The sequence below is a fragment of the Pseudarthrobacter cremeus genome, assembly GCF_051857465.1.
In the GTDB taxonomy this organism is placed as follows: domain Bacteria; phylum Actinomycetota; class Actinomycetes; order Actinomycetales; family Micrococcaceae; genus Arthrobacter.
In genome coordinates this window covers 1-57,671 of record NZ_JBPZHC010000012.1, presented here as the reverse complement: position 1 = coordinate 57,671, position 57,671 = coordinate 1, and the positions used below count along the sequence as shown (strand labels likewise).

The 57,671-nt window shown below is 65.3% G+C and carries 51 protein-coding genes (1 of these 51 running past the window's edge); 31 read left to right on the top strand and 20 right to left on the bottom strand.

Annotated features, from left to right (window positions below; genetic code table 11):
* The 3 genes in view from ACS5PJ_RS19260 to ACS5PJ_RS19250 are tightly spaced (at most 39 nt apart) and all read right to left on the bottom strand, a layout consistent with a single transcriptional unit that may run on beyond the window.
* Positions 1-468 carry the 5' portion of an amino acid ABC transporter ATP-binding protein gene (locus ACS5PJ_RS19260; RefSeq protein ID WP_439436471.1) on the bottom strand. Its footprint begins 357 nt before the window's first position, so only the first 468 of its 825 coding nucleotides appear in the window; its start codon is at positions 466-468; its stop codon lies beyond the left edge, outside the window.
* The gene (locus ACS5PJ_RS19255) at positions 465-1,478 is read right to left on the bottom strand and encodes an amino acid ABC transporter permease (protein ID WP_439436470.1); all 1,014 of its coding nucleotides are present in this window, start codon (positions 1,476-1,478) and stop codon (positions 465-467) included. The genes ACS5PJ_RS19260 and ACS5PJ_RS19255 overlap by 4 nt, the downstream gene beginning before the upstream one ends.
* A gap of 39 nt (positions 1,479-1,517) precedes the next feature.
* Complete coding sequence (locus tag ACS5PJ_RS19250) at positions 1,518-2,444, bottom strand: transporter substrate-binding domain-containing protein (RefSeq protein WP_439436469.1); 927 nt, start codon at positions 2,442-2,444, stop codon at positions 1,518-1,520.
* A 513-nt stretch (positions 2,445-2,957) separates the two neighbouring features.
* Between ACS5PJ_RS19250 and ACS5PJ_RS19245 the strand changes: the two genes are divergently transcribed.
* The 3 genes from ACS5PJ_RS19245 (at position 2,958) to ACS5PJ_RS19235 (ending at position 4,899) form a co-directional block, all read left to right on the top strand.
* Positions 2,958-3,731 (top strand): FadR/GntR family transcriptional regulator, encoded by a 774-nt coding sequence (locus ACS5PJ_RS19245; RefSeq protein WP_439436468.1) that lies wholly within the window; start codon positions 2,958-2,960, stop codon positions 3,729-3,731.
* Between the two features lies 1 nt (position 3,732).
* Entirely contained in the window at positions 3,733-4,452 is a 720-nt protein-coding gene (locus ACS5PJ_RS19240; protein ID WP_439436467.1) for a cache domain-containing protein, read from the top strand.
* A 75-nt stretch (positions 4,453-4,527) separates the two neighbouring features.
* Positions 4,528-4,899, top strand: a complete 372-nt coding sequence (locus ACS5PJ_RS19235) for a LapA family protein (protein WP_439436466.1) — start codon at positions 4,528-4,530, stop codon at positions 4,897-4,899.
* A gap of 8 nt (positions 4,900-4,907) precedes the next feature.
* Here the strand turns inward: ACS5PJ_RS19235 and ACS5PJ_RS19230 are convergent, their stop codons facing one another.
* Positions 4,908-5,864: a carbohydrate kinase family protein gene (locus ACS5PJ_RS19230; protein WP_439436465.1), complete on the bottom strand. Its 957-nt coding sequence runs from the start codon at positions 5,862-5,864 to the stop codon at positions 4,908-4,910.
* A 67-nt stretch (positions 5,865-5,931) separates the two neighbouring features.
* Here ACS5PJ_RS19230 and ACS5PJ_RS19225 point away from each other — a divergent pair, with 67 nt between their 5' ends.
* The 9 genes from ACS5PJ_RS19225 to nagA all read left to right on the top strand — a co-directional run bounded on the left by ACS5PJ_RS19225 (position 5,932) and on the right by nagA (position 17,509).
* Complete coding sequence (locus tag ACS5PJ_RS19225) at positions 5,932-7,683, top strand: sialidase family protein (RefSeq protein ID WP_439436464.1); 1,752 nt, start codon at positions 5,932-5,934, stop codon at positions 7,681-7,683.
* Between the two features lie 176 nt (positions 7,684-7,859).
* On the top strand, positions 7,860-9,485 hold the full coding sequence (locus tag ACS5PJ_RS19220; protein ID WP_439436463.1) for an ABC transporter substrate-binding protein: 1,626 nt from the start codon (positions 7,860-7,862) through the stop codon (positions 9,483-9,485).
* Positions 9,486-9,597: 112 nt separating this feature from the next.
* A complete protein-coding gene (locus ACS5PJ_RS19215) occupies positions 9,598-10,554 on the top strand; it encodes an ABC transporter permease (RefSeq protein ID WP_439436462.1) in 957 nt (318 codons plus the stop codon).
* Positions 10,555-10,557: 3 nt separating this feature from the next.
* Positions 10,558-12,702 carry a dipeptide/oligopeptide/nickel ABC transporter permease/ATP-binding protein gene (locus ACS5PJ_RS19210; protein ID WP_439436461.1) on the top strand — a complete coding sequence of 715 codons (2,145 nt, stop codon included), beginning with the start codon at positions 10,558-10,560 and terminating at the stop codon, positions 12,700-12,702.
* Positions 12,699-13,505, top strand: coding sequence for an ATP-binding cassette domain-containing protein (locus tag ACS5PJ_RS19205; RefSeq protein WP_439436460.1), 807 nt, complete (start codon positions 12,699-12,701; stop codon positions 13,503-13,505). Before ACS5PJ_RS19210 ends, ACS5PJ_RS19205 begins: the two co-directional genes overlap by 4 nt.
* A gap of 37 nt (positions 13,506-13,542) precedes the next feature.
* On the top strand, positions 13,543-14,472 hold the full coding sequence (locus tag ACS5PJ_RS19200) for a dihydrodipicolinate synthase family protein (RefSeq protein ID WP_439436459.1): 930 nt from the start codon (positions 13,543-13,545) through the stop codon (positions 14,470-14,472).
* Positions 14,473-14,622: 150 nt separating this feature from the next.
* Positions 14,623-15,591, top strand: coding sequence for an ROK family protein (locus tag ACS5PJ_RS19195; protein ID WP_439436458.1), 969 nt, complete (start codon positions 14,623-14,625; stop codon positions 15,589-15,591).
* Positions 15,588-16,271, top strand: a complete 684-nt coding sequence (locus ACS5PJ_RS19190; protein WP_439436457.1) for an N-acetylmannosamine-6-phosphate 2-epimerase — start codon at positions 15,588-15,590, stop codon at positions 16,269-16,271. The genes ACS5PJ_RS19195 and ACS5PJ_RS19190 overlap by 4 nt, the downstream gene beginning before the upstream one ends.
* The gene (gene nagA, locus ACS5PJ_RS19185; protein WP_439436456.1) at positions 16,268-17,509 is read left to right on the top strand and encodes an N-acetylglucosamine-6-phosphate deacetylase; all 1,242 of its coding nucleotides are present in this window, start codon (positions 16,268-16,270) and stop codon (positions 17,507-17,509) included. The genes ACS5PJ_RS19190 and nagA overlap by 4 nt, the downstream gene beginning before the upstream one ends.
* A 77-nt stretch (positions 17,510-17,586) precedes the next feature.
* On the opposite strand, the gene ACS5PJ_RS19180 is transcribed toward nagA, so the two are convergent.
* The 3 genes from ACS5PJ_RS19180 to ACS5PJ_RS19170 all read right to left on the bottom strand — a co-directional run bounded on the left by ACS5PJ_RS19180 (position 17,587) and on the right by ACS5PJ_RS19170 (position 20,268).
* Positions 17,587-18,354, bottom strand: a complete 768-nt coding sequence (locus ACS5PJ_RS19180) for a glucosamine-6-phosphate deaminase (protein WP_439436455.1) — start codon at positions 18,352-18,354, stop codon at positions 17,587-17,589.
* Between the two features lie 107 nt (positions 18,355-18,461).
* On the bottom strand, positions 18,462-19,187 hold the full coding sequence (locus ACS5PJ_RS19175; RefSeq protein WP_439436518.1) for a FadR/GntR family transcriptional regulator: 726 nt from the start codon (positions 19,185-19,187) through the stop codon (positions 18,462-18,464).
* A 133-nt stretch (positions 19,188-19,320) separates the two neighbouring features.
* A complete protein-coding gene (locus ACS5PJ_RS19170) occupies positions 19,321-20,268 on the bottom strand; it encodes an alpha/beta hydrolase (protein ID WP_439436454.1) in 948 nt (315 codons plus the stop codon).
* 273 nt (positions 20,269-20,541) lie between these two features.
* Between ACS5PJ_RS19170 and ACS5PJ_RS19165 the strand changes: the two genes are divergently transcribed.
* From ACS5PJ_RS19165 to ACS5PJ_RS19145, 5 genes are all read left to right on the top strand, one after another.
* Positions 20,542-21,273 carry a GAF and ANTAR domain-containing protein gene (locus ACS5PJ_RS19165; RefSeq protein ID WP_439436453.1) on the top strand — a complete coding sequence of 244 codons (732 nt, stop codon included), beginning with the start codon at positions 20,542-20,544 and terminating at the stop codon, positions 21,271-21,273.
* 15 nt (positions 21,274-21,288) lie between these two features.
* A complete protein-coding gene (locus tag ACS5PJ_RS19160; RefSeq protein WP_439436452.1) occupies positions 21,289-21,537 on the top strand; it encodes a hypothetical protein in 249 nt (82 codons plus the stop codon).
* Between the two features lie 10 nt (positions 21,538-21,547).
* Positions 21,548-22,330: a GAF and ANTAR domain-containing protein gene (locus tag ACS5PJ_RS19155; RefSeq protein ID WP_439436451.1), complete on the top strand. Its 783-nt coding sequence runs from the start codon at positions 21,548-21,550 to the stop codon at positions 22,328-22,330.
* Positions 22,331-22,469: 139 nt separating this feature from the next.
* A complete protein-coding gene (locus ACS5PJ_RS19150; RefSeq protein WP_439436450.1) occupies positions 22,470-23,213 on the top strand; it encodes a GAF and ANTAR domain-containing protein in 744 nt (247 codons plus the stop codon).
* The gene (locus ACS5PJ_RS19145; RefSeq protein WP_439436449.1) at positions 23,200-23,502 is read left to right on the top strand and encodes a hypothetical protein; all 303 of its coding nucleotides are present in this window, start codon (positions 23,200-23,202) and stop codon (positions 23,500-23,502) included. Before ACS5PJ_RS19150 ends, ACS5PJ_RS19145 begins: the two co-directional genes overlap by 14 nt.
* A 21-nt stretch (positions 23,503-23,523) precedes the next feature.
* Here the strand turns inward: ACS5PJ_RS19145 and ACS5PJ_RS19140 are convergent, their stop codons facing one another.
* The 3 genes from ACS5PJ_RS19140 to ACS5PJ_RS19130 all read right to left on the bottom strand — a co-directional run bounded on the left by ACS5PJ_RS19140 (position 23,524) and on the right by ACS5PJ_RS19130 (position 27,160).
* Complete coding sequence (locus tag ACS5PJ_RS19140; protein ID WP_439436448.1) at positions 23,524-24,360, bottom strand: IclR family transcriptional regulator; 837 nt, start codon at positions 24,358-24,360, stop codon at positions 23,524-23,526.
* 172 nt (positions 24,361-24,532) lie between these two features.
* On the bottom strand, positions 24,533-25,789 hold the full coding sequence (locus ACS5PJ_RS19135; protein ID WP_439436447.1) for an aminopeptidase P family protein: 1,257 nt from the start codon (positions 25,787-25,789) through the stop codon (positions 24,533-24,535).
* A gap of 60 nt (positions 25,790-25,849) precedes the next feature.
* Positions 25,850-27,160, bottom strand: coding sequence for an MFS transporter (locus ACS5PJ_RS19130; RefSeq protein WP_439436517.1), 1,311 nt, complete (start codon positions 27,158-27,160; stop codon positions 25,850-25,852).
* A 496-nt stretch (positions 27,161-27,656) separates the two neighbouring features.
* On the opposite strand from ACS5PJ_RS19130, the gene ACS5PJ_RS19125 reads away from it, so the two are divergent.
* A complete protein-coding gene (locus ACS5PJ_RS19125; RefSeq protein WP_439436446.1) occupies positions 27,657-28,760 on the top strand; it encodes an S-(hydroxymethyl)mycothiol dehydrogenase in 1,104 nt (367 codons plus the stop codon).
* A complete protein-coding gene (locus ACS5PJ_RS19120) occupies positions 28,760-29,398 on the top strand; it encodes an MBL fold metallo-hydrolase (RefSeq protein WP_439436445.1) in 639 nt (212 codons plus the stop codon). Before ACS5PJ_RS19125 ends, ACS5PJ_RS19120 begins: the two co-directional genes overlap by 1 nt.
* Here the strand turns inward: ACS5PJ_RS19120 and ACS5PJ_RS19115 are convergent.
* From ACS5PJ_RS19115 to ACS5PJ_RS19075, 9 genes are all read right to left on the bottom strand, one after another.
* Positions 29,387-31,078, bottom strand: a complete 1,692-nt coding sequence (locus ACS5PJ_RS19115) for an alkaline phosphatase D family protein (protein ID WP_439436444.1) — start codon at positions 31,076-31,078, stop codon at positions 29,387-29,389. The genes ACS5PJ_RS19120 and ACS5PJ_RS19115 overlap by 12 nt on opposite strands.
* Before the next feature lie 337 nt (positions 31,079-31,415).
* Positions 31,416-32,324, bottom strand: a complete 909-nt coding sequence (gene pdxS / locus ACS5PJ_RS19110) for a pyridoxal 5'-phosphate synthase lyase subunit PdxS (protein WP_439436516.1) — start codon at positions 32,322-32,324, stop codon at positions 31,416-31,418.
* Between the two features lie 109 nt (positions 32,325-32,433).
* On the bottom strand, positions 32,434-33,807 hold the full coding sequence (locus ACS5PJ_RS19105; protein WP_439436443.1) for an L-serine ammonia-lyase: 1,374 nt from the start codon (positions 33,805-33,807) through the stop codon (positions 32,434-32,436).
* Positions 33,807-34,445, bottom strand: a complete 639-nt coding sequence (locus tag ACS5PJ_RS19100; RefSeq protein ID WP_439436442.1) for a sarcosine oxidase subunit gamma — start codon at positions 34,443-34,445, stop codon at positions 33,807-33,809. Before ACS5PJ_RS19100 ends, ACS5PJ_RS19105 begins: the two co-directional genes overlap by 1 nt.
* Entirely contained in the window at positions 34,438-37,380 is a 2,943-nt protein-coding gene (locus ACS5PJ_RS19095) for a sarcosine oxidase subunit alpha family protein (protein ID WP_439436441.1), read from the bottom strand. Before ACS5PJ_RS19095 ends, ACS5PJ_RS19100 begins: the two co-directional genes overlap by 8 nt.
* Positions 37,377-37,811, bottom strand: coding sequence for a sarcosine oxidase subunit delta (locus tag ACS5PJ_RS19090; RefSeq protein WP_439436440.1), 435 nt, complete (start codon positions 37,809-37,811; stop codon positions 37,377-37,379). The genes ACS5PJ_RS19095 and ACS5PJ_RS19090 overlap by 4 nt, the downstream gene beginning before the upstream one ends.
* A gap of 14 nt (positions 37,812-37,825) precedes the next feature.
* Positions 37,826-39,046 carry a sarcosine oxidase subunit beta family protein gene (locus tag ACS5PJ_RS19085; RefSeq protein ID WP_439436439.1) on the bottom strand — a complete coding sequence of 407 codons (1,221 nt, stop codon included), beginning with the start codon at positions 39,044-39,046 and terminating at the stop codon, positions 37,826-37,828.
* Positions 39,043-40,347, bottom strand: a complete 1,305-nt coding sequence (gene glyA / locus ACS5PJ_RS19080) for a serine hydroxymethyltransferase (protein WP_439436438.1) — start codon at positions 40,345-40,347, stop codon at positions 39,043-39,045. The genes ACS5PJ_RS19085 and glyA overlap by 4 nt, the downstream gene beginning before the upstream one ends.
* 167 nt (positions 40,348-40,514) lie before the next feature.
* A complete protein-coding gene (locus tag ACS5PJ_RS19075; protein ID WP_439436437.1) occupies positions 40,515-41,192 on the bottom strand; it encodes a GntR family transcriptional regulator in 678 nt (225 codons plus the stop codon).
* 136 nt (positions 41,193-41,328) lie between these two features.
* Between ACS5PJ_RS19075 and purU the strand changes: the two genes are divergently transcribed.
* The 4 genes from purU to ACS5PJ_RS19055 all read left to right on the top strand — a co-directional run bounded on the left by purU (position 41,329) and on the right by ACS5PJ_RS19055 (position 46,419).
* Positions 41,329-42,243, top strand: a complete 915-nt coding sequence (gene purU, locus ACS5PJ_RS19070) for a formyltetrahydrofolate deformylase (protein ID WP_439436436.1) — start codon at positions 41,329-41,331, stop codon at positions 42,241-42,243.
* A 54-nt stretch (positions 42,244-42,297) separates the two neighbouring features.
* Positions 42,298-44,790: a GcvT family protein gene (locus ACS5PJ_RS19065; protein WP_439436435.1), complete on the top strand. Its 2,493-nt coding sequence runs from the start codon at positions 42,298-42,300 to the stop codon at positions 44,788-44,790.
* 130 nt (positions 44,791-44,920) lie between these two features.
* Positions 44,921-45,547 carry a cyclodeaminase/cyclohydrolase family protein gene (locus ACS5PJ_RS19060; protein ID WP_439436434.1) on the top strand — a complete coding sequence of 209 codons (627 nt, stop codon included), beginning with the start codon at positions 44,921-44,923 and terminating at the stop codon, positions 45,545-45,547.
* Positions 45,544-46,419, top strand: a complete 876-nt coding sequence (locus ACS5PJ_RS19055; RefSeq protein ID WP_439436433.1) for a bifunctional 5,10-methylenetetrahydrofolate dehydrogenase/5,10-methenyltetrahydrofolate cyclohydrolase — start codon at positions 45,544-45,546, stop codon at positions 46,417-46,419. The genes ACS5PJ_RS19060 and ACS5PJ_RS19055 overlap by 4 nt, the downstream gene beginning before the upstream one ends.
* 126 nt (positions 46,420-46,545) lie before the next feature.
* Here ACS5PJ_RS19055 and ACS5PJ_RS19050 read toward each other — a convergent pair whose 3' ends face one another.
* Positions 46,546-47,241, bottom strand: a complete 696-nt coding sequence (locus ACS5PJ_RS19050) for a GntR family transcriptional regulator (RefSeq protein WP_439436432.1) — start codon at positions 47,239-47,241, stop codon at positions 46,546-46,548.
* 134 nt (positions 47,242-47,375) lie between these two features.
* Here ACS5PJ_RS19050 and ACS5PJ_RS19045 point away from each other — a divergent pair, with 134 nt between their 5' ends.
* The 8 genes from ACS5PJ_RS19045 to ACS5PJ_RS19010 all read left to right on the top strand — a co-directional run.
* Entirely contained in the window at positions 47,376-49,703 is a 2,328-nt protein-coding gene (locus ACS5PJ_RS19045; RefSeq protein ID WP_439436431.1) for an FdhF/YdeP family oxidoreductase, read from the top strand.
* The gene (gene folE / locus ACS5PJ_RS19040; protein ID WP_439436430.1) at positions 49,700-50,302 is read left to right on the top strand and encodes a GTP cyclohydrolase I FolE; all 603 of its coding nucleotides are present in this window, start codon (positions 49,700-49,702) and stop codon (positions 50,300-50,302) included. Before ACS5PJ_RS19045 ends, folE begins: the two co-directional genes overlap by 4 nt.
* A gap of 202 nt (positions 50,303-50,504) precedes the next feature.
* The gene (locus tag ACS5PJ_RS19035; RefSeq protein ID WP_439436429.1) at positions 50,505-51,824 is read left to right on the top strand and encodes a molybdopterin molybdotransferase MoeA; all 1,320 of its coding nucleotides are present in this window, start codon (positions 50,505-50,507) and stop codon (positions 51,822-51,824) included.
* Positions 51,812-52,693: a formate dehydrogenase accessory sulfurtransferase FdhD gene (gene fdhD, locus ACS5PJ_RS19030; protein WP_439436428.1), complete on the top strand. Its 882-nt coding sequence runs from the start codon at positions 51,812-51,814 to the stop codon at positions 52,691-52,693. Before ACS5PJ_RS19035 ends, fdhD begins: the two co-directional genes overlap by 13 nt.
* Entirely contained in the window at positions 52,680-53,150 is a 471-nt protein-coding gene (locus tag ACS5PJ_RS19025) for a molybdenum cofactor biosynthesis protein MoaE (RefSeq protein ID WP_439436427.1), read from the top strand. The genes fdhD and ACS5PJ_RS19025 overlap by 14 nt, the downstream gene beginning before the upstream one ends.
* 36 nt (positions 53,151-53,186) lie before the next feature.
* Positions 53,187-54,674: a catalase gene (locus ACS5PJ_RS19020; protein WP_439436426.1), complete on the top strand. Its 1,488-nt coding sequence runs from the start codon at positions 53,187-53,189 to the stop codon at positions 54,672-54,674.
* A gap of 201 nt (positions 54,675-54,875) precedes the next feature.
* Complete coding sequence (locus tag ACS5PJ_RS19015; protein ID WP_439436515.1) at positions 54,876-55,682, top strand: IclR family transcriptional regulator; 807 nt, start codon at positions 54,876-54,878, stop codon at positions 55,680-55,682.
* 417 nt (positions 55,683-56,099) lie between these two features.
* A partial coding sequence (locus ACS5PJ_RS19010) for a BCCT family transporter (protein ID WP_439436425.1) occupies positions 56,100-57,671 on the top strand: 1,572 nt, incomplete at its 3' end.

Sequence of the window (57,671 nt, the reverse complement as noted above, 5' to 3'; positions counted from 1 at the left end):
CGCTTTCTCGGCGAGCCCCACGCTGCTGAGCAGCTTCATGGCTTCCTCCCGGACCTGCTTCGGCGGCCTCCCCAGGACCCGGCACGGCGCCTCCAGCAGGTTCTCCAGCACCGTCAGGTGCGGAAACAGGTTGAACGCCTGGAAGACCATGCCTGTTGCCGCCCTCTGGCGCGCAATCTCGTTGGGCCGCAGCTCGTGGAGCTTCTCGCCCTTGACCCGGTACCCCACCACTTCACCGTTGACCATCACGGCGCCACTGGAAGGCTTTTCCAGGTGGTTGATGCACCGCAGCATCGTCGATTTGCCGGAGCCTGACCTGCCGAGGATGACCACGACCTGCCCGGGATAGATGTCCAGGTTGACGGATTTGAGCACCTCCAGATCACCGAAGCTCTTGCGCAGTTCGACAATCTTCACGATGGGCTCGGACTGATCCCTGGTTGGCTTGGTTTGCGGGGTGGTGGTCATGGCTGGCCCTCCTCGGCAGTGGTCGATGACAACGTAGTGCGGACGCGCTTGCGGGGGCCGCCCAGGCCCATCCGGCCACGCTTGGCGGTGCTTTGATGACCGGCAACACCGCGCCCGTAATAGCGCTCGATGCGCTGTTGGAATATGGTCAGGACGCTCGTGCAGAGCAGGTACCAGAACGAAACCACGATCAGAAGCGGGATGGTCTCAAAGGTCTGGGTGTAGATCATCTGAGCGGAGTAGAGCAAATCGGGCAGCGCGATGACGCTGACCAGCGAGCTGTACTTCAGCATGCCGATGACCTGGTTGCCTGTGGGCGGCACAATCACCCGCAGCGCCTGGGGCAGAATAATGCGGCGGAATGCCAGCAGGTTGTTCATGCCCAATGCCGCCGCCGCTTCGGTCTGGTGCTTGGGCACCGAGAGCAACCCGCCACGCACGATCTCTGCCATGTACGCCGATTCGTGCAGTGCGAGACCCGCCAGGGCCACCGTCCACAGCGTCAGCACCGAGTTGGTGGGGCCGCCCACCAGCTCCGGCCCCCCGAACGGGACACCAAGGCCGAGCCGCGGGTAGAGCGCGGAAAGGTTGTACAGGAAGATGAGCTGGATCAGCAGTGGCGTTCCCCGGAAGAACCAGAGGTACGCGCCTGCCACACCCTGAAGAACCTTGTTCTCCGACAGCCGGCAGGCTGCCAGGAGGATGCCCAGCAGGATTGCCAGGCTCATGCTCACCACCGTCAGGATCAGGGTGCGTCCCAGGCCCGCCATGATCTCCGGGTAGAACAGGTAGTGCCACACGGTGGACCACTGGAAGTTCTGGTTGGTCACCATCGAGTGGACCAGATTCGCGACGATCAGCAACAGGAGGACAGCGGCGACCGTCCGGCCGTGGTGCCGCAGCGGGACCGTTTCCTTCGCCAGGGTCTGCTGATCGGCGGTCAGTGCGGGTGCGGCACCCCCTGGGGCCTCAGTAGGGTGCAAATGCGAGGTTGCTTTAGCGCTTTCCATGGCAGCTGTTACCTTTCGATTCGTAGGGTGCCATCGGGGTCAGCTGCCCGGATTCGGGATGATCTCGGACTTGTCCACCGCACCAAGGCCGCCGTTGAGCTTGTCCAGGACCTTGGAAAGTTCCCCGTCCTTGATGAGCTTGTCGGTGGCGGCCTGGAAGGCCTTGGCCAGCTTCGCCGTGTCGGCGTTGGTAGCCAGGGCGAGGCCCGTCTTGATTTCCGGGCCGAACCCGAGCTTGGCCAGCTTGAACTGACCCTTGGTGTTGTCCACTGTGTACGCTGCCTGGCTGCCGCTGGCCAGGCAGGCATCGAGGCGGTCCTGGCTCAGGGCAAGGTTGACCTGGGCCTGGGTCTGGAAAGTCTCCACTGTGGTGGCGGCACCGCCGGAGGCTGCGCACGCATCGGCCATGGCCTGGGCGGTTGCTGCCTCGGAGGATCCCAGGGAAGCCCCGATCTTCAGCCCGCAGACATCGCCGGGCTTGTCGAAGCTTTGCTTCGCCGAACCAGCCTTGACGATGAACTCGTCCTTGGAGACGTGATTGGTGACAAAGGTGACCACCTTCGTCCGCTCCTCCGTCACATTGATCTCTCCAGTGGCCGCGTCGAAGCGGCCTGCCTGCAGGCCGGGGATGACGCCGTCGAAGGGAATGATCTTGAAATCGACCTTCAGGCCGAGCAGGGCAGCTGCCTTACGGGTGAGTTCGATGTCCCAGCCCGTCACCTCGCCGCCCCCGACAGGTTCCATAACCGCCGGCGCGTAAACCGCTGCGGCCACAGTCAGGGTCCCCTTCTCCTTGATCGAGGCGGGCACCATTTCGGCGAGGGCAGCGTCGGCGCTTGTCGTAGACGCACCGGACTTCGTTTGATCCAGGGACGGTCCACATGCAGACGCTCCGAACAGGACGGTGGCAAGAATGCTCGCTGTGAGGGTACCCCGGGTCACGCGGGAAGACGGGCGGAAGTTCATGGTTCTCCTGAGGTGAGGTTATTGATGTTCAGCGGCCGAAGAAGGCGGCGTGGCGGCTGCACGGGGCGAATCCGTCACAGGCTGTGCCTGCCCAGGCTCATCTCCGGTCCCTGTTACCAACACTGGGGGAGGGCGATCAGGGGCGGGGTTTGAACGGGAACTGGTACACAACAGACGCCGCGGTATCGGCATCACGCCGCAGCGGAAAAGGCAAGGAAGCCAGGTAAATCACAACTCCGGACGGAAGCCCCAGGATCGGCTGGCGACTGATTCGTCCACCCCTTTTGGCGGGGTATATGAAGTACATCACAACAAAGACTTTGAAACAATAGTTTAGGGATATATGTTTTAGCGATCCGCGCTTCTGGATGATGCCCTGCGATGATCCGCCACCCCCGCCTACGGATCGGGTCGCAACAGTGACTATCCGCCGCGGAATGTGTAAAGATTCAAGGTAATAGGGAAATTGGGCCGGCCGCCCGCTCCCGTGTACCGGCGTCAGGAGGGCTCAGAATGAGCGTGGCCCTCTCCACCCGCGCCCTGGACCTCCTGCTGCTGCTGCGCGGAAGTGAGCCGGAAGGGCTGGGCCGCGCCGAGCAGGTGTCCTATCAGATCGAGACCGCCATTCTGATGGGCATCCTCACCGAGGGCGATCGCCTGCCGACGGAATCCGTGCTGGCCTCCGAGCTTGGCATTTCGCCGATCACCCTCCGCCAGTCCCTGGCCGCCCTCCGGACCAAGGGCCTGATCGAAACGAGCCGGGGCCGCAGTGGCGGGAGCGTCATACGCCGGCAGATCGAACTCACAGACACGCAGCTGCAGCACAAACTCAGGGAAACCAGTACCGAAGCCCTCCGGGACCTCGGGGACCTCGGGGCCGCCATCGCGTCAATGTCCGCGCGGCTGGCCGCCAGCCGCGCCGATCCCCAGAACGTTGAGCATCTGCAGGACCTGGTGAAGCACCACCGGGACACCGTCGATGACCGGGCCCGGCGCCGGATGGACAGCAGGTTTCACGTGGCCATCAGCATTGCTGCACAGTCAAGCAGGCTGACCTCGGCAGCTCTGCAGCTTGAGGCCGAGCTGATGACCCTGTGGTGGGGTGTGCCCGTCCTGCCGGGCAGCGAGGACTCGTTGGTGGAACAGCACATGGCGATCGTCGAGGCGATCAGGGCGCGGGACGGCGACGCCGCAGCCCGTGCCGCAGAGCACCACAGCCGGAGTGAGATGGAATTCCTGATTGAGCAGCATCTGAGGTTGTCGATGCGGCCCGACGAAAGTGCGTGACGTGGATCCTTTGACGGAAGCCCTTGAGCGGACCGCCGGCGCCATTTCTTCGAGCATCAACGGCGTGTTCGCCGACCTCGAAGAGATCGCCGCCGCAGTCACGGCCGCCGCCAACGCAGCGCCCGGCATCCCCCGCCGCGGCGAGTTCCTGTTTCTGAAGCAGGAGCTGGCCAATTTCATCAAGCTGCACTCCACGCTTATCGTGGGGGCGGGTATTGCCTACGCTCCAGGGAGCCTCCCCGAGGCGCCGCACTGGCTGGAATGGTGGCGGGCCCAACCCAAAGGCGAGCCGAAGTTCGTCACCCATGACCTCAACCCCGAGTCACTGAACTACTACGACTACACCACGCGTGAATGGTTCACGCTCCCCTCTACCGCAGGCCGGCCTCTGGCCGTTGGCCCCTACGTGGACTTCGGTGGCATCAACAGCAGCATCATCACCCTTTGCGTGCCGGCACCCACCGCCCAGGGAATCCACGTGCTGGGATGCGACCTGACCCTGGCAAACCTTGAAGGCGTCTTCCTCCGGGCCCTCCAGCTCCGTGATCCGGCGGTTGTGCTGCTGGGCCCCAACGGCAGGGTCATTGCGTCCAACAATGCCAGGATCGCAACAGGCACGTTGCTTCTGGACAAAGACCTGCAACGGGCAACCTCTTCCATGGACGTTTCGTCCGAGGTCCCCGCCCGTTTGCCGTGGAAGCTCATCACGCTCAAGGACTAACAGGCAAGGGCCCCGCCAGAACCGCCAACTCACCCAGGTCCCGCCAAATGAACCGCAGGGAGAGACAATGACGGTATGAGCACAGAAGAACCCCTGCCGCCTGCTGCCGTACCCCCGACGCCGGATAGCAAGCCCACTGTCCAGCGCCCGCAACCTGTGCCTACTGTGGCGAGCGCGCCCGCCCCTAACCGCGTGACCCGGGCTGCCGTCATCTGGAGTGCGGTGGCTGTCAGCCTCGTGGTGCTGGTGCTGCTGATCATCTTCTTCATCCAGAACCAGGACATGGTGGCGGTCAAGTTCCTTGGATTTGAGGGCCGGCTTGCCCAGGGCGTGGCCTTCTTCATTGCAGCGGTCGGAGGCGGCATCCTGGTGGCAATCGCCGGCGGTGCCCGCATCCTGCAGCTGCGCCACAACGAAAAACGCCGCCGCAACCTCACGGGCGCGTAACGCCCGGGCTACTCCCCCGCCTCCGCGGCCTCCGCCGCGACCCCGTTCAGTTCCGCGCGGGTTGGCGGGTTGGCGCCGGGCCGCGAGACGGTGATGGCAGCCGCACGGGAGGCGTGGGCCAGGAGTTCAGCGAGACCCTCGGCCGGAAGCTCCCGCAATTCCTCCCGGTTCTGGGCACCGTCCAGGCCGCGGTCCACGATCCCGGAGAGCAGGGCGGCCATGAACGAATCGCCGGCGCCCACGGTGTCAGCCACCTCCACTTTGGGGGCCGGATACTCCGCCTCACCAGCGGCCGTGACACCCCACGGGCCGGCCGCACCGCGCGTGACAACAACCATGGCGGGCCCTTCCGAACCGCCCAGGGCCAGCCAGCGGCGGGCAGAATCCAGCACGTCCGAACGCGGGTAGAGCCACGCAAGGTCCTCGTCCGAGGCCTTGACCACGTCTGACAGGGTGACAAACTTCTCCGCCTGCCGCCGCGCGTACTCCACGTCCGTGATGATGCTGGGGCGGCAGTTCGGGTCGAAACTGATGGTGGCGGCAGGGTGGGCGTGCTCGACGGCGGCCAGCACGTCTGCGGCGCCCGGCGCCAGCATCGTGGCTATGGAACCCGTGTGCAGCAGGGTGGTTCCCTGCAGCATGAATGCCAGGCGGTCCACCAGGCCGGGAAGCTCCCAGGCGAGGTCGAACGTATAGGTGGCGGCGCCGTCGTCGTCAATCAGGGCGGTGGCCACGCTGGTGGGCAGCTCATCCGGGCCCAGCGGCAGCATGACGGAACTGGACCGCAGGTGCGCCGCCACCGCATCTCCGTAGGCGTCGCGGCCGTAGCGGCCGATGAACTGCACGGGATGGTCGAGCCGGGCCAGGCCCACCGCGACGTTGAGGGGGCTGCCGCCCACGTGGGCTTCGATTCCGGAGGCGCGCTGGACTACGTCAACAAGGCCCTCGCCGATAACAGTGAGCATGGTCATACTCTGCCAGAGAAGCCGCCGCCCGGCATTGTGCGAAGCGCACTTCGCCTACCATGGAGATATGACATCCCATGTCCTCAGGCCGATGGCGGCTGCCGTACCCGACGTCGAACACGTGCTCGCAACGCGGGGCGACGGTGGCTACCGCCAGTACAGGATCCCGGCCCTGGCCGTCTCGAGGGAGGGCACACTGCTGGCGGCCTACGACGGCCGCCCCAACCTCGACGACCTGCCGAACCCGATCGACCTCCTGCTCCGCCGCAGTCCGGACAGCGGCCGGACCTGGGGCGCCCAGCAGGTGGTGCGGACCGGCGAAGGCCTCAACGGCTACGGCGATCCGAGCCTCCTGGTGGACATGGAGACCGGCCGCATCTTCCTATTTCACGCCGCGGGCACGCGGGCGGGCTTCTTCGAGGCGGTAGCTGGGCTGGAGCCTGATGACGCCGTCCAGCACTGCGACCTCAGCTTCTCGGACGACGACGGCCTCACCTGGCACCACCGCAGAATCACTGCCCAGCTGAAGCTGCGTCCGTCCCCGCGCCCGGACGAACCGGAAATTACCGGGATTTTTGCCGCTGCGGGGCAGTGCATCCAGATCCACACCGGGCCCTTCCGCGGCCGGCTGGTGCAGCAGTTTGTTGTCCTGGCGGCCGGTGACATCATGGCCGCGTCCGCGTACAGCGACGACCACGGAGACACGTGGACCCTCGGGGAGCTCATCGGCGCAGCAACGCACGGCTTCAGCCCGAACGAGAACAAAGTAGCCGCACTTTCAGACGGCCGGCTTCTTCTCCACAGCCGCGGCACACCGCGCCGGCTTGCCGCAACGTCCGACGACGGCGGGACCACCTGGAGTGCGCTGCGTCCCGTCGAGGACCTCCCGGACCCGGGGGACAACGGCTCGCTGGTCCGCTTCGACGGACTGCCCACTGTTGGCTCGTTCGAAAACGAAGCGACAGACACCTGGCTGCTGGCCACGAACAACCACGATCCGTCGCTGCGGCGGAACACCGTCCTGAGCCTCTCCCCCGACGACGGCGGCAGCTGGCCCGCGAAACTGGTCCTGTGCCCCGGAAGCTCCGCTTATTCGACGGCGGCCCGCCTTCCCGACGGGAACATCGGCGTCCTCTACGAGAGGCAGGGGTACCGCGAAATCGTCTTTGCCTCGATCCCGGCGGGTCAACTCACCGGGCAACTGGCCGGTCAACCCACCAGGGGCAGGTCCTCTTCCCAGCTCGACGGCCTGGAAAGCGCCGGCTCTCTGCAGGTGTCCCACGCAGGCGCCGCGCAGCGGGCGTCCCCCAACCTGGTCTTCGACATGGAGCTCCGCTCCATCACCCCGGGCCGCCCCGCGGCCTGGAAGAACGCCGGCGAGTTCCACGTGATGCCGTCCGGCAGCGACGGCTGGGGCGTCCACACCTGGAAGGAAATCGGGCAGGGCTACTCGGATGAGGCGGCGCAGGTCATCGGCACCCGGGAGGCCCAGGACCTGAACTACGGCCCCGTCATTCCCGGCTACAACGCCAGGGACATCCTCGCTTTCACCGGCAGGGCCCGCAACGAAGGCACCCTGGCCCTGACCGGTGTCGAGCTTTCCGGCCCCGGCTCGGAGGCCTTTCCGCCGGCAGATCTGGGGGCAGGCGAGGAAGTCCTCTACTTCACGCCCGCCTACACCGTCACCGAGGCGGATGTGGCACGCGGGTTCGCCGAAGTGACCTACGGGGTAAACGGCGAGTGTGAAAGCGGTGCCGTGCGCCGCCGTCGGGCGTTCAGGTTTGACACCCGCACGGGTGACATCAGCGAGTCGAACTGACAGAGGGTTCCGTGAAAACCCGCGGGAAGTGGGAGAGCGTCCGGGGAAAACGTGCGGGAAGTGAGAGAGCGTGGGAGCCGGCTGCCGCTTGACGCGGGCCTGTGATGGCGCTTACAGTCATCCTACGAGCTCGGACGTCCTACATCCGATAAACCTTCTGGAATGGCGAGGCCCTCATGAATGTAACCACCAAGAACCTGCCGCTGGTCAACGACGCCAGCCGCCGGAATTTCCTCAAGCTGACCGGCGCCATGGGCGCCGCCGCAGCATTCACCGCCTCAGTGGCCGCCTGCGGCAGTCCGGCAGCCACCACCACCACGGGCGGATCGGCGAGCGCAGCGGCAGTGAACAAGGACCTCACCATCGAAGCGGGCATCTCCTACGCCCTCTCCACCGGCTTCGACCCGCTGAGCTCCTCCGGCGCCACCCCGATGGCCGCCAACCTGCACATCTTCGAAGGCCTGATCGAGCTCCACCCGGCCACCCGCGAGCCGTACAACGCGCTGGCGGCGGCGGACCCCAAGAAGGTCAGCGACACCAGCTACCAGGTGACACTGCGCGACGGCGCCACCTTCCACAATGGCTCCCCCGTCACCACCGAGGATGTTGTCTTCTCCTTCACCCGCGTGATGGACCCCGCGAACAAATCGCTCTTCTCCCAGTTCATCCCCTTCATCCAGGACGTCAAGGCTGTTGACGCCAAGACTGTCGAGTTCACCCTCAAGTACGCGTTCCCCGGCTTCGGCCCGCGCATCTCCGTGGTGAAGATCGTCCCCAAGGCCCTCGCCACCGACCTGAAGGCGTTCGACGCCGCGCCCGTGGGCACCGGCCCCTACAAGCTCATCTCCGCCGTCAAGGACGACAAGATCGTCTTCGAAGCCTTCGCCGGCTACAACGGCCCCAAGCCTGCACTGGCCAAGGGCATGACCTGGCTCCTGCTCTCCGACGCCGCAGCCCGCGTTACCGCCGTCCAGTCCGGCCGTGTCCAGGCCATCGAGGACGTCCCCTACCTGGACATCGATGGCCTCAAGTCCAGGGTCAAGGTCGAATCCGTGCAGTCCTTCGGCCTGATGTTCCTGATGTTCAACTGCAACAAGGCGCCCTTCAACAACAAGCTGGTCCGCCAGGCCCTGCATTACGGCCTGGACAAGGAAGCCATCATCAAGAAGGCCCTGTTCGGCAACGCCAAGGCCGCCAGCTCCTACTTCCAGGAAGGCCATCCGGACTACGTCAAGGCCAAGAACGTCTATGGCTACGACGCCAAGAAGGCCGAGGAGCTGCTGAAGGAGGCCGGCGTCACGAGCCTCGAGTTCGAGCTGCTCACCACGGACACCGCCTGGGTCAAGGACGTTGCCCCGCTGATCCTCGAATCCTGGAACAAGATCCCGGGCGTTAAGGTCACCGTCAAGAGCATCCAGTCAGGCGCCCTGTACACCGACCGAGTGGGCGCCGGCGATTACTCGGTGGTTGCAGCCCCGGGCGATCCCTCCGTCTTCGGCAACGACGCGGACCTGCTCCTGAGCTGGTTCTACTCCGGCGCCACCTGGATGGAAAAGCGCGCCTACTGGACCGCCCCGGAACGCGCCCGGCTGCAGGAACTGATGAACAAGGGCTCGCAGGCCGCAGCGGCAGACGCCAAGAAGATCACCGGCGAAATCGTTGACCTGATCTCCGAGGAGCTCCCCCTCTACCCCATCTTCCACCGCCAGCTGCCCAGCGCCTGGGACGACAAGAAGCTCAACGGCTTCAAGCCGCTGCCCACCACCGGCATGTCCTTCATCGACGTCGGACGCACCGCCTAAGCACCCCCCTCGCGTTGCGAGGCCTGCCCTGCGCTCCTGTTCCCCCGGGAAGCACGCAGGGCAGGCCCTGCAACACAGGATCTGCAGCACCCCAAACACACCGGAGAACACATTGGTCACGATATTGCGTCTGCTCGGCCGCAGACTCGCAGCACTGCCATTAATGATCCTGGGCATCACCCTGCTGGTCTTCCTCGTCCTGCAGGCAGCTCCCGGCGACCAGGCCAGCTCGGCCCTCGGCGACGGCGCCAGCGAAGAAGCCAAACAGCAGTACCGCCAGGAAAACGGCCTGAACGATCCGCTGATCGTGCAGTACTTTGGCTTCCTCGCCAAGCTGCTGCAGTTCGACCTCGGCGTCACTACCCCGCCGGCCAAATCGGTGGCCTCCATGATCGGCTCGGCGTTCCCCCTGACGCTGCAGCTGACCTTCCTGGGCGTCCTGATCGCGGTTGTCCTGTCCCTGGTCTTCGGCATCCTCGGTGCCCTCTACCGCGATAAATGGCAGGACCAGCTGGTCCGGGTCTTCTCGATCGCCGCGATCGCCACGCCGTCGTTCTGGCTCGGCATCCTGCTGATCCAGTGGTTCGCCCTCGGCGCCAGCCCGCTGTTCCCCTCCGGCGGAATCGCGACGCCGGAGTCCGGCTTTGGCGGCTGGCTCAACTCGATGGCCCTGCCGGCCCTGGCGCTCGGCATCCCGGTTTCGGCGTCGCTGATTCGGGTGGTCCGCACCTCGATGGTGGAGGAGCTGGACCGCGACTACGTCCGCACCGCGATCGGCAACGGTGTGCCCTACGGCGAAGTGGTCTCCAAGAACGTCCTCCGCAACGCCCTGGTCACTCCGGTGACCGTGCTGGGACTGCGCGTGGGCTACCTGCTCGGCGGCGCCGTCGTGATTGAAATGATTTTCGCCCTGCCCGGCATGGGCCAGCTGATCCTGAACGGCATCACCAACCTGGACATCAACCTGGTCCAGGGCGTGGTGCTCACCATCTCCGTCACCTTCGTTCTGGTGAACATCGTGGTGGACCTCCTCTACCTGCTCATCAACCCCCGAATCAGGACGGTATAGCTCATGCGCAGCAAGCTCGCAGACCGGCTGAGTGCGCCGGGCATCCGTTTCAAGGCCCTGCCCTGGGGCTCCCGCATCGCCCTTCTCTTCCTCATCATGATCGTCCTGGCGGCCGTCTTCGCGCCGGTCATCGCCCCGCATGACCCGCTGGAAACGTTCATCCCCGCCACGCCACCGGGCGCCGAGCACTTCTTCGGCACCGACCGGCTGGGCCGCGACATCTTCTCCCGGCTCCTGTTCGGCGCCCAGTCCTCGCTGATGATCGGCCTCGGCGCCGTGATTCTGGCCATCCTCGTGGGAGCCCTGCTGGGGTCGCTCGCCGCGACGTCCAGCAAGGCCGTGAACGAAATCATCATGCGCCTGATGGACATCCTGATGGCGTTCCCGGGCATCGCCCTGGCGGCCGTCCTGCTGGCAGCCTTCGGCAACTCCGTGCCCACCATCATCATCGCGATCGCCATCATCTACACCCCGCAGCTGGCCCGCGTGGTCCGCGCCAACGTGCTCTCGCAGTACGGCGAGGACTACGTCCGTGCCGAGCGCGTGATCGGCGCCGGCCGCTTCTACATCCTGCTCAAGCACATCGTCCGCAACACCGCAGCCCCCGTGCTGGTGTTCGCCACGGTCATGGTGGCCGACGCCATCATCCTCGAGGCCTCACTGTCCTTCCTGGGCGCCGGTGTACAGGACCCCGCGCCATCCTGGGGCAACGTCATCTCCTACGGCCGCAACCTGGTGCTGTCCGGCGGCTGGTGGGCCACCACCTTCGCCGGTGTGACCATCCTGCTCACGGTGCTGTCACTGAACATCCTTGCCGAGGGCCTCACCGACGCCATGGTGAATCCGAAGCTGCGCAAGGCAGTGGCAGTGAAGGATGACGACGGCTCGGCAGCTGTGGTTGCCGGCGCTGCGGTGGGTGCCGCCGCCGAACCTGTCGATACCCAGGTGGCGACGTCCGTAGCCCAGCCCTCTGTAGTGGAAGAGCACGAGCTCGACGGCGTCCGCGCCGCCTTTGGTGATGTCCTCACCGAAGAGCGCTACACCGAGGCAGACGTCCTCGCCGATCCGAAGCTTGCCGCGGCGAACCCGCACCTGCTGCTGGACAAGGAGCTTGAACTGCTCTCAGCCATCGAGGCCAAGCGCACCGACCGCCTCCCCCAGGTCCCGGCCGGCGCCCGGAACGTCCTCGAAGTGAAGAACCTGTCCATCCGTTTCCCCGGCCGCTTCGGCGAGACCGCGATCGTGGACAACGTCTCCTTCACCGTCCGAGAAGGCGAAACCATGGGCCTGGTGGGCGAATCCGGCTGCGGAAAGTCCATCACCTCGCTGGCCGTTATGGGCCTGCTGCCCAAGACCGCCCAAGTCACGGGCTCCATCACATTCGACGGCAAGGAACTGCTGGATCCCGCCACAAAGCACAGCTGCATCAAGGCCTACGAGGGCCTGCGCGGCCAGCAGATCGCCATGGTCTACCAGGACGCGCTGAGCTCACTGAACCCCTCCATGAAGATCAAGGACCAGCTGGAGCAGCTGACCAAGCGCGGTGGCCGCAAGACCCCCACCGAACTGCTGGAACTGGTCAGGCTCGATCCGGTCCGGACGCTCGCCAGCTACCCGCACGAGCTCTCCGGCGGGCAGCGCCAGCGCGTCCTGATCGCCATGGCCCTGTCCCGTTCGCCGAAGATCGTGGTGGCGGACGAGCCCACCACCGCCCTGGATGTCACCGTCCAGAAACAGGTGGTGGACCTGCTCAACGACCTGCGTGAACAGCTCGGCTTCGCCATGGTGTTCGTCAGCCACGACCTCGCCCTGGTAGCCTCCCTGGCCCACCGCATCACGGTCATGTACGCAGGCCAGGTGGTGGAATCCGCACAGGCTTCCGAGCTACTGCAAAACCCCAAACACGAATACACGCGTGGCCTGCTGGGGGCCGTCCTCTCCATCGAGGCCGACGCCGTCCGGCTGCACCAGATCCCCGGCACCGTCCCGTCCCCGCGCGACTTCGCCGCCGGTGACCGCTTCGCTCCGCGCTCTTTGCGGTCCGACGCCGATCCGGACCAGAAGCTCGTCCTGACATCCGTACGTGCCGCCGGAGGCGGGAATGCCGACCACTACTGGGCGAGCCACCTGAAGGAGGATGCGAAGTGAGCGAATCCACCGGTAAGCCGGTCATCGAACTCAAGGACGTCAAGGTCCATCACCACGCACGCGGCGGCGGGCTGTTCCGCCCCAACATCGTCAAAGCAGTGGACGGCGTCGACTTCACCATCAGCCGCGGCGAAACCGTGGGGATCGTAGGCGAGTCCGGCTGCGGCAAGTCCACGCTGGCTTCCGTGCTGGTGGGGCTGCAGGTCCCAACCTCGGGCGAGGTCCTCTTCCACGGCAAGCCGGCCATCAAGCGGAACGCCGCGATGCGCAGGGAATTCGGCCGTTCGGTGTCCGTTGTCTTCCAGGACCCGGCCACCGCGCTGAACCCCCGGATGACCGTCCAGGACATCCTGACGGACCCGCTGCAGATCCACGGCATCGGAACCGCAGCAACGCGGGCGGCCAAGGTCAAGGAACTGCTGGCCCTCGTGGGCCTGCCGCAGTCCGCGTCCGAGGTCACGCCGTCGCAGGTTTCCGGCGGCCAGCGCCAGCGTGTGGCGATCGCCCGCGCCCTGGCCCTGGATCCGGACATCATCGTGGCGGACGAGCCGACGTCGGCCCTGGACGTTTCGGTGCGCGCGCAGGTTCTGAACCTGCTCTCGGACCTGAAGACCCAGCTGAACCTGGGCATGGTGTTCATCTCGCACGATATCCAGACCGTCCGCTACGTCTCGGACCGGATCTGCGTCATGTACTTCGGGAAGATCGTGGAGCAGGGCACCGCCGCGCAGGTCTTCGACAGCCCCACCAACGATTACACCAAGAAGCTCCTGGGCGCCGCCCCGAGCCTCCTGCACATCTAGCTTTCCCTTCATCAGTTCCAACCAACGGAGAATTCACGTGTCTACCCAATTCAAGGGCGTCATCCCGCCTGTCGTCACCCCCCGCCACGCCGACGGCAGCATCGACACCGCGTCGCTGAAGAACGTCACCAAGCACCTGCTCGACGGCGGCGTGTCCGGGCTCTTCGTCCTGGGCTCCTCAGGCGAGGTCCCCTACATGACCAACGCCGAGCGTGAACTCGTGGTCTCCACCATCGCCGACGCGAATTCTGCTGCTGGCGCAGCCCGCGTGCCGCTGATCGTGGGCGCCAACGAGCAGACCACCCCCCGCGTGATCGAGGAAGCCAGAAAGGTCATCGACCTCGGCGCCGACGCCATTGTGGTCACCTCCATGTACTACGCGATCGGCAACGTGGCGGAAACCGAGACCCATTTCCGCGACATCCACGCCGCGATCGACAAGCCGATCTTCGCGTACGACGTCCCCGTCCGCACGCACTTCAAGCTCCCCACCGACCTCCTGGTCCGCCTGGGCCGCGACGGCGTGATCGCCGGTGTCAAAGACTCCTCCGGCGACGACGTCTCCTTCCGCCAGCTGCTCCTGGCAGCCCGCGATATCGACAACTTCGATATCTTCACCGGCCACGAAGTGGTGGTGGACGGCGCCCTCCTCGGCGGCGCCCAGGGCGTAGTTCCCGGGCTCGGCAATGTGGACCCGGCCGGCTACCGCCGCCTGTTCGACGCCGCCCAGGCCGGCGACTGGGCCGGCGCGGCCCGCGAACAGGACCGTTTGGCAGACCTCTTCGAGATCGTCTACGCCCCCAACGGCCGCGTCTCCGGCGGCGCAGCAGGGCTCGGCGCCTTCAAGACCGCCCTCCAGATCATGGGCATCATCGAATCCAACACCATGAGCGTGCCGATGCTCTCCCTCAACGACGACGAAACCAAGGCAATCCGCGGCATCCTGGAACGCAACGGGCTCGTTTAGTCAGTCGTGGTTGGGTTGGGTGCGCTGGGCATGCTCCTTTTGCCGGTTGCTGCGCTCGTTCCTCGCGCTCTGACGCAACCTACACAAAAGAACCATGTCCAGCGCTGTCGGCCCAACTTCTGGGCTACCGAAATCCCGATTTAGGAAAAGATGACGTACGCGATCGGTGTTGACCTTGGTGGGACTAAGACTGCTGCCGGGGTTGTTTCGGCGGCCGGTGAGGTGCTGTATTCGGAGACCATTCCGACGCTGAACCGGGGTGGGGGCGGGGCGATTCTTGATGCTACGGCGGCGCTGGTTTCTTCCCTTGTTGGGCGGGCCCGGGCTGAGGGCCTGGCTGTTGTGGGGGTTGGGGTTGGCTCTGCCGGGGTGATTGATGCCGGGCGCGGTGTTGTGGTCTCCGCGACCGACGCGATCCTCGGGTGGTCCGGGACGGAGCTGACCGCTGGGCTGGCCCACCGGCTGGAGCTGGCTCCGGAAGCCGTGCGCGCCGTCAACGACGTCCATGCGCATGCGCTCGGTGAGGCGTGGACGGGTGCCGCGGCGGGAACGGCGAGTTCGCTGCTGGTGGCCTTCGGCACCGGCGTCGGCGGCAGTTTTGTCCTGGCCGGCCAGCCCGTCCTGGGCCACCGCTATGTGGGCGGTCATGTGGGCCATTTTGCGTCGCCCTATGCGCAGCACGGCGGCGTTCCACTCCCCTGCGTCTGCGGCGGAGCGGGGCACGTTGAAGCCATCGCCTCCGGTCCCGCCCTCCGTGAAACGTACCTGCGCCTGGGCGGCAACGCCCCGGCCCCGGATGCCCGGAGCGTCTTCGCCCTTGCCGGTGCCGGTGACGCCCTGGCCATCCAGGCGGTGGGCCTCGGCGCCGCGGCTGCCGGGCAGGCCGTGGGCGGGCTCGCCAACATCCTGGACCCCGAGGTTGTGGTGGTAACAGGTGGACTCTCCGATGCCGGCGCACCCTGGTGGCGCCCGATGGAACGTGCCCTCCGCGCCGAACTGCTGCCCGCTTTGGCTGCCCTGCCGGTCATGCCCGCTAAACTCGGCAACGCGGCCGCCATCGTGGGCGCGGCAAGCCTGATCCTCACCACCGGCCCTACGCTCCAAAGGAACCTTCCGTGATCCTGACCCCCGAAGCCCTCGAAGCCCTCCGCGGCCGGCTGATCGTGTCCTGCCAGGCCTACCCGGGCGAGCCCATGCGGGACCCGCGCACCACCGGCCAGGTGGCGGCGTCGGCCGTTATCGGCGGGGCTGCGGCCATCCGCGTCCAGGGCCTGGCCGACGTGCAGTTCACGCGCACCGCCGTCGAGGTCCCGGTAATCGGGCTGTGGAAGGACGGGCACGACGGCGTCTTCATCACCCCCACGCTGCGGCACGCCCTGGCCGTGGCCAACGCCGGCGCGCACGTTGTTGCGGTGGACGGCACGCGGCGCACGCGACCGGACGGGCTGACCCTGGCCCGGACCGTCGCCGGAATCCACGCGGACTCACATGCGCTGGTGATGGCGGATTGCGGCTCGTTCGAGGACGCCGCTGCTGCAGTCGAGGCCGGCGCGGACCTGATCGGCACCACCCTGTCCGGTTACTCCGGCGAACGCCCCAAGACGGATGGCCCGGACCTCGAACTGCTCGAACAGATCGCCGCCGCCGGGTTCGGGGTGCCCCTGATCGCCGAGGGCCGGATCCACTCCCCCGGCCAGGCAAAACAGGCGCTCGACGCCGGCGCGTTCGCCGTCGTCGTCGGGACAGCCATCACCCACCCGGCCACCATCACCGGCTGGTTCGCCGAGGCCCTGAAGTGATCCCCGCCGCGAACGGCACCGGAGCCGGCTACCTCCTGGCCGGCACTGTCCTCACGGACGGCACGGCTATGGAGAACGCGGTGGTGGCCGTAGCCGAAGGCCGCATCGCCTATGTTGGTCCGCGCGCAGGAATGGACGCTTCGTCGCTGCCGGGTTTCGAGGCGCTCGAACTGCCGCCAGGCAGCATGATCCTGCCCGGCCTGGTGGATCTGCACTGCCATGGCGCGGCGGGCGGCGATTTCCCCACCGGTAACGCCGATTCCGCCCGGACAACCGTCGATTTCCTGCACCGCAGCGGCACCACCACCCTTCTGGCCAGCCTGGTGACGGCCTCCCGTGAGGATCTGCTCCGGGCCATCGGCGCCCTCACCCCGCTCGCCGACGAAGGGCTCATAGCGGGCATCCACTCGGAGGGCCCGTTCCTCTCCCACACCCGCTGCGGCGCCCAGGACCCCCGGTTCCTGCGCGACCCTGATGTGTTCTTGCTGGCCGAGCTGATCGCGGCGGCCGGCGGCCACCTGAAGACCATGACCTACGCCCCCGAACTTCCCGGGGCTGACGCCTTGGTGCGGATGCTTGCCGAGCACGGCGTCACCCCCTCGCTTGGCCACACGGACGCGGATACACGGACGACGGCGGACTCGCTCACCGCGGCGGCGCGGCTGCTGGCTGCTTCCGGGCAGCCGGGCGTCCCGCGTCCTACCGTCACGCACCTTTTCAACGGCATGCCGCCGCTGCACCACCGCAGCCCCGGACCGGTCGCAGCCTGCCTGCGGCTGGCACGCGCGGGGACAGCCGCCGTCGAGCTCATTGCCGACGGCGTGCACCTGGATCACGAGACCGTCCGGATGGTCTTCGAACTGGTGGGAGCCGAAAACGTCGTCCTGGTGACCGACTCGATGGCGGCCACCGGGCTGCCCGACGGCGACTACGAACTTGGCCCGTCCGCCGTCACTGTCAGTGGCGGCGAGGCACGGCTGCGGAGCAACGGTTCGCTTGCGGGCGGGACGGCCACGCTGCTGGACGTTGTGCGGCGGGCCGTCAATGCCGGCGTAGGGCCGGCCGCCGCCGTCCAGTCCGCCACGGCGGTTCCGGCCCGGATCCTTGGTCTCCACCAGGAACTGGGGAGCCTCCGTGCGGGACTGCGTGCCGACGTCGTGGTGGTGGACCGGAACTTCGAGCGCACCGTGGTGATGCGGGCAGGGAAGGTGCTGGACCGCCCCAGCCTCGGACTTTAGACGCTGCGCCGCCGACGCCGGGGGAATGCACGCATCATCATTGCCGGCTCAGTCACTGGTCGATTAGCCATCGGCGCCTACGCCGTGGCTACTGCGCCGGACACCCGCACGGTGACCTGCCCGCGCCCCTCATCCAGCTGCGCGGCGGCGGCTTCGTCGGCCACCACCGTCACGTGCGGATGAAGCTGCAGGACCGACGCCGGACAGTCGGCCGTGACGGGCCCGTGCAGGGCTGCAGCGAGGATGCCTGCCTTGTCCGGCCCGTTGACCACCAGCAGCAGGTGCCGGGCTTCAAGGATAGTTCCGAGGCCCTGGGTGATGCAGCGGAGCGGCACCTCTTCCGGCGAGCTGAAGTAGCGGGCGTTGGCCTCACGTGTGCGTTCGGTGAGAACCTCCACCCGCGTCCGGGAGTCCAGGGCAGAGCCGGGCTCGTTGAACGCCAGGTGCCCGTTGTGGCCGATGCCGAGGATCTGCACGTCGACGCCGCCAACAGCGGCAATCGCTGCGTCGTAGCCGGCGGCGGCTGCCTCGGGATCGGCTGCAGCTCCGTCCGGAACGCTCACGTTGACAGGATCAAGGTGCAGCCGTTCAGTCACTTCGCGCCGGACCACCTCGGCGTAGCTCTCGGGATGCCCGGCGGGCAGGCCCACGTACTCGTCCAGGGCGAAGGCCCGGACGGAGGACATGTCCAGCCGGTGGTTCGCGAGCGCCGCGTAAATGGGCAGCGGCGATCCGCCGGTGGCTACGCCCAGGACGGCGTCCGGCTTGCTGCGGATGACGGCGGCCAGGATTCCGGCGGCAACGGAGCCGGTGGCTGAGGCGGTAGGCACAACGAAAATTTCCACGTCAAAGGCACTCTCTACAAAGGGGGTGGCAGGTCTCATGACACCGGGCGCCAGGGAGCCCGGCGTCGGCGTGTAAGGGCAGGGGCGTAAAGGGGGGCAGGTGCCGGCTAAGCGGCCGCGACGTCTTTGAGCTTCAGCCGGATCCCGTCGAAGTGGCGCTGCAGGCGTTCGGAGGCGAGGGCCTTGTCCTTGTTGGCCACGGCCTCAAAGATGTCCCAGTGGTCCTGCGTCTGCTGCTCCAGATTCACCGGGCCGGTACCGAGGGCCAGATGGATCTTGCGGTAAACCTGCCAGAAGACATCCATCAGGTTGATCAGCAGCTCGTTGTTCAGGGGCGCATACAGCCTGCGGTGGAACTCGGCGTCGTGCTCGTAGAGGGGCTCGTCGTTGCGGGCCGCGGCCTCCATGGCCTCCATGGTGGTGCGCAGGTCAGCAAGGTGCTCGTCGGTGAGCAGGTCAATGGCCGATCCGATCAGCCCGGATTCGAGGGCCTGCCGGACATCGATGAGTTCCATCGCTTCCTCGCCCTTGTGGCGGAGGGACAGCCGGCCGCGGAAGGTCAGGCCGGAGACCAGCGCGCTGAAGTTGTTGGGCGCCACGAACATGCCAAAGCCGTGCCGGATCTCGATGACCCCCAGGGCCTGCAGCACTTTCAGGGATTCGCGGACGGTGTTGCGTCCCACGCCCAGTTCGGCCGACAGTTCGCTTTCAGTGGGAAGCGCGTCCCCAACGTCCAGCCCCCGGTCCAGAATCAGGTCCATGATCCGTGTCTGCAGGGCATGCGAACGGAGCTGCGCACTGAAACGTGCGGGCGATACTTCTTGCGATGCGATGGCCACGTGGGTCTCCTCCTTGCCGCGCTCAGGGTTCGCGACTCGTTACCACTCAAGAGTACAGGAGATGGGACGTCCAATGTCCAGAACTGTCAAACCAATTTCGAGCAATCGTTACCCCGCGACACCGAATCTAACCCAGCAGGGACCGGACCAGCTCCCGGCACGTCCGGTAGGCACGCATTTTCGGATCAATGAGGGCGTAGTGGTCGCCGGGGACCATGACTAATTTCGCACTCATCCGGGCGGCCGCAGCAGCGTTGACATAGGACCGGGACTGGCCCACCGGAACGGTGGTGTCATCGGACCCGTGAACCGCATAGACCGGCACGGGCAGCGGAAGGGCGGTCATGGGGTCAGCGTATTTGTACCGGAGCGGATATTTCGACGACGACCCGCCCAGCAGATTGCTCACCGCACCGTTACTGAGGTTCAGCTTCTCTGCCCCCGCCAGGTCCAGCAGACCCGACTGGCTCACCACTCCGGTCAGATGCACGGCCGAGCCATCCGATTTCCGCAGGAGCTGGCGGTCAACCTCGGGCATTCCCAGCTGGGCGAGTTTGCCCCTGCCGGCCGCCCAGGCGGCCAGATGCCCGCCTGCCGAATGGCCCAGGGCAACCACCGGGCCAAGGTTCAAAGCGTGCGCGGCCGCAAGATCGCCGAGTTTGTCGATGCCTGCAAGGACGTCCGCGAAGGTGTTCGGCCAGCCGCCGCCGTTTCCGGCCCTGCGGTACTCAAGGTTCCAGGCAGCCATGCCGTGGGCGGCAAGGTCCCTGGCAAGCGGCTCCCCCAACTCTGCCCCGTACTGCGAGCGCCAATAGCCGCCATGGATGACCACCACCACACCATGGTGCTCACCGCCGTCGGGCTGGTCAGGCAGGAAGAGCTCGCCCCATTGGCTCGCATCCTCGCCGTACTGGTACTTGTGCCGCTTCACCGCATCCCCCTTGGCGCCGCCTCCGGCGGTGCCGTCCGGCCCGGCGCCGGGCGTACATGCGGCGCCGAGAGTTCCAACGGCTGCCGCGGCTGCCGCGCCAACCAGCGTGCGGAAGACAAACGTCCGACGCCGCAGATCAGCCATGTGCCGAGCCTACAGCGTGCATTGTGGCGAAGGTTGCAGACACTTTCCTGACGCGATCAAGGATCGTGCCGGCTAAGGGCAGGACCACCGTCAGCAATCTCCTACGGGCTCCCCGCAAGGGAGTCAACAGGCGTAGTGTCGGTAGTAGGAGATTTCGGGTGACATATAGGTGGCATACAGGTCCGGGGTTGAATATTCGGGCCGTGCGCGCATAGAGCGCTCAGCCGCCAGCCGCGTTCGCGTAGAACCGGCGATGCATGGAACAGAGGCCTTATGGCCGGCAACGATGCTCTCCCCACCGCCGAGCAACTTCAGGACCTTCTTCTGGAAAGCCCGGGCTTCACGGAATTCCTGCTGGAACTGACAGCCATTTCGGCATCCCTGCTGGGCGGCGAAACTCCCCTGCTGTGCGCCATCACCGTGGAGCGGGATGCGGGGCCTGCCACAGTAGCCAGCAGCAGCGAGGAGGCCCGAAGCCTGGACGAACGCCAGTATGCGTTCGACGACGGTCCCTGCCTGACGGCGCTGCGGCACCAGCACACTGTGCTGATCCCAGACCTCCAGTCTGACGAGCAATGGGACTGGTACGCGCGGGCTGTTGCGGACGAAGGAATCCGGACCGTCCTCGCAGTCCCCATCAAGACCGATAACGGTTCCCGCTCCGCCCTTAACTGCTATTCGACCCGCGCCGGCACCTTCGATCCGGAAACGATTGCGGCTGTAGAAGAACACGCCGCGTCACTGTCAAGGATTCTCCGGCTGGCGATGCGCGTCCATCCAGCAGATGCCTACCCAGAGCATTTGCGCTCGGCCCTGCAGTCCCGGGCAATTGTGGATGCAGCGGTCTCCCTGATCATGGTGCACAACCGCTGCGGACATGAAGACGCCGTGAAGCTCCTCCATCTTGCCTCGCGCAGCAGCAACCGCCGCCTGCACGATATCGCCCAGGACATTCTCCAGCGGGCGTCGGACATACCCGTGATAACCCCGGATGGGGAGAGATAAACAAAAGGGCAGGAAATGAGAGACGACGGCAGCCTCGGAATTCAGCAACCCGGCGACGAAGCGGACCCTCGCAGCTTCGCAGCCACACGCTACCGGAATGGGAACATCACTCTGACGGGATTGTGGACCTATTATTGCGGCATTGGCGGAAACGCCGATGAGCTGGCGCTGGATGCCTATCTGCACGAAATGATGGTGTTGCCTCGCCTGCAGATGGATCTCATCCACGCCGCCATCATGGAGATCACGGCGGACGGAGCGTGAAGGGGCTGCCATGTCGGACAATGTAGAAACCCGCGGAAACACCACCGACGGCGTTGAGCAGGCCGGAACGGGATTGCAGGACTTCGTACTCCTCCTTCAGGACCTCGTCCTGGAAAGCTCTGACGTGCGGAATTTCCTGACCGAGATGGCAACAGTTATCGCCGGGCAGCTCTCACGGGCGGGGAACCGCATGTCCTGTGGGATGACAGTGGTCCGGCACAAGCGGCCGGTAGCAGTGGCCAGCAGCGACGCCCTGGCGCAAAACATGGATGAACTCCAAAACAGCTTCGGCGACGGCCCCTGCCTGATGGCCCTCCGGTCGGGGACCGTGGTCTCCGTTCCGGACACGTACTCGGATGGCCGCTGGCCCAAATACCTCCGCGCTGCCGGGGCAGCGAACATCGGCTCCGTCCTGGCAGTTCCGATGCGCCTCCAGAATCAAGCGCGGGCCGTGGTCAATCTCTACTCACCCGCTGCGCACGGCTTCTCGCGCCAGGACATGGATGAGGCCGAAAACCTCACCGGCATCTCAGCCAAAGCCCTGGACCTTGCCCTGAACATTGCACACCTGCGCGACGCCCGGGACGACCTCACGGCCGCGCTGAAGTCCCGCACCGTGATTGATACGGCCATCGGCGCCATTATGGCGCAGAACCGGTGCAGCCGTGACGCGGCATTCCAGATCCTGGTCAAGACCTCCAGCCACCGGAACGTCAAGCTAAGGGAAGTGGCCACGGCAATAATTTCTTCCATCGCCGGCGAGGAGGAAATTCCGACAACTTACGATGAATAGCGCCATGCACCGGAATTCGTGCCCGGCGGAGTAGCAGTGCAACACAAGCGATAGTCTTTATTCGAAGTAAATGAACGGTCGATACCGGGTGAAACGGCCCCCGGGGACGGGTCGCGCGGAAATGGCCGGAGGCAAACACATGATCAGGAAGTATCCCCTGGATGAGCTTTCCTCTGTCATTGGCAGGATCATGGGGCTGCTCCTGACCGAAGAAAAAGTGGACCACGCCGTCCAGCTCCTGTCCCGCGCTGTCAAGGAGTCAATTCCGGGAACCCTTGGCGCGGGCGTCTCCATCCTCGATTCCCAGGCCCGGCCGGTCAGCTCCGGCTTCACGGACGTAATTGTGGAACGGGCAGACGCCCTTCAGTATCAGCTGGGGCAGGGGCCCTGTCTCACTGCCTGGGCTACCCAGGAAAGCGTGCTGGTCAACGACGTCGCAGCAGATCCGCGCTGGCCCGGCTGGAGCTCCGCCGTCCGCGAGATCTCCATCCGATCGGTGATCAGTGCGCCCCTGATCGCCGACGGGCAGGGCATCGGCGCCATGAAGATCTACGCTGCCGGCCCAGGGGCCTTTGAGGAATCAACCGCTGCCCTGATGGAGCTGTTTGCCTCACCGGCAGCAACACTCCTCTCGCATATCCAAACCGCGGAAATCCCGGAACGCATCAGCGAAAGCCTGCAGGCCGCCCTCTACAGCAGGGATCTGATCAACCGGGCCTGCGGCGTGCTCATGGAACGCCACACACTGACGCAGGACGAAGCGCTCAAGCTCCTGATGCGGGAAACCCGTATCACTCGCAGCACCCTCAGGGAGGTAAGCGCCGCGATCCTGGTAGGCGTCACATCCGCCACGGACAGAGGCAGAAGTGATGGGTTTCGATAGCAGCGAACCCGAGCAACGCAGCAGGCTCCGGTCAGCGTTGTCAGCAGCACACATCAGCACGGGCGATCTGTGGCTGTACTACTTCGGCATCGGCGGATCGGTGGGCGAGTATGAGGTGGAGGCGTACCTCCAGGGGCTGCTTTCCCTCCCCGAGTTGCAGCGGGACCTGCTGGCCATGGCTGCCAACGAGCTCTTCACAGGCCAGTCCGGCCACCGCGCCCCCTACTCCGACGAGTTCGGCACTGATGACCCGCCCGCCGATCCCCCAGGCCCGGAGGATCCCGCCTGACGCCGTCGAGCATTGGGGGCTTCAGCGTTCGCCGCGCCGGGTCCCCGGCGCGTGGCCGCCAAGGCGGGCGGTGACTTTGTCCGCAGCTGCGGCACACGATTCGCCAAGGCTTTGCAGGCGCTCCTGGGAGACCCGGAACCGTGGGGCCGGGATGAGGACGGCAGCAACGACGTCGCCGCGGTGGTCGTAGACCGGGGCGGCAACGCCCACCTCGTCAAGGGAGGATTCCCCGTAGTTGATGGCCCACCCGCGGCTGGAATCCTCCTTCAGGCGGAGCAGGTAGTCCTCGAGGCTGGACTCGTCCAGGCCGGGGTAGGCGATCGCTCCGCTGAGGAGGAGGGAACGGACCCTCTCCTCCGGCTCCTTGGCCAGGAACACCTGGACGGAGGAGCTCAGCGCATCGTTGTACCGCGCCCCGAGCGGGGCAGTGTGCTTGATCTGGTGCCGGCTGGCAATCTGCTCCACGCAGATGGACTCGTTGCCCTCCCACATCATGAGCGCGCTGGTTTCTCCGGTCCGCTCCGTGAGGTCACGCAGGACAGGGTAGGCAACGCGGCGCTCCTCCAGCTCGGCCAGGAGGGGGCCTGCGACGGCGATCAAGCCAAGTCCGAGGCGGAAGCGGCGCGTGTCCGGATCCCGCTCCACGAGGCCTTCCTGTTCGAAGGTTGCCAGTATCCGGGACACCGTGCTCTTGTGCATGCCGACCCGGTTGGCGATCTCGGTGACCCCCAGCAACGGTTCGTCCGCCGTGAAGGAGCGCAGGACCGCGATGGCGTTGACAATGACGGAGGCGCCTTTGGTGTCGCTCTTGCCGTTGGTGTCAGTGCCGTTGGTATCACTGGAGTCTGGTGTGGTCATGGTGCTCACTATCATTCCGCATTGTCAGCCGAAAGCGGCGCCGCACTGGGTGCGGCGCCGCCGGCAGGCTCTCGCCCAGGGTCATCTTAACCCCAACGCGGGGTCACTTTCGGCCCTCAAAATGCCCGGGATTGGGCCGGGAGTGACCCCGCGTTGCAGGTCGTTTCGCCGGTCAGGCTCCGATGATGTTGTATTCAGGACCGAACGGGAACTTGGTGATGTTCTCCGCGCCGTCCTCGCCGACAACCAGGATGTCGTGTTCGCGGTAGCCGCCGGCGCCCGGCTGGCCGTCCATGACGGTGATCATCGGTTCCATGGAGACCACCATGCCCGGCTCCAGGACGGTGTCGATGTCTTCGCGGAGTTCCAGCCCGGCTTCCCGGCCGTAGTAGTGGCTCAGGACGCCGAAGGAGTGTCCGTAGCCGAACGTCCGGTTGGCCAGCAGTCCGTAACCGACGTAGATCTCGTTGAGCTCGGCTGCGATGTCCTTGCAGACCGCGCCGGGCTTGATGAGTTCCAGGCCGCGCTTGTGGACCTCCACGTTGATGTTCCACAGCTCCAGGGAGCGGGCGTCCGGTTCGCCGTAGAACAGGGTGCGTTCCAGGGCGGTGTAGTAGCCGGAGGTCATGGGGAAGCAGTTCAGGGACAGGATGTCGTGTTCCTGGACCTTGCGGGTAGTGGCCCAGTTGTGGGCGCCGTCGGTGTTGATGCCGGACTGGAACCACACCCAGGTGTCGCGGATTTCGGAGTTCGGGAAGGTCCGTGCGATTTCGTGGACCATGGCCTCGGTGCCGATCAGGGCCACCTCGTACTCGGTGATCCCGGCGGTGATGGCGTTACGGATGGCTTCGCCGCCCAGGTCACCGATCCGTGCGCCGTGCTTGATGACCTCGATCTCCTCGGCGGACTTGATCATGCGCTGGCGCATCGCGGCCTGGGCCACGTCCACCAGGGTTGCGCCGGCGAAGGCTGCCTGAATCTTGTTGCGGTTGTCCAGCGGCAGTGAGTCATCCTCGACGCCGAGGCGGCGCGGGTTGATTCCGCGGGTGCGGAGGACTTCCTGGATGGCGAAGATGTAGTTGTCGCGGCGCCAGTCCGTGTAGATGATGTTGTCGCCATAGCTGCGGCGCCAGGGCATGCCGGCGTCGATGTTGGCGGTGACGGTGACGTTGGCGTCCTTGGTGACCACCATGGCGTAAGGGCGGCCGAAGGTGGTGAAGAGGAAGTCGGAGTAGTACTTGATGGAGTGGTAGCTGGTCAGGACGACGGCGTCGAGTTCCTTCTCAGCCATGATGCGGCGGAGGCCGGCGAGGCGCCGCTCAAATTCGGTGTCTGAGAACGTGAGGCTGACTTTCTCGCCGTTCTTCAGAAACTTGACCCGCTCCAGTTCGGCGACGGACGTTGCGTTCTCGGATGTTGTGGTGGTCATTGTGGTGGTGCCTTTCTTTAGAGCAATTACTTGAGGAGGGAAGTAGGGAAAGATTGCGGGCTATTCGTGGCGCAGCGGTTCTTTGCAGGTTTCCCTGGAAAGCGCGACGGCGATCAGGGAGATGACTGCCGCGCCCACCAGGTACCAGGCCGGTGCCAGGTCGTTGGCCGTGGCGGCAATCAGGAGCGTGGCCATGAACGGGGCGGTGCCGCCGAACAGCGCGTTGGAGAGGTTGAAGCTGACCGCGAAGCCGCTGTAGCGGACCCGGGTGGGGAACATTTCGGCCAGGAAGCTGGGGAGCGTCCCGTCGTTGAGGGTGAGCATGGCGCCCAGCAGGATCTGGACCAGGACGATGACCAGGAAGTTGCCGGTCCCCAGCAGCGCGAACGCGGGCACCGTCAGCACGATGAACGCGATGGAGGCGCTGATCAGCACCTTCTTGCGGCCGTAACGGTCCGAGAGCATCCCCGTGAGGAAGATGAACCCGATGTACGTCAGCAATGCGATGGTGGTGGCCAGGAATGATTCCGTTTCGCCCAGCCCCAGCTCGGAGGACAGGTAAGTGGGCATGTAGCTGAGGATCACGTAGAACCCGACGGCGTTGAGCAGCACGGCGCCAACGGCAAGCAGCAGTTGCCGCCAATGGTTCTTGAAAAGGCTGGATACCGGAGCCTTGACGGCCTGGTCCTCCTTTGCCATCTCGCGGAACACCGGGGTGTCTTCGAGCTTGGTCCGGATGTACCGGCCGATCAGTCCCATCGGGGCTGCCAGCAGGAACGGCAGGCGCCAACCCCAGCTGTGCATGGCGTCGGAGGTCAGCAGGACGGTGAGCAGGCCCGCGATCAGGGAGCCGAGGAGCAGGCCCGCAGCGGTGCTGGCCGGAACCACCGCGGCGTACAGGCCGCGCTTGTTGGCCGGTGCGTACTCCACGAGGAAGGCCGAGGCTCCGGCATATTCGCCGGAGGCCGAGAAGCCCTGGACAACCCTGATGATCAGCAGCAGGACCGGAGCCCAGATACCGATCGTGTCGTAGCCCGGGATGAGTGCGATGCAGAACGTCGCTCCGGACATGATCAGGATGGACAGCGACAGAGCCGTCCGCCGGCCCACTTTGTCACCAATGTGGCCCCAGACGAACCCGCCGAGCGGGCGGACCAGGAACGAAATGGCGAAAAGGGCGAAAGTCAGCAGAAGCCCGGTCTGGGGATCTGATCCAGGGAAGAAGACTGTGGCGATCGTGACGGCCAGGTAGCCGTAGACGGCGTAATCAAACCATTCAACGAAGTTGCCGATGAAGCTTGCCGCGATGACCCTGCGGCGGGTTTCCTTGCTGACACCGTTGTCAGCAGGCTCAAAATTCTGGCCGCTCATGGTGCTGCGGCCGGTCCGGGAGCCGCCAAGGGTGCCATGCGGTTCCGGGCCGGGTCCTCCGGTCAGAGCGGGAGAAGAAGTTCCGTTACTCATGTATCCACCAAGTTGTGTTGGGGTTGCAATCAGCGCAACGCTGTTGCACCAGACTAGGTGGTGAGCTGCAACACAGTCAAGACCCTTTTTGATTTTGGTTCTCTATCGCAGACAAGCTCATCAGAGGCACAGGCCGCGCGCTTGCGGACGCCCGGTGGCCGGCACGCCACGGTAGGGGCATGCCTGGCGGATCATGAGAAAGTTGCGTCAGGAGTAACCGTGTTGCACAGTGTCAGCAGCAGAGTCCACTTCGCCGCGAGGCGGCAGGCGTAGTACTTCCCGGTTCTATTGACTCGCCCTCCCTCGGCTGACATATTTCGAGTACGCGCTATACGCACAGTGTTGTGTAATGCGCAATGAAATCTCCCCCAGGTCTGCGGACCGAGGAAAGGAACACAGCTAAATGGTTCACAAGGTCAAGGCCGTCATTGCCAGGGAAAAGAACGCTCCGGTCTCAGTGGAGACCATCCTCGTCCCGGATCCGGGCCCGGGCGAGGCCCTGGTGGACATCCTCACCTGCGGGGTCTGCCACACCGACCTGCACTACAGGCAGGGCGGAATCACCGACGATTTCCCCATCCTGCTCGGCCATGAAGCCACCGGTGTGGTCAGCGCCGTGGGTCCCGGAGTCACAGAGGTGTCCCCCGGTGACCGCGTCATCCTGAACTGGCGGGCAGTCTGCGGCGAATGCCGTGCGTGTGCCAAGGGCCAACCGCAGTACTGCTTTAACACCGCCAACGCCACCCAGAAGATGACGCTTGAGGACGGCACGGAACTCTCCCCCGCACTGGGCATCGGCGCCTTCGCCGAAAAAACCCTCGTCGCCGCCGGGCAGTGCACCAAAATTGACGGCGACGTCGATCCCGCCGCCGTCGGCCTGCTGGGCTGCGGCGTGATGGCCGGCATCGGTGCCGCCATCAACACCGGTGAGGTCAAGCGCGGCGAGTCCGTAGCCGTGATCGGCTGCGGGGGCGTGGGCATCGCCGCGATCGCCGGCGCCAAGCTCGCCGGGGCCACCACCATCATCGCGGTGGACATCGACGCCAACAAGGTGGAGATGGCCAGGTCTTTGGGAGCCACCCATGGTGTGGATTCCAGCAAGGCAGACCCCATCGAGGCCATCCGTGCCCTCACGGGCGGCAACGGAGCGGACGTGGTGATTGACGCCGTCGGACGCCCCGAAACGTACAAGCAGGCGTTCTACGCCCGCGACCTCGCCGGCCGCGTGGTCCTGGTGGGCGTCCCGACGCCGGGCATGTTGCTCGAACTGCCGCTGCTGGACGTCTTCGGCCGGGGCGGCTCGCTGAAGTCCTCCTGGTACGGCGACTGCCTGCCCTCCCGCGACTTCCCCATGCTCGTGGCGCACTACAAGCAGGGCAACCTGGACCTGGACGCTTTCGTGACCGAGCGGATCACCATCGACCAGGTGGAGGAGGCGTTCGCCAAGATGCACGAGGGCAAGGTCCTCCGCTCGGTCGTCGAACTCCCCGCGGCGGGCCTCTCCTGATGGGCGTCACCATCGAAAACCTGGTCACCTCCGGCACGTTTTCGCTCGACGGCGGCACCTGGGACGTGGACAACAACGTCTGGATCGTGGGGAACGCGGAGGAATGCATCATCATCGACTCCCCGCATGACGCCGCAGCAATCATCAGCCAGGTCCGGGGCCGGAAGGTCAAAGCCATCCTGCTGACCCACGCGCACAACGACCACATCGGGGCCGCCCGTGACGTCGCCGCGGCAGTGGACGCGCCCATCTATCTGAACCCTGAGGACCTCATGCTGTGGGAGCAGGTCTACCCCGACGCGGTTCCGGACAGACACCACGCAGCCGGTGACGAGTTCGAGGTAGGCGGCGCAACACTCACTGCCATCCACACACCCGGGCACTCTCCGGGATCCACCTGCTTCTACCTCGAAAGTGAAGGAACGGTGTTCACCGGCGATACCCTCTTCAACGGCGGTCCCGGTGCCACAGGCAGGTCCTACAGCGACTACCCCACCATCCTGACGTCCATCCGCGAACGGCTGCTCACCCTCCCGCCGGAAACCGTAGTCCGCACCGGCCACGGCGGGAACACCACCATCGGGGCAGAACGGGAAACGCTGGCACAGCTGGCGGACCCGGTGGAATCAGCCCAGTGACAGCAGTGGCGGCCTTCCGCCTTCCGCCCGTGGGGCCACGGTGACGGATGCCACCCGTTCGAGCCGCGGGTGCAGTTCGTCGCCGTTATCCACCACTCCGGTCTGCCACCACAGCTTCAGCCCCTCGGGGACAACTTCGAGGCAGGCCAGGTTGTTGGTGAACCAGGGACCCTTGACGCCCTTCCAGCGGAACGGCGGGTCCGGCACTTTCGCTGAGCGCGCCACTAAAGCACCCACCGGCGCAGCCACCCCGTAGGACATGACGGCTGCGAAGGACCTCATCAGCCGGGGCAGGGGGTTCCGGATCGGGGAGCAGACGGCCTGCATGATGCGGCTGCCGGAAGCGCGCTCCACCTCCGCGACGTAGGAATAATGCACGTCCCCGGAGAGGAACATGATGGTTTCCGGCGCAGTGCCGCGTTTGCCGTCGGCGATCTCAGTGACCATGGCTGCCACCTGATGGAAGCTGTTCTCGAAAGCGCCCCAATGTTCAAGATCCACAGCCTGGCGGACTTTCTCACCCGCACGGGCGGCACGGTTTCCCCATGCACCTTGGGAAATGGCCTCATTCCAGGATTCGACATAATGCAGGCCCATCGGCAGCAGGAAAGGCAGCGAGGTTGCTACCAGCAGGTGCCGGAACCCGCCCCGCATACTGCCGTCGAGCCAGGCCATTTCATCCTTGTCGAGCAGGGCACGGTTGTCCGGGGCCAGATCCCGGGCGGCGCGCGAGTCCACCACAATCAGCCTGGTATCGCCAATATCCCGGCAGTAGCTCCACCGGTAGGACTTCGGATCCTGATCAGCCCGGTCCGCGAAATCATCCAGCGCAGCGCTGACGTCGATTTCGGCCCCACCCGTGTGGCCGGCGATCTGCCGCCAGATCGGGTCCTCGTCACGTTCCTGCGGTGAGAGATTCCCCAGGTGCTGGTAGACCCAGTATGAGGCCAGCCCCGCGACGATCCGCCCGTGCCACCAGGGCGTCGCCTCCATCTCCTTTTTCCAGCTCAAGGAGGTATTCCAGTCGTCACGGATGTCGTGGTCGTCGAAGATCATGGCGCTGGGCAGGGTGGACAACAGCCACCTGTTCGCCGGGTCCGACCAGGCCAGGAAGTAAAGGTGGGCGTATTCCTCGTAGTCCTTCAACTCCTCCCCAGGCGGCGCCTCGATGTCCCGCCTGGCCCGAATGAACTCCTGCATCTGTTCGCTGGTCAGATCGGCGTAGACCTGGTCCCCTAGGAACGCCACCAGATCCGGCCACGGCAGGTCAGCGTCGGACGCCATCGCCAAGGCGAAAGCGCGGAGTGAATCGACGCCGTGGGTGCGGTTGCCGGCCGCGTCGTGCGGGACACTGGTGCGGCAGGAGCCGTAGGCCATGCGCAATGGCTTGCCCGGCTTCAGCGTCGCAATCACCGGTGGCGGAAACCCTGAGGTGGGCTCGGGCCAACACTGGGTCCCGTCAATTTCGAGGGTATAAGGCAGCACGCTGCCCGGCTCCAGCCCGGCCGCCTCCACCAGAGCATAGTGGTGGCCGTGCACAACAAACGTGCGGGCCTCCCAGCTGCGGTCACCGGCCCGGACCGTGACACGGGAATCGCCCCGGGTCTCCACCCAGATGCTGGCAGAAGTCTCGTCCACGTACCGCATCATGGGGCCCAACACCAGGGGCGACGTCGTCATGACTTAGTTCTACCCGTTCCGGGCCGCGGCAACCATACGGGCAGCCGGGAACCAAGGAAATAACTCCCCAGGCACTGCTGCCTAGGCCCGCACCTGGAATCCACTCCGCTTGTCGAAAAGCCGTCGCCTGTCGTTCCCGGCTGCGGCAATCCACAGCACGGAGTCGTCTGCCGAGGCCTCCACGTCCAAACAATTAAGGAGCGGAAGGCGACGGGCGGTGTGGTCCGGCAGCGCGCGTAAAAGGGGCCCCGAGTCCAGGCCCGCCGCGAAGCGGCCTAGCTGGACGCGGGGAATAGCGCGCCGAGGATCAGAGCGTTCGGGGCCCCCAAAGCGCGAGTTACCAGCCGCGCTCGGCGAGGCGGTGGGGCTGCGGGATTTCGTCCACGTTGATGCCCACCATGGCTTCGCCCAGGCCGCGGGAGGCCTTGGCGATGACGTCCGGGTCGTCATAATAGGCAGTAGCCCTGACGACGGCGGCGGCACGCTGGGCCGGGTTGCCGGACTTGAAGATGCCTGAACCAACGAACACGCCGTCGGCGCCGAGCTGCATCATCATGGCAGCGTCGGCCGGGGTGGCGATGCCGCCGGCGGTGAACAGCACCACGGGGAGCTTGCCGGTGGAGGCGATTTCCTTGACCAGTTCGTACGGGGCCTGCAGTTCCTTGGCCGCGACGTAGAGCTCGTCCTCGGGCAGGGACGCGAGCTTGGCGATCTCGGCGCGGATCTGGCGCATGTGGGTGGTGGCGTTGGAGACATCGCCGGTACCGGCCTCGCCCTTGGACCGGATCATCGCCGCGCCCTCGTTGATGCGGCGCAGGGCCTCACCGAGGTTGGTGGCGCCACAGACGAAGGGAACGGTGAATTTCCACTTGTCGATGTGGTTGGTGTAGTCGGCGGGTGTCAGGACCTCGGACTCGTCAATGTAGTCCACGCCGAGTGACTGCAGGATCTGCGCCTCGACGAAGTGGCCGATCCTGGCCTTGGCCATGACCGGCACGGACACGGCGTCGATGATCGCCTCGATCATGTCCGGGTCAGACATGCGGGACACGCCGCCCTGGGCGCGGATATCGGCCGGAACGCGTTCCAGCGCCATGACTGCAACGGCACCGGCATCTTCGGCGATGCGGGCCTGTTCGACGTTGACGACGTCCATGATGACGCCGCCCTTGAGCATCTCAGCCATGCCGCGCTTGACGCGGCTGCTGCCCGTGACAGCGATATGTTCGTACGGGAGTCGTTTCAGGGTCACTTCTTGCTCCAAAAGGACGGGGCGCCTGCGAAGCCAGGCATTCGAGTAATGGGACTTGCCCCGGGTGCATGAGCACACCCGGGGCTACACGTACTTCACCGGGTCAGCATTCGATGACGTTTACCGCGAGACCACCCCGGGACGTCTCCTTGTACTTGCTCTTCATGTCGGCGCCGGTTTCCCTCATGGTCTTGATCGCTTTGTCCAGGGATACCTTGTGGCTGCCGTCGCCGTGCAGGGCAAGGCGGGCGGCGTTGATGGCTTTGACGCTGGCAATGGCGTTGCGCTCGATGCAGGGAATCTGCACCAGCCCACCCACCGGGTCGCAGGTCAGGCCAAGGTTGTGTTCAATGCCCACCTCGGCGGCATTCTCCACCTGGGCCGGCGTGCCGCCCAGCACTTCGCAGAGGCCGGCCGCGGCCATGGAGCAGGCGGAGCCGACCTCGCCCTGGCAGCCCACCTCGGCCCCTGAAATGGAGGCGTTGATCTTGAACAGGATTCCCACCGCGGCCGCTGTCAGCAGGAAACGGACCACACCGTCGTCGTTGGCGCCGGGCACGAACTTCACGTAGTAGTGCAGCACCGCGGGAACGATGCCGGCCGCGCCGTTGGTGGGTGCGGTGACGATCCGGCCGCCGGCGGCGTTTTCCTCGTTCACGGCCAGCGCGAACAGGTTCACCCACTCCATCGCCCGGAGCGGGTCGGTCACCCCGGTGTCCGCCGTCAGGGTCTGGAACAACGACGGCGCCCGTCGCCTGACGTTAAGGCCGCCTGGAAGAATCCCTTCCGCGGCGCAGCCGTTGTCCACGCATTCGCGCATCACCGCCCACAGCCCCAGCAGCTTTTCCCGGAGCTCGGCTTCGCTGCGCCAGGTGAGTTCGTTGGCGAGCATCACGTCCGAGATGGACATGCCCTCGCGGCTGCAGATCTCCAGGAGTTCGTCGGCCGTGCTGAACGGGTAGGGCAGGACGGTGGCGTCAGCCACCACCCGGTCGCCGGCGTCGGCGTCCCCGTCAACGACGAAGCCGCCGCCGATCGAATAGAAGCTCCGCTCGCTGAGGACCGTTCCAGCGTGGTCCAGAGCCCGGAATGTCATGCCGTTGGGGTGGGCCGGGAGGGACTTGCGCCGGTGCAGCACCACGTCCTCGTCCCAGTTGAAGTCCACACGGTGGACCCCGCACACCAACAGTTCGGCATCGAGGGCCGCCGCGGCCACCTGGTCATCCGCCGTGGCGGTGTCCACGGTTTCGGGGTCCAGCCCCTTGAAGCCCAGGACCACGGCCTTGTCGGAGCCGTGGCCCCGGCCGGTGGCCCCGAGTGAGCCGAACAGTTCGGCCTGGACGCGTGTGGTTGAGCTCAGGTGGCCGTCGCTTTTGAGTCCGTCGGCGAACAGCTTCGCCGCCCGCATCGGGCCGACCGTGTGTGAGGACGACGGCCCGATGCCAACGGAAAAGAGGTCCAGGGCACTGAGTGCCATTAAGGGACCTCAGGGGAGGCGTATTCCCGCATGGCATCCAGGAGCCAGCGGCCCAGGAAATCGGCGAATGAAGCCCGGGGGAAGATCCGGTAGCTTTCGTCACCGGTCTTCCACAGGACCACCGGGATGTTGCCGATCTCCGTGGACACTGCCGTGCCTGCCTTGAACCCGCGCGGGTGGAGGTCCAGCGAGCAGCCCTTTTCCAGGACGGCGCGGGACCGGGGCCCGGTCAGTTCGAACGTTGTGCGGTTGGCGGAGAGGTCCACCACCTGGCCTTCGCCGTCACCGAGGGCTTCCCGGAGCGCCTGCAGCAGGTCACCGCCCAGCGACTCGTGGGCCTCCATCGGCGCCACCACCAGGAATTCCTCGGGCCCGAGCCACAGCACGGACGTTTCGCCGGAGCCGCTGACGGCGCCGCACGCTGCGGGCAGCCCGCCGGTGACGGACGCGATGCGTGTCCCGGCCTCCGTGGCCCGGTTTACCCGGACGCCCACCATGGTCAGGAAGGTGATTTCGCTCAGTTCCACGGTGCCGGGGACGGATGCCGTTTCAAATGCTTCCCTGAGCAGCGCAGCGGGGCTGGTGCGGAGTGACAGGTTCGTCTCACGGGAGGTTTTGGGTGCTGCTGTTTCAGCCATCTTTGCGGGTCCCTTCGGGGTCAAAAAGTACGGTTTCTGCGACAACAACGTCAACCACCTGGTTTCCAGCGACGGCCACAAGGGTCTCGCCGATCCGGTTGCGGCCGTTCTTGATCAGTGCCAGGCCAAAGGAGCGGCCGAGGGCGGCGCTGTGGTAGCTCGAGGTCACGAAGCCCTGCATGGGAACCGGGCCGTAGGCGGGGGTGGTGGGGATCCCCTTTTCCACGAGCTGGGTGCCTTCCGGAAGCCGGAACGAGCCGTCCACGGGCAGCACGCTGACCAGGTGCTTGCGGTCCTCGCGCCGGGCGTCGGCCCGGGCGTAGGAGCGCTTGCCGATGAACTCCTTGGCCTTGGAGACAATCCAGTCCATGCCGGCGTCCTGCGGGGTGACGGTGCCGTCGGTGTCCTGCCCAACAATGGGGTAGCCCTTTTCGGCGCGGAGCACGTGCATGGTTTCGGTGCCGTAAGGGGTGATGTTGAATTCGGCCCCTGCAGCGGCTACGGCTTCCCAGGTGTTCAGTCCGTACCAGGACGGAATGTTGATCTCGTAGGCCAGTTCGCCGGAGAACGAGATCCGGCAGACCCGTGCCTGCACGCCGGAGGCGAGGGTGGTCTCGCGGAAAGTCATAAACGGGAAGGCTTCCGCCTCCAGCCCGCCGTTGGCTGCCAGTTCCGGTGCCACCTTGGCGAGGACCTCGCGGGACTTGGGTCCGACCACGGCAATGGTGGACCACTGTTCGGTCACCGAGGTGCAGTGAACGTCCAGCTCAGGCCATTCGGTCTGCAGCCATTCCTCCAGCCAGTCCAGCACCTTGCCGGCGCCGCCGGTGGTGGTGGTCATGAAGTAGCGGTCATCGTCCAGACGGAGGGTCACGCCGTCGTCGAAAATCATGCCATCGGCCATGCACATCACGCCGTAGCGGGCAGAACCCGGGGCGAGCTTCTTGAACGCGTTGGTGTAGATCCGGTTGAGGAACTCACCGGCGTCCTTGCCGCGGATTTCGATCTTGCCCAGCGTGGTGGCGTCCATAAAGCCAACCGAATCGCGGACGGCGGCGCATTCGCGCAGAACTGCCGCGTCCATGTCCTCGCCGGCCTGCGGGTAGTACCAGGGGCGCTTCCACTGTCCCACGTCCTCGAACAGTGCACCCTTGGCTACGTGCCACGGGTGGATCGAGGTCTTGCGGGCGGGATCGAACAGTTCGCCGCGCTGGCGTCCGGCCAGTGCCGCGAACGCCACGGGGGTGAACGGTGCGCGGTACGTGGTGGTGCCGATGTCGCCGATGCCGCGGGAGGCTTCGCCTGCGGTGCGGAGTGCGGCGGCGATGACGCCGATCGCGTTGACGCCGGAGGTCTTGCCCTGATCGTTGGCTGTGCTGATGGAGGTGTAGCGCTTGATGTGCTCCACGGACCGCATGCCGGCTCCGGTGGACCGCAGCACGTCAGCCACTGACTGGTCGCGCTGGAAGTCCACGAAGTGGTGGTGCCAGTCATCCGGCGTGCCCTGCTCGCCCGGAACCAGCCACAGCTGGCGGGTCGGGGCTGAGGCCTTCGGCTCCCCGAACGTGGCCGGCTTGGTGGCGGACTCGAAGCCCGCTGCGATGGCCGCCGATGCTCCGGCGGAGATCCCCTCGGCCAGGCAGTCCGCGGGTTCGAAGCTGCCGCGGCCGGAGCCGATGGTCTGCTGGTTCGGGACCACGGTGCTCGGCACGAAGGCGGCGAGCTCATCGTCCCAGCGCAGCTTGCCCTGGCGCTGGGAGTGGAGGTGCACCAACGGGCTCCAGCCACCGGACACTGCCAGCAGATCGCAGGCGATCTCTTCGACGCCGGAGGTGAGTTCGCCGTCGTCGTTGATGCTGCGGATGGTGACGCCGTTCAGACGGCCGGCCTCTCCCGCAGTGGTGTTGGCAACCGCGCTGCCGATCAGCACGCGGGTGCCGGCCTCGACGGCGGCCGCAGCCACCGGAGTGAGCTGGGGGCGGGCGTCGACCACGGCGGCGAGCTTGACGCCGGCGGCGCGGAGGTCCGCGGCCAGGGCGTAGGCGCTGTCGTTGGTGGTGCTGATGACAACGCGCTGCCCGGCGGCCACTGCGTAGCGGTTGAGGTAGCTGCGGACGGCGGAGGCCAGAATGATGCCGGGGCGGTCGTTGTTCTCGAACACCAGCGGGCGTTCGTGGGCGCCGGGAGCCAGGACAACCTGGCTGGCGCGGACGTGCCAGATGCGCTGCCGTGACACGCCGGACGCGGCCGGGCTGGACAGGTGGTCCGTGCGGTTCTGCACGGCGATGACGTAGTTGGCGTCATAGGCGCCGAAGGCCGTGGTGCGGTTCAGGACGGTGGATTCAGCACCCGAGACGAGCTCGGCTTCAATGTCCGCCACCCATTCCAGGGCAGGCTTGCCCTCGATGGTCTCGGCCAGTTCGGGGGCGGTGGACCCGGACAGCAGGGACCCGCCCAGTTCCGGCTGGTCGTCCATGAGGATGACACGGGCGCCGGCGCGGACCGCCTCGCGGGCTGCGGCGAGGCCGGCGGGGCCGCCGCCGATCACCAGGACGTCGGTGTGGACGTACTTCTTGTCGTACTCGGCGTGGTCCTCTTCCGGGTCCAGCTTGCCCAGGCCGTTGAGCAGTTCCGCTTTCAGGCCGTCCACCAGGGTGACGGTGGTGGCGGGGAGCATGGACTCTGCGACGTCGCCGGGGAAGCGCGGGGAGATCTTGACCATCGCGTTGGATTCCTCAACGCCGGCGGACATGATGCCGCGGGCGCGGTCCTCGTAGAGCGAGTTGCCGGCCGCGATGCGGCCGTTGGCGATCAGGGCCGAGGCGAGGGTGTCGCCGGGGTGGCCGTTGAATTCCTCGCCGTCCACGGTGAAACGCCAGGAGATGGTGCGGTCGATGCGTCCGCCGGAGGCGAGGCGGGCATTCTGGGAAGTCACTTGGTTGCTCCCTTCGGGGCGGTGGTGCCGGCGGCGGTGGTGCTGGGCGCTGAATCGGCCGGCGCGATGCTGGTGCCGGAGATGCTGGGAGCCGCGGTCCCGGTGGTGGTGCTGTCCGGGGCGGTGCTGGCAGTGCCGGATTCAGGTGCCGGGGCGGCTTTGTCAGGCCGGGGCGCGCCCATGGGGTAGATCGCCTGGATGTCGTAGGTGACCGTGTCGCGGAGCATGTTGAACCACTGGCGGCAGCCGGTGCTGTGGAGCCAGCGCTCGGCAAAGGCGCCTTTGGTGTTGTCCCGGTAGAACAGGAACTCGGCCCATTCGCGGTCGTTCAGTTCGTTCGGGTTTTCCGGATAGGCCACGTGGGCCTGGCCGCCGTAGTGGAACTCGGTCTCGTCGCGGGAGCCGCAGTTGGGGCATGAAATGAGGAGCATGTCCGGACTCTCTTCTAGTGGGCCACGGCTGCTGCGCCGTGTTCGTCGATCAGGGCGCCGGTTTCGAACCGCTCCAGCGCAAAGGGCTTGTTCAGTTCGTGCGGCGTTCCCGTGGCGATGGTGTGGGCAAAGGTGAGGCCCGCGGCCGGCGTGCCCTTGAAGCCGCCGGTGCCCCAGCCACAGTTCACGAACATGTTCTCCACCGGAGTGGTGCCCACGATCGGGGAGGCGTCCAGCGTTGTGTCAACAATGCCGCCCCAGGTCCTGAGTACGTGCGCACGGGCAAAGATCGGGAAGAGCTCGACGGCGGCCGCCATTTGGTGCTCGATCACATGGAACGAGCCGCGCTGGCCGTAACCGTTGTAGGAGTCCACTCCGGCGCCCATGACCAGCTCGCCCTTGTGGGCCTGGGAAACGTAGACGTGCACGTGGTTGGACATGACCACTGTGGGGTGGACCGGTTCGTGCAGTTCGGACACCAGCGCCTGCAGCGGGTGGGACTGGATGGGGAGCCGGAAGCCGGCCATTTCGGCCAGGACCGAGCTGTGCCCGGCGGCGCACAGGCCCACCTTTTCGGTGTTGATGGTGCCGCGGTTGGTCTGGACACCGGTGACCCGGTTGCCGTCCTTGACGAAGCCGGTGACTTCGCAGTTCTGGATGATGTCCACGCCCAGCTCGTCGCACTTGCGGGCGAAGGCCCAGGCCACGTGGTCGTGCTTGGCGATGCCTGCGCGCGGCTGGTAGGTGGCGCCCATGACGGGGTAGCGGATGTTGTCGTTGATGTTCAGGATGGGGCAGAGTTCCTTGACCTGCTGCGGGTCCAGCCACTCGGCGTCCACTCCGTTGAGTTTGTTCGCGCCCACGCGCCGCATGCTTTCACGGACGTCACCCAGGGTGTGGGCGAGGTTCATCACGCCGCGCTGGCTGAAGAGGAAGTCGTATTCGAGCTCCTCCGGCAGGATTTCCCAGAGTTTGAGGGCGTGCTCGTAGATGGCCGCGCTCTCGTCCCAGAGGTAGTTGGACCGGATGATGGTGGTGTTCCGGGCCATGTTGCCGCCGGCCAGCCATCCCTTTTCAAGGACGGCGATGTTGGTCATGCCGTGGTTTTTGGCCAGGAAGTAGGCGGTGGCCAGGCCGTGCCCGCCGCCGCCGACGATCACGGCGTCGTAGCTTTTCTTGGGGTCCGGGTTGTGCCACAGGAATTCCGGGTGCTCCGGAAGCAGATCGGCCATCATGCCACCTCGTTTTCGGTCGCGTCAGAAGAGAGATTGGGGTAGAGCGGGAACTTTCCGGCCAGGATTTCAACCCGCTGCCGCAGTTCCGCCACGGTCTCGTCGCTGAACTCGCGCTTGAGTGCTGCGGCGATAATGTCCGCGACCTCGGTGAACTCGGCCTTCCCGAACCCGCGCGTGGCCAGGGCCGGCGTGCCGATGCGGAGACCGGAAGAGATCATCGGCGGCCGCGGGTCGAACGGCACGGCGTTGCGGTTGACCGTGATGCCGATCCGGTGCAGGCGGTCTTCGCCCTGCTGGCCGTCCAGTTCCGAATGCCGCAGGTCCACCAGGACCAGGTGCACGTCGGTGCCACCGCTGACAACCGTCACGCCGGACTCTGCAACATCGGCAGAGAGCAGGCGTTCTGCGATGATGCGGGCGCCTTCCAGGGTGCGTTCCTGGCGGTCGCGGAATTCCGGCTCAGCAGCGAGCTTGAAGGCCACTGCCTTGCCGGCAATGACGTGCTCCAGCGGGCCACCCTGCTGTCCGGGGAATACCGCGGAGTTGACCTTCTTGGCGATAACGGCGTCGTTGGTCAGGATCACACCACCGCGCGGGCCGCCCAGGGTCTTGTGGGTGGTGCTCGTGACAATGTGGGCGTGAGGCACGGGGTTGGGGTGCAGCCCCGCAGCCACCAGGCCGGCGAAGTGGGCCATGTCCACCATCAGGTAGGCGCCTACCAGGTCCGCGATACGGCGGAACTCGGCGAAGTCCAGCTGCCGGGAGTAGGCGGACCAGCCGGCGACGATCAGCTGCGGCTTGTTCTCAACCGCGAGGCGCTCGACTTCAGCCATGTCGATGGTCATGGTGTCCTCACGAACGCCATAAGGGACCACCTTGTACAGCTTGCCGGAGAAGTTGATCTTCATGCCGTGGGTCAGGTGGCCGCCGTGTGCGAGGTTCAACCCCAGGATGGTGTCGCCGGGCTGGATCAGGGCGAACATCGCCGCTGCGTTGGCCTGGGCGCCTGAGTGGGGCTGCACGTTGGCGAATTCGGAGCCGAACAAGGACTTAAGACGGTCGATGGCCAGCTGCTCGACCACATCAACGTGTTCGCAGCCGCCGTAGTAGCGCTTGCCCGGGTAGCCTTCGGCGTACTTGTTGGTCAGGACGGATCCCTGCGCCTCCATGACGGCGGTCGGCGCGAAGTTTTCGGAGGCGATCATTTCCAGCGTGCCCTGCTGGCGCAGGAGCTCCTGCTGAACGGCTGCGTGGATCGCAGGATCGGTCTCTGCGAGCGTACGGGTCAGAACGTCGACCATCTTTTCTCCTCTGCTATCTAATATCCTGTTGATATATTAGTTACGTGACTCAAGTATGCTATCCCGGCCGGTGGGTGTCAACAGATTTTTTGAGCCATTCCAGAGGCGCCAAATGCGCGGCCGGAAGGGCCGCGCATCTGGTAATTCGTCGGGAGGTGGGGCTCAGCTCAGGTGAAGAGCGCCTTGCGGACGGCATCCTCGAAGCCGCTGACGTGGCTCCGCGCCAGGTCGGCGGCCCGTGCCTCGTCGCCGTCGATCACTGCGCCGAGCAGGTCCAGGTGCTCATGCACGTGGCGGGAAAGATCGGGAAGGCGGTCCAGCACCATGCACCAGATGCGGGTGGCGAGATTGTCGTACCGGATCAGGACGTCTTCAAGGTGGGGATTGGCCGCAGCTGCGTAGATGCCTTGATGGACGCGGGCATCCAGGCGCAGGGTTTCGACGACGGGGGCCGCATCGGTATCGAAGGCTTCAACAGCCCGCATCACTTCCCGCAACTGCTCCCGCTGCTGCTCCGTGGCCACCCGGGCGGCACGGGACGCTGCGAGCGGTTCAAGCTGTGTCCGGATTTCTGAAATGAAAGCAAGATCGGTCACCTCCACGCGGGTGGCAAAGGTGCCCCTGCGTGGATACGAAACCACCAGGCGGTCGAGCTCAAGCCGCTTCAGAGCTTCCCGGACCGGAGTCCGGCCCATGCCGAGGTCCTTGGCGAGGTGGTCGTCGTTAAGTAGATCGCCGGGTTTGATCTCAAGCATCAGCAGCCGGTCACGGATGCGCTCGTACGCCACGTCCGCCAACGACTTCCTGACCGCATCTTCCACGATCGCCACTGCTTCAACTGCCATAACCCGGACCCCTTTCAATTCAGCCGAACAGGCTATTGACCTCGCCCACTGACCAGTATACGCTGATTCCCAACCCTAATATATCAGTTCATCATCTGAGAATATATCTAACGGGAAGACATCCTAAGGAGGAGACATGACCCTAGTGGCAACAGACTCATCAACCAGCACGCTGACTCAGGACGGCCCCCGCGTGAAGGACAATGCCCAGAAGTTCGTACTCACACTGTCGTGCGTCGAACGTGCCGGTATTGTCCAGGCGGTCACCACTTTCCTCTTCGAACGTGGCTTCAACATCGAGGAGCACCAGCAGTTCGACGACGGGCTCCGCGAGACGCTGCACCTGCGCACCGCATTCTCGGGTTCCCCCGAGTTCACACCGGAGCGGCTCCAGGAGGAGTTCAGCGCCATTGCGGACCGCTTCGAGATGAAGTTCAGCTTCCATGACCAGACCAAGCAGCGCATCCTGGTCATGGTGTCCAAGTTCGGCCACTGCCTGAACGACCTGCTGTTCCGCTGGCGCGGCGGAAGCCTCGGCGGCGACATCGCCCTTATCGTTTCCAACCATGAAACCCACCGGGCCATGGCCGAGGCCGCCGGTCTCCCCTTCATCTATCTCCCGGTAACCCCTGAGACAAAGTCAGACGCCGAGCGGCGCCTGCTGGAACTGGTGGACGAGCACAACATCGATCTCGTCGTGCTCGCCCGGTACATGCAGGTACTGTCCGATGACCTCTGCCGCTCCCTGGAGGGCCGGGCCATTAACATCCACCACTCCTTCCTCCCGGGGTTCAAGGGCGCACGCCCCTACCACCAGGCCTACGACCGTGGCGTCAAGCTGGTGGGCGCAACCGCCCACTATGTGACCGCCGAACTCGATGAGGGGCCAATCATCGAACAGGAAGTCATCCGGGTCGATCACAGCTACGGACCGAACGCCCTTTCAACAGTCGGAGCGGACGCCGAAGCACTGGCACTCTCCCGCGCCGTGCGGTGGCACTGCGAACACCGGGTGCTGCTGGACCAGACCAGCACCGTAGTGTTCCGCTAAGCACCGCCACCCGCCCAGCACAGACAACACCCGAAAATCAGCAGGAGAAACCACATGGCATCGACGCCAAGCATTGTCATTATCGGAGCTGGAATCGTCGGCACAAACCTGGCCGATGAACTGGTCACCCGGGGTTGGAACAACATCACCGTCCTGGACCAGGGACCGCTGAACATGCCCGGCGGCTCCACGTCCCACGCACCCGGACTTGTCTTCCAGACCAACGCTTCAAAATCCATGGCGCTCTTCGCCAAGTACACGGTTGAGAAGCTTTTGTCCCTGACCGAGGACGGCGTCAGCTGCTTCAACCAGGTGGGCGGCCTCGAGATCGCCACCACCGAGACACGCCTCGCGGATCTGAAGCGGAAGCTCGGCTACGCCGCCGCGTGGGGTATCGAGGGCAAGATCCTTACCCGTGCCGAGTGCAAGGAGCTTTACCCGCTCCTGAACGAGGAAGACGTCCTGGGCGGTCTCCACGTTCCCAGCGACGGCCTGGCCCGTGCTGCCCGCGCAGTCCAGCTGCTGATCAAGCGCACGGAAGCCGCGGGCGTCAAGTACCTGGGCAACACCACGGTGACGGGCATCGAGCAGTCCGGCCGCCGGGTCACCGGCGTCGAGACTTCCGAGGGCACTATCCCTGCCGACATCGTGGTCTCCTGCGCCGGCTTCTGGGGCGCCAAGATCGGCGAAATGATCGGGATGTCAGTCCCGCTCCTGCCGCTGGCCCACCAGTACGTCAAAACCACTCCGGTGCCCGCACAGAAGGGCAAGAACGAACTGCCCAACGACGCATCCCTGCCCATCCTGCGGCACCAGGACCAGGACCTCTACTACCGCGAGCACGGCGAGCGTTACGGCATCGGTTCCTACGCCCACCGCCCCATGCCCGTGGACCTTGACGAACTGGGCACGTTCGCACCCGAGACCATCAGCGACCACAACATGCCCTCCCGCCTCGACTTCACCCTGGAGGACTTCCTCCCGGCGTGGGAGGCCACCAAGCAGATCCTGCCGGCCCTGCGCGAAAGCGAAATCGAAGACGGCTTCAACGGCATCTTCTCCTTCACCCCCGACGGCGGATCCCTGGTGGGTGAGTCCAAGGAGCTGGACGGCTTCTTCGTCGCCGAAGCCGTGTGGGTCACCCACTCGGCCGGCATCGCCCGCGCCGTTGCCGAATTGCTGACCACCGGAAAGTCGGAGATCGATCTGGGCGATTGCGATATCCACCGCTTCGAAGAGGTCCAGCTGACCCCCGAATACGTCAGCGAGACGTCACAGCAGAACTTCGTGGAAATCTACGATGTCATGCACCCGCTCCAGCCCAAGCTTTCCCCCCGCAACCTCCGCGTCAGCCCGTTCCACGCACGCCACAAGCAGCTGGGCGGCTACTTCCTGGAGGGCGGCGGATGGGAGCGTCCGTACTGGTTCGAAGCCAACGCCGAACTGCTCAAGGAGATGCCTGACGAATGGCAGCCGCCGGCACGTGACGCCTGGTCCGGGATGTTCAGCTCGCCCATCGCCGCCGCCGAAGCCTGGAAGACCCGCACCGCGGTGGCCATGTACGACATGACTCCGCTCAAGCGCCTTGAGGTCTCCGGCCCCGGAGCCATGAAGCTGCTGCAGGAGCTGACCACCGCGGACATGACCAAGAAGCCGGGCGCCGTCACCTACACCCTCCTGCTGGACCACGCCGGCGGGATCCGAAGCGATATCACCGTGGCCCGCCTGAACGAAGACACCTTCCAGCTCGGAGCCAACGGAAACATCGACACGGCCTACTTTGAGCGGGCCGCACGCCACCAGACGGAAAACGGTACCGCCAGCGACTGGGTCCAGGTGCGCGACACCACCGGCGGCACCTGCTGCATCGGCCTGTGGGGACCCCTCGCCCGGGACCTCATCAGCACGGTCAGCAGCGACGACTTCTCCAACGACGGACTCAAGTACTTCCGCGCCAAGGAAGTAGTCATCGGCGGCGTCAAAGTCACGGCGATGCGCCTGTCCTACGTCGGCGAGCTGGGCTGGGAACTGTACACCAGCGCGGACAACGGCCAGCGCCTGTGGGACGCACTGTGGAAGGCAGGGCAGCCGTTCGGCGTGATCGCTGCCGGCCGCGCCGCGTTCAGCTCGCTGCGCCTGGAAAAGGGCTACCGTTCGTGGGGCACCGACATGACCACCGAGCATGACCCCCTCGAAGCGGGACTCGGTTTCGCCGTGAAGATGACCAAGGAAGACTTCGTCGGCAAGGCAGCACTTGAAGGCCGGACCGAGGAAAACTCCGCCCGCCGCCTGCGCTGCCTGACGGTCGACGACGGCCGCAGCATCGTCCTGGGCAAGGAACCGGTCTTCTATAAGGACCAGGCAGTCGGCTACGTCACCAGTGCCGCCTACGGTTACACGGTGGCCAAACCGATCGCCTACGCGTACCTTCCGGCTGCTGTGTCCATTGGTGACTCGGTCGAGATCGAGTACTTCGGCCGGCGCATCCAGGCCACCGTCACCGCAGATCCGCTGTACGACCCCACGATGTCCAGGCTCCGCGGCTAACCACCCGCCAGACCGCTCAAGGGCACGCGGCCCGGACTCATTCTTTCGCAACCAGAGTCCGGGCCGCTGCTTTTCCATGGCCCGCCCCATCCCCGGGTCAGCCGGGCAGAGCTTCAGCACAGGAAGACACATGATCAGTTCAGAGACAATAAACGATTACCTCGCCAGGCTTGCCTCCCGCGAACCCACCCCGGGTGGCGGCGCTGCCGCGGCACTCCACGCCGCCCAGGGAGCGGCACTTGTGGCCATGGTGGCCCGGTATACCACCGGCGCGAAATACGAGCAGCACGCCGAACCCGTCGCCAGGATCATCAGCAGCGCCGACGGGCTGGTGGCACAGGCCCTGCTCCTCGCGGACGCCGACCAGCACGCGTTCCAAGGCGTCATTGATGCGTACAAGCTCCCGGCAGGTACTGACGGCCTCAAAGCCGCCCGGACAGCGTCCATCCAGGACGCGCTCGTCCAGGCCGCGAAAACACCGGCTGACCTGATCCTCGTCGCCGGCGCCGTGGTGGATCTTGCCACGGAGCTGTTCGAGGTGGCCAACGCCAACGTGATCAGCGACATCGCCGCCGCCGTCGACGCAGCCCGGGCGGCCGCCACCACTGCACGGGTCAACATCGACATCAATGTGGTGGCCATCAAGGACACCGAAACACGTTCCCGTCTGGCCGAGAAGACCGATGGCCTTGAGGACAAGGTCATCCTGGCAGCCGACTCGCTCGTGAAGCGCGTGCGCGAAAGGATCCTCAGTTGAGCACCACACTCCTCTCTGGACGAAACCTGGCAAAGCTCATTCAGCAGAAGGCCCACGATGAAGCCCGGGACCTCGAATCTGACGGCCTACGCCCCACCCTTGCAGTGGTTGTGGCCACCAACGACGGCTCCACGCACTGGTATGTGAGGTCCATCGAACGTGCCGCAGAAAGCGCGGGCATCAATTGCCGGATCGTGGACCTGGGCCAGGACGCGACAGGTCAGGTCCTGGCTTCAGTCCTGAAAGACCTCAGCGCCGAGCCGTCCGTCAACGGCATCATCCTGCAGACGCCCTTGCCTCCCGGCGTCGATGCAGATGCGCTGGTGGGGCACATCGCCCCTTGGAAGGACATCGACGGCGCGAATCCCCTGAGCCTTGGCCGCCTGGCCGTCGGCCAGCCCTCGTTCGCCCCTGCCACCGCACAGGCCGTCACCGAGATCCTTGACCACTTCGACATCCCGGTGGCCGGCCGGAACGTCGTGGTCATTGGACGTTCCGCCGTCGTCGGAAAACCGCTGTCCCTGCTGCTGCTCGAACGCGACGCCACCGTCACCGTCTGCCACTCCAGGTCAGGGGCGCTGGAGAAATACACCAAAACGGCCGACGTCGTGGTGGTCGCCGCCGGGCGCACCGGCCTGCTGAACGGCAGCCACATTTCGTCCGGGGCCGTAGTGATCGACGTCGGCACCAACGTCCTTTCGGACGGGTCCCTCGTGGGGGATGTGGACGAAGCCAGCGTCCGGGGCATCGCCGGGGCGCTGACACCCGTTCCGGGTGGCGTCGGCTCGGTCACCACATCCCTGCTTCTGCTGCACACCACCGAGGCGGCGCGGGAACAGTCGCGTGCCTTGGTCCGGGGAGCAGCCGGGTAATCCACGGCAGGGAACCCTGCTTCGCCTAGGCCCGTTTATTGTCTCCGCGCCCGTGCGGATCCCTGTGATCCGGACGGGCTCGGACGCACGTCCCGACAAGGGGGCTAGCAGTGTCCCGCCGAGGGGCTACAGGACGGCCCTGATGAGGTTCTCGAAGTCCGTCACATGCTTGGTGGTCAACCGTGCCGCAGCTTCGGAATCCCCTTCCGCGATGCACTCAAGCAGCTCAATGTGCTGGGCAATATGTTCGGACACCGGAGGAAGCTTCTCCAGGACAAGGCTCCAGATCCGCGTCGCCAGGTTGTCGTACCGGATCAGGACATCCTCAAGGTGCCTGCTCCCGGTGGCCCGGTAGATCATCCGGTGGACCCGCATGTCCAGGCGCATCAGGTCCTGCTGGGAGTGCATTTCCGGCAGTAGATCCCCGACTTCCCTGGCAAATTCCCTGATCTCCCGCCGGAGCTGCGGTGATGCCATCCGGGCAGCCCGCGCTGCGGCCGCAGGCTCCAGGAGCTGCCGGATTTCTGAGATTTCAGCCAGATCCGTGATGTCCACCCCTGCGGCGAATGTTCCGCGGCGGGGATACGCCACCACCAGATGGTCGCTCTCGAGGCGCTTCATGGCTTCCCGGATTGGCGTCCTCCCCACTCCGAGCCGCCTGGAGATCACTTCGTCGTTCAATGGTTCGCCAGGCTTGATGTCCAAAACAATCAGCTCATCGCAGAGCACCCTGTAGGCGAAGTCGGCGAAGGACTCGTCCTCCTGCCGCGTTGACAGGAAGGATCCCCCAGCACCCGACGGTAGTTCTCCAGCGCTTGCCATATCCAAGTCTCCTCCCGATGCACGGCTGAGCCTTGACGCGAAGGCCTCCTGTACATAGTATTCCTAGAACTGATATATCAATATACTATCAAAAAAATGTCACCCGCCGGTAGGTACCAGTTGGAGAAGATCACATGGCTTCAAAAGCCCCCAAGCAGAATATCGATGAGTCAAAGCTGACTCTGACGAAGCCCAAGACGACTGCAGTCGGCCTTCCGGCCGTAGCAAACGCATTGAAGATTTCCCTTGAGCAGATGGGCCCGCTGCGCAGCATCCAGACACTCCTGGCCGTCAACCAGGTCGACGGCTTTGACTGCATGGGCTGCGCCTGGCCCGAACATGAAAAGCGCAATGCTGCGGAGTTCTGCGAGAACGGCGCCAAAGCGGTGGCCGAAGAAGGCACGCGCCGCCGCGTCACGCCTGAATTCTTCGCGCAACACTCCATCGCGGACCTGAAGACCCGGGACGACTACTGGCTGGGCCAGCAGGGCCGGCTGACGCATCCGATGCTCCTCGACGAAGGCGGAACCCACTACAAGCCCATCGAATGGGACGACGCTTATGAGCTGATCGCCCAGGAGATCAGGGACATGGAGCACCCCGACCAGTCGGTCTTCTACACGTCCGGGCGGACATCGAACGAGGCAGCCTTCGCCTACCAGCTCCTCGTTCGCGGCATAGGGACGAACAACCTGCCCGACTGCTCCAACATGTGCCACGAATCGTCCGGATCGGCCCTGGTCGAAACGATCGGCATCGGCAAAGGCTCCGTCAGCCTCACGGACCTGGAGACGGCGTCGCTGATTTTCGTGGCGGGGCAAAATCCCGGCACCAACCACCCGCGCATGCTCAGCGCGCTGGAGAAGGCGAAGAAGAATGGCGCCGTCATCATCTCCGTAAATCCACTCCCCGAAGCCGGGCTCCTGCGGTTCGAAAATCCGCAGCACCTTTCCGGCATGGTGGTGGGCACACAGCTGACCGACGACTTCCTGCAAATCCGCGCCGGCGGCGATCAGGCCCTCTTCCAGGGGCTAGGCAAATACCTTCTCGAAGCCGAAGCGCAGGGGCGCAAAACCCCCGGCCTCTCCACCGTGCTGGACCATGAATTCATCAAGGACCACACCGTTGGAATCGACGAATACCTGCGCTACCTCGAAAAGGCGGAATGGGACGACATCGTCGAAGCCACCGGACTGACACTGGAGCAGATCAGGTCCACCGGCGAGCGCCTCCTGGCCTCGAGCGCCACGATCGTCTGCTGGGCCATGGGCCTGACCCAGCACAAGCACTCGGTTCCCACCCTGCGCGACGTGGTCAACGTTCTGCTTCTCCAAGGCAACATCGGCAAGCCCGGAGCCGGCGTCTGCCCCGTCCGCGGCCACTCCAATGTCCAGGGTGACCGGACCATGGGCATTTTCGAGAAGATGCCGGAGAGCTTCCACGACCGGCTTGACCACGAGTTCCAGTTCCTCTCCCCCAGGGCGCATGGCTTCGACACCGTGGCCGCCATCCGCGCCATGCGGGACGGCAAGGTGCGCGTCTTCATCGGCATGGGCGGCAACTTCGTGCGGGCGGCCCCGGATTCCGAGGTCACCGAACAGGCGCTGGCCAACACCCGCCTGACGGTGCAGATCTCCACGAAACTGAACCATTCCCACGTATCGACGGGCCGACGTGCGCTGATTCTGCCGACGCTGGGACGCACCGAGAAAGACACCCAGCGCACCGGCGACCAGAGGGTGACCGTGGAGGACTCCATGAGTGCGGTCCACGCCTCGCGCGGACGCCTTAAGCCCGCAAGCGAGCACCTGCACTCCGAGGTGGCCATTGTGTGCAACATTGCCCACAGGATCTTTACCGGCAGCGGGAACCTCCCGCTGCCCGGGACCCCCAAAGCCGACTGGCTCGCCATGAAGGACGACTACTCCATCATCCGGAAACACATCGAAGCGGTCCTCAGCGGCTTCGAGAACTTCGAGGAGCGGATCAAGAACCCCGGCGGGTTCGTCCTTCCCCACCCACCCCGGGACGCCAGGAAGTTCGATACCGCTTCGGGCAAGGCCCACTTCACCGGCAACGAACTGGAATTCATCAGGGTCCCTTCGGGACGGCTCGTCCTCCAGACCCTGCGCTCCCATGACCAGTACAACACCACCATCTACGGCAAGGACGATCGCTACCGCGGCATCCACGGCGGGCGCCGGGTAGTCATGGTCAACGCGGACGACATTACTGCGTTGGGCTTCGCGGACGGGGACATGGTCCATCTCATCTCCGAATTCCAAGGGACCGAACGACGCGCCGAAAACTTCCGCATCGTGGCCTACTCGACGCCCAGGGGTTGCGCGGCGGCCTACTACCCGGAAACCAACGTCCTCGTGCCGCTTGACTCCGTGGCCGACACCAGCGGCACGCCAACCTCCAAGTCCGTCATCGTGCGGCTTGAACGGGCCGAAGCATGAGTTCCGTCCTGACGACGGAAGCAGCCGTCACCAACGGGGTGGACGGGCCGAGGGTGGAACGGGCTGTCCGCGAATACCTTCTGGCCATCGGGGAGGACCCCGACAGGCCGGGACTGGCCGATACCCCGGCCCGCGTTGCCCGCGCCGCCGCGGAAATGTTCGGCGGGCTCCATGAAGATCCCGCTGCCGTCCTGGAGCGGACCTTCGACCTCGGCCACGGTGAAATGGTCATCGTCAAGGACATCCCGTTCTATTCCACCTGCGAGCATCACCTGGTGCCGTTCCATGGCGTGGCGCACGTAGGCTACATCCCGTCCGCCGAGGGACTCGTGACCGGCCTCAGCAAGCTGGCCAGGCTGGTGGACGTCTTTGCGCGAAGGCCGCAGGTCCAGGAGAGGCTCACCACCCAGGTGGTCGAGGCACTAGTTACGTCGCTGCGGCCGCTGGGGGCAATTGTGGTGATCGAGTGCGAGCACCTGTGCATGTCCATGCGGGGCGTCCGCAAGCCCGGGGCAAAAACCATCACGTCCGCAGTGCGCGGTGAGCTGCGCCTGCCGGCCGCCCGCGCCGAGGCGCTGAGCCTCATCCACGGCCGCTGAGAAACCTCTGGACATGCCCCCGTGGCTGCCATACGATGTAACTGATATATCTATAGTGAGTAACTAAAAATATCAGTCTCGGCGATGCTGTCCCGTTCCCGTAAAGGGTGCTTCGATGGCCTGAACCTGGGGAGGTATCCCCATCGAAGCACCGCTTTCGGGCAACGGGGCAGCGCAGCCCTATCACTAGGAAGGGGCACCCTTGCTGGCCCAAGATACCGCCACCAGCGGCGGCGGCAGTCCGGAGTTGCGCTCTGCACGGCGTCCATCCGGACATCCGTCCCCCACCTGGCTCGAAGCCCGGCAACTGGCCTTCGATTGCGCGGTCCCCCTCGAGCCCGTGGAGGTTCCCCTCGCATTGGCAGCAGGCCACACGCTTACCCGCACCGTGGCCGCCCTGCAGGAACTGCCCCATTACGACTCTTCTGCCATGGACGGCTGGGCCATCAACGGCGGCGGTCCATGGATCCTTGCCGGCCACGAACCCTTTTTGCGCCCCGGAACGGCCAGCGTCATAGCCACCGGCGGACTGGTACCTGTTGGCGCCCAGTCGATACTCCGCAAGGAAAGTGGCCAGATCCACCCAGACGCCGGCGGCAACCCTCTCCTGCGGCTCACTGACAACGCCAAGGAAAGCGAGCCGGGCCTGGGCCAACACATTCGTCCTGCAGGCGAGGAAGCTGCTGCCGGCGAGGTGCTGATCCCCGCCGGAACAACACTGAACCCGGGCCACATTGCCCTCGCCGCCGTGGCCGGCCACGACAACCTGCAGGTGCAGGCCAAGCCGGTGGTCGGCATCGTCTTGACCGGTTCCGAAGTGGTCACGTCAGGCGTTCCGGAACCAGGACATGTCAGGGACACTTTTGGTCCGCAGCTGGGGACGGTGATTTCCCTTCTGGGGGGCACACCTGCCGGCCCCCTGCGGATCGGGGATTCCTACCCTGAGTGGCTCGCGGCACTCGGCGGTTCTGACGCGTTCCCGGGGCGGATGCCGGACGTGACCATAACCACTGGCGGAACCGGATGTTCCGGCACAGATCATTTTCGCGCCGCCGTCGCTGATCTTGGAGGAGCGCTGCTGCTGGATGGCATCGCCATGCGGCCGGGCCACCCGGCAGTCCTGGCCGGGCTCCCGTACGGCCGCTTCGTCGTCGGGCTGCCCGGTAACCCACTGGCAGCAATGATGGCTCTTATCACTATGGGTGCACCGCTGCTGGAGGCGCTCGGAGGAAGGCCCCTGAGCGCCGTTGGACAGGTGACCTCCGCGGCTGACGTTGATCCAAGCCCCGGGCGTACGCGCCTGATTCCCTGCACGTTCATCGAGGGGCTTGCGTTCCCCGCCTCGCACACGGGGCCCGGCATGATGCGTGGACTGGCCTGGGCCGACGGCGTCATGGCCGTTCCCCCTGCCGGGGTCCAGGCCGGCGAGCCGGTTCCTGTGCTCCCCCTCCCTTGGACGAAGGCCAACGAAACAATCCTTTCCACCACCAACCGGGCACGGAGCACCGCATGGCCCGCATGACGCAGCGCCGCAAGATCCACCGCTTCCACGTGGACGGCCCCGGCACCGAATACCACGTGCGGTTCAAGGAAGACGTACTCGCCGCTGAGGAGCCCCTGGAAATCCGGATCGGCGGCCGCTCCTTCGCTGTCACCATGAGGACCCCGGGGGACGATTTTGACCTGGTGGCCGGGTTCCTGGTCTCGGAAGGCATCATCAGCTCCCCCTCCGAGCTGGTATCGCTGCGCTTTTGCACCGGCGATGCCGGGGCAGAACAGACATATAACGTGGTCGAAGCCCAGCTGAGGCCGGATGTACCCATGCCTGACACCATGCGGCATGTCTACACCTCAAGCTCCTGCGGCATCTGCGGGACAGACTCGATCGACTCGGTCCGCAAGACCCTTCCCTTCGACCCTGCACAGGACACGCTGCAGATCCCGGTGGATGTCCTCGCCGAACTGCCGGACCGGCTTCGCGAGGCCCAGGCAGTGTTCGACAAAACGGGCGGCGTCCATGCGGCCGGCCTGTTCAAGGTGGACGGCGCCAGCACTGAATTGCTTTGTCTCCGGGAGGATGTCGGACGCCATAACGCTGTTGACAAAGTGGTGGGATGGGCGCTGCGCCAAGACCTGTTGCCTCTGACCGGCACCGTCCTGCAGGTGTCCGGTCGCGCGTCCTTCGAACTTGTCCAAAAGGCCGCCATGGCCGGCATTCCCGTCCTGTCCGCGGTGAGCGCACCCTCAAGCCTGGCCGCCGATCTCGCCGCCGAGACCGGAGTGACGCTGGTTGGATTCAGCCGGGGGCACAGCCTGAACGTCTATGCCGGCCGCGAGAGGCTGGGGGGTCCGCAGAAGGTGGGCCGCGAGGAAACCTATGCCACGCTTTGACGTCGTCCTCGCCGAACTCAGCGATGTCCCCATCTCGGTGGACCGGGCCACAGCCGCCGTCCAGGGCGACGAAGCCGGGGCCGTGGTCAGCTTCAGCGGAGTGGTCCGGAACCACGATGACGGCATGGCCGTCAGCAGATTAAGCTACTCGGCGCACCCCACGGCAAATCGCATCCTGGCCGACGTCGTGGCGGAACTGGTCGCGGAGCATGCCGGGAAGGCCGGCAAGCCGGTCCGCATCTGGGCCGCCCACCGCGTCGGGATGCTGGAGGTGGGTGATCCTGCACTGGTCTGTGCCGTGTCAGCAGCCCACCGAGGCCAGGCGTTTGAGGTGTGCTCACAGCTTGTGGACCGCATCAAGGCCCGTGTGCCGATCTGGAAGGAGCAATTCTTCGCAGACGGCACCGTGGAATGGGTCGGCGCAGGCCAACAACTTCCTTCTGAACCTTCCTTCTGAACGTCCCTCACAAGTAATCGAGTAATAGGAGAACAATTGACTGTCATTTCAACCACCCAGTCAGGTGCGCCGGTCACGTCCGACGCGCATTCCCAGGCCGTCGGCGCCGACGGTGCCATCATCCTCACTGATCACTACCTGATCGAAAAGCTTGCCCAGTTCAACCGGGAGCGGGTGCCGGAGCGTGTGGTGCATGCCAAGGGCGGCGGCGCGTTCGGTACGTTCAGGACCACCACGGATGTCTCCAAGTACACCAAGGCCGCGTTCCTGCAGCCCGGTGTTGAGACCGAGATGCTGATCCGGTTCTCCTCGGTCGCCGGTGAGGCCGGTTCCCCGGACACCTGGCGCGATCCCCGCGGTTTCGCCGTGAAGTTCTACACCTCCGAGGGCAACTACGACCTCGTGGGCAACAACACCCCGGTCTTCTTCATCCGCGACGGCATCAAGTTCCCGGACTTCATCCACTCCCAGAAGCGCCTCCCGGGCACGCACCTGCGCGACGCAGACATGCAGTGGGACTTCTGGACCCTGTCCCCCGAGTCCGCACACCAGGTCACCTGGCTCATGGGCGACCGCGGCCTGCCGGCTTCCTGGCGGGAAATGCAGGGCTACGGCTCGCACACCTACCAGTGGATCAACGCCGAGGGCGAGCGTTTCTGGGTCAAGTACCACTTCAAATCCAACCAGGGCGTCAAGTCCATCACCGGTGACCAGGCCGAAGAACTCGCCGGCTCGGACGCGGACTTCTACATCCGCGACCTCTCCGAAAACATCGCTGCCGGGAACTTCCCGTCCTGGGAACTGCACGTCCAGGTCATGCCCTACGAGGACGCCAAAACCTACCGCTTCAACCCCTTCGACCTCACCAAGGTCTGGCCGCACGCGGACTACCCGCTGATCCACGTCGGCACCATGGAACTGACCCGGAACCCGGAGAACTACTTCGCGCAGATCGAACAGGCCACCTTCGCGCCCTCGAACTTCGTCCCGGGCATCGCCGCCTCACCGGACAAGATGCTGCAGGCCCGCATCTTCTCCTACGCCGACGCACACCGCTACCGCGTGGGCACCAACCACGCCCAGCTCCCCGTGAACCTGCCCAAAAACCAGGTCAACAACTACAGCCAGGACGGCGCCGGGCGGTACCACTTCAACGCACCCTCTGTCCCGGTGTACGCCCCCAACTCGGTGGGTGGCCCGGCAGCCCTTGAGCCTGCCTCCCCCGCCGGTGGCTGGGAGAACGACGGCGAGCTCACGCTCTCCGCGCACTCGCTCCACGCCGAGGACGGCGACTTCGGCCAGGCCGGCACCCTCTACCGCGAGGTGTTCGACGACGGCGCCAAGGCCCGCCTGCTGGACACCATCACCGGTGCTGTCGGCGGTGTGAAGACCCCTGAGATCAAGGAACGCGCCATCCAGTACTGGACCAACGTCGACGCCGAACTCGGCGCCAAACTCCGCGCCAACCTCGGCGCGGCTCCCGCCGCCGACTCCGACGCCGAAGCAGCCAACAAAATCGGCTAACCCCTCTGTCCGGCCTTCGAGCCAGCACATGCGACACCCCGCCACGGTTATCCGTGGCGGGGTGTCCTGCATTGCCGCGCCTGGTGCCGATTGGGGGCCTTGCGGCAGTGTCGGTCTAGGATGAACCAAGATGAGCCGGAAGGTTGGCTGGAACCTCCCTCCGGGCCAGCCCACCCTGCATGGACGACGACACGAGGCATGATGGCCGCACGCAATGACCCGGACATGGGCAAGAACCCGGATGCGCAGGCTGGAGGCGTCCAATCGGTGGACCGCGCCCTTCAGATCCTGGAAATCCTGGCCCGCGAAGGCGACGCCGGCGTCAGTGAAATCGCCGAGGAGATGGGCATACACAAGTCCACTGTGTCCAGGCTGGTGGGATCCTTGGTCGGGCGCGAGCTGGTCCGGCAGAACAGCGAACGTGGAAAGTACCAGCTGGGATTTGGCATCCTGCGCCTTGCATCGTCCATCCCGGGCCGGTTGAGCGTTGTTCGGGAAGCCAGGGAGGTCCTTGAGAGCCTCGCAGCGGCATATAAGGAAACGGTCAACCTCGCCGTGCTGCGATCGAATTTTGCCGTCAACGTGGACCAGGCCATGGGACCCTCCACGCTGGCAACGTATGACTGGGTGGGCAGCCTGACACCACTGCATGCCACGTCCAGTGGAAAAGTGCTCCTCGCGGCCCTGACTGCCGACGAAAGGGACGCCATCTTCAAGACGGTCGGCCTGCCTGCCCGCACGCCACGTACCATCACCAACCGTTCGGAGCTGGAGAAGCAGCTGCTGGAGGTCGCCCGCAATGGCTATGCCGTAGTTCACGAGGAGTTTGAGATCGGGCTGACGGCCGTTGCGGTACCGATCTACAACCACCTGGGACAGGTCATCGCCGCGGTGAGTATTTCAGGCCCCGCCTTCCGGTTCACGCCGGAAGAGCAGCCCGGGCTTATTGACGGCCTCAAGGATGCCGGCCTGGCCATCAGCACAAAGATGGGTTACAGACGCCGGTAGGCCCCGCCCACCTCGGGACTCCGGGCAAGGGCAGGCAGCACGGGCGCCGGGAGGCCGGCGGGCGATGTTCCAACGACAGCAGGCGTCTCCCCATCTCCCCTCTCAGCGGCTTATTACGCAACGACAATCGCGATATGCAACAGAGTGACGTATCGCACGTTGTGTGTCAAGACTCCCGGGAAATCAGCCAAAACCCTTGACATCCATTATCAACGGGCGCAATCTGTTGCTTACTGCGATTGCCGTTGAGTAATGCGGAACGATCCCGTCCAAACCCACGTGGCGCACGAGTGCAGATTGTCGACGGCAACACCATGATCATCGAATCGGACGAGGCCCCCAACCTTCCGCCCGGGCCGCCCGTTTAGGTCCTGTTTTAACCGTTAGCCCATTATTCGCCGAGCAAAGGATTCGCTCATGGCTATTAGCCGTGACTTACAACTCTCCACCCCCGAGGAGTCGGCTGCCGAGGACTCTTTGGCAGCAATTCCCCCCAACGGAAAACGCGGAAGAACGCGGAACACCACAACAGCCATTGATGTCCCCACGGACGAAGACAACAACCCTGCTGTCCTGGATCCGGAGGACGGAGGCGCAGAGGGCCTGCCGGATTCAGAAGAGTACGAACAGATCCTGGAAGAGCTCCGCACCGCCAAAACCGAGCAGGCCGTTTCGGCACGCCGGAACATCAAACTCACCCTGGACAAGGTCACGTTCGGAATCACCGGCGCGATCGCCATCGCCTTTGTGATCTGGGGCTTTACCGGCCGCGACAGCCTCGCGACCTCCTCCACGGTGGCCCTGAACTGGGTCATGGAATACACCGGCTGGCTGTTCATGCTCCTGGCCTCGCTCTTCGTGGTCTTTGTCCTCTGGCTGGCCTTGGGCAAATTCGGCAACATCCCGCTGGGCAAAGACGGCGAAAAACCCGAATTCCGGACCGTCTCCTGGGTCTCGATGATGTTCGCCGCCGGCATGGGCATCGGACTGATGTTCTACGGAGTGGCCGAACCGCTCTACCACTACATCTCTCCCCCGCCCGGAACCGTGAACGGCCGCACCCCCGAAGCCATCCAGACCGCCATGGCCACCTCCATCTTCCACTGGACACTGCACCCCTGGGCCATGTACGCAGTGGTAGGCATCGCCATGGCCTACGGCACCTACCGCCTGGGCCGCAGGCAACTGATCTCCATCGCCTTCACCTCCCTCTTCGGCGTCAGGAGGGTCGAAGGGCCCATCGGGAAATTCATCAACATCCTGGCCATCTTCGCCACCCTCTTCGGCACCGCCGCATCCCTGGGCCTGGGCGCCCTGCAGATCGGCTCCGGCATGACCTCCAACGGCTGGTTCGGCGAAATCGGCACCCCCGTGCTCGTGGCCATCGTCGCCGTCCTGACCCTCTGCTTCGTCGCATCGGCCGTCTCCGGCATCAGCCGCGGCATCCAATGGCTCTCCAACATCAACATGGTCCTGGCCGTCGTCCTCGCACTCATCGTCTTCATCGCCGGCCCCACCCTGTTCATCCTGAACCTGATCCCCTCCGCCGTCGGCGACTACGCCCGCGACCTCGCCGAAATGTCATCCCGCACCGAAGCAGTCGGCGACGACGCCCTCCGCAGCTGGATGACCAGCTGGACCATCTTCTACTGGGCCTGGTGGATCTCCTGGACGCCCTTCGTCGGACTCTTCATCGCCCGCATCAGCCGCGGCCGCACCATCCGCCAGTTCGTCACCGGCGTCCTCCTCGTTCCCAGCGTCGTCAGCGTCATCTGGTTCGGCATCTTCGGCGGAGCCGCCTTCCACGTCCAGCAGGAAGCCGACAAAGCAGGCACACCCGGGCTCGTCACAACAACCAACGGAGTACCCTCCGTGAACTTCGACGGCGCCCTCTTCGACCTGGTCAAAAACCTCGGCATGCCCGGCTGGCTCACCGCCGCCGTCATCGTCCTGGCCATGGTCCTGGTCGCAATCTTCTTCATCACCGGC

Coding starts and splice junctions, on each gene's coding strand:
- ACS5PJ_RS19255 (WP_439436470.1), bottom strand. CDS start 1,478: ATGGAAAGCGCTAAAGCAACCTCGCATTTGCACCCTACTGAGGCCCCA.
- ACS5PJ_RS19250 (WP_439436469.1), bottom strand. CDS start 2,444: ATGAACTTCCGCCCGTCTTCCCGCGTGACCCGGGGTACCCTCACAGCG.
- ACS5PJ_RS19245 (WP_439436468.1), top strand. CDS start 2,958: ATGAGCGTGGCCCTCTCCACCCGCGCCCTGGACCTCCTGCTGCTGCTG.
- ACS5PJ_RS19235 (WP_439436466.1), top strand. CDS start 4,528: ATGAGCACAGAAGAACCCCTGCCGCCTGCTGCCGTACCCCCGACGCCG.
- ACS5PJ_RS19230 (WP_439436465.1), bottom strand. CDS start 5,864: ATGCTCACTGTTATCGGCGAGGGCCTTGTTGACGTAGTCCAGCGCGCC.
- ACS5PJ_RS19225 (WP_439436464.1), top strand. CDS start 5,932: ATGACATCCCATGTCCTCAGGCCGATGGCGGCTGCCGTACCCGACGTC.
- ACS5PJ_RS19220 (WP_439436463.1), top strand. CDS start 7,860: ATGAATGTAACCACCAAGAACCTGCCGCTGGTCAACGACGCCAGCCGC.
- ACS5PJ_RS19210 (WP_439436461.1), top strand. CDS start 10,558: ATGCGCAGCAAGCTCGCAGACCGGCTGAGTGCGCCGGGCATCCGTTTC.
- ACS5PJ_RS19195 (WP_439436458.1), top strand. CDS start 14,623: ATGACGTACGCGATCGGTGTTGACCTTGGTGGGACTAAGACTGCTGCC.
- ACS5PJ_RS19170 (WP_439436454.1), bottom strand. CDS start 20,268: ATGGCTGATCTGCGGCGTCGGACGTTTGTCTTCCGCACGCTGGTTGGC.
- ACS5PJ_RS19165 (WP_439436453.1), top strand. CDS start 20,542: ATGGCCGGCAACGATGCTCTCCCCACCGCCGAGCAACTTCAGGACCTT.
- ACS5PJ_RS19160 (WP_439436452.1), top strand. CDS start 21,289: ATGAGAGACGACGGCAGCCTCGGAATTCAGCAACCCGGCGACGAAGCG.
- ACS5PJ_RS19155 (WP_439436451.1), top strand. CDS start 21,548: ATGTCGGACAATGTAGAAACCCGCGGAAACACCACCGACGGCGTTGAG.
- ACS5PJ_RS19150 (WP_439436450.1), top strand. CDS start 22,470: ATGATCAGGAAGTATCCCCTGGATGAGCTTTCCTCTGTCATTGGCAGG.
- ACS5PJ_RS19145 (WP_439436449.1), top strand. CDS start 23,200: ATGGGTTTCGATAGCAGCGAACCCGAGCAACGCAGCAGGCTCCGGTCA.
- ACS5PJ_RS19140 (WP_439436448.1), bottom strand. CDS start 24,360: ATGACCACACCAGACTCCAGTGATACCAACGGCACTGACACCAACGGC.
- ACS5PJ_RS19135 (WP_439436447.1), bottom strand. CDS start 25,789: ATGACCACCACAACATCCGAGAACGCAACGTCCGTCGCCGAACTGGAG.
- ACS5PJ_RS19130 (WP_439436517.1), bottom strand. CDS start 27,160: ATGAGCGGCCAGAATTTTGAGCCTGCTGACAACGGTGTCAGCAAGGAA.
- ACS5PJ_RS19125 (WP_439436446.1), top strand. CDS start 27,657: ATGGTTCACAAGGTCAAGGCCGTCATTGCCAGGGAAAAGAACGCTCCG.
- ACS5PJ_RS19120 (WP_439436445.1), top strand. CDS start 28,760: ATGGGCGTCACCATCGAAAACCTGGTCACCTCCGGCACGTTTTCGCTC.
- ACS5PJ_RS19115 (WP_439436444.1), bottom strand. CDS start 31,078: ATGACGACGTCGCCCCTGGTGTTGGGCCCCATGATGCGGTACGTGGAC.
- ACS5PJ_RS19105 (WP_439436443.1), bottom strand. CDS start 33,807: ATGGCACTCAGTGCCCTGGACCTCTTTTCCGTTGGCATCGGGCCGTCG.
- ACS5PJ_RS19100 (WP_439436442.1), bottom strand. CDS start 34,445: ATGGCTGAAACAGCAGCACCCAAAACCTCCCGTGAGACGAACCTGTCA.
- ACS5PJ_RS19090 (WP_439436440.1), bottom strand. CDS start 37,811: ATGCTCCTCATTTCATGCCCCAACTGCGGCTCCCGCGACGAGACCGAG.
- ACS5PJ_RS19085 (WP_439436439.1), bottom strand. CDS start 39,046: ATGATGGCCGATCTGCTTCCGGAGCACCCGGAATTCCTGTGGCACAAC.
- glyA (WP_439436438.1), bottom strand. CDS start 40,347: ATGGTCGACGTTCTGACCCGTACGCTCGCAGAGACCGATCCTGCGATC.
- ACS5PJ_RS19075 (WP_439436437.1), bottom strand. CDS start 41,192: ATGGCAGTTGAAGCAGTGGCGATCGTGGAAGATGCGGTCAGGAAGTCG.
- purU (WP_439436436.1), top strand. CDS start 41,329: ATGACCCTAGTGGCAACAGACTCATCAACCAGCACGCTGACTCAGGAC.
- ACS5PJ_RS19065 (WP_439436435.1), top strand. CDS start 42,298: ATGGCATCGACGCCAAGCATTGTCATTATCGGAGCTGGAATCGTCGGC.
- ACS5PJ_RS19060 (WP_439436434.1), top strand. CDS start 44,921: ATGATCAGTTCAGAGACAATAAACGATTACCTCGCCAGGCTTGCCTCC.
- ACS5PJ_RS19050 (WP_439436432.1), bottom strand. CDS start 47,241: ATGGCAAGCGCTGGAGAACTACCGTCGGGTGCTGGGGGATCCTTCCTG.
- ACS5PJ_RS19045 (WP_439436431.1), top strand. CDS start 47,376: ATGGCTTCAAAAGCCCCCAAGCAGAATATCGATGAGTCAAAGCTGACT.
- folE (WP_439436430.1), top strand. CDS start 49,700: ATGAGTTCCGTCCTGACGACGGAAGCAGCCGTCACCAACGGGGTGGAC.
- fdhD (WP_439436428.1), top strand. CDS start 51,812: ATGGCCCGCATGACGCAGCGCCGCAAGATCCACCGCTTCCACGTGGAC.
- ACS5PJ_RS19025 (WP_439436427.1), top strand. CDS start 52,680: ATGCCACGCTTTGACGTCGTCCTCGCCGAACTCAGCGATGTCCCCATC.
- ACS5PJ_RS19015 (WP_439436515.1), top strand. CDS start 54,876: ATGGCCGCACGCAATGACCCGGACATGGGCAAGAACCCGGATGCGCAG.